Source organism: Psychrobacillus sp. NPDC096623 (genome assembly GCF_044762655.1).
In the GTDB taxonomy this organism is placed as follows: domain Bacteria; phylum Bacillota; class Bacilli; order Bacillales_A; family Planococcaceae; genus Psychrobacillus.
In genome coordinates this window covers 57,672-115,342 of the sequence record NZ_JBIWER010000008.1, presented here as the reverse complement: position 1 = coordinate 115,342, position 57,671 = coordinate 57,672, and the positions used below count along the sequence as shown (strand labels likewise).

Annotated in this window: 57 protein-coding genes, 1 pseudogene, 3 riboswitches and 1 other annotated feature (2 of these 62 cut by a window edge); of the genes and pseudogenes, 42 read left to right on the top strand and 16 right to left on the bottom strand. The window is 37.3% G+C overall.

Translation table 11 applies throughout. The features are described 5' to 3' along the window. The 3 genes from pstB to ACIQX2_RS17990 form a co-directional block, all read left to right on the top strand. Positions 1-474 carry the 3' portion of a phosphate ABC transporter ATP-binding protein PstB gene (pstB, locus tag ACIQX2_RS18000; RefSeq protein WP_402853622.1) on the top strand. Its footprint begins 297 nt before the window's first position, so the window shows 474 of its 771 coding nt (coding positions 298-771); its start codon lies beyond the left edge, outside the window; the stop codon is at positions 472-474. 286 nt (positions 475-760) lie between these two features. Continuing rightward, positions 761-1,420 (top strand): phosphate signaling complex protein PhoU, encoded by a 660-nt coding sequence (gene phoU / locus ACIQX2_RS17995; RefSeq protein ID WP_402853619.1) that lies wholly within the window; start codon positions 761-763, stop codon positions 1,418-1,420. 114 nt (positions 1,421-1,534) lie between these two features. Beyond that, the gene (locus ACIQX2_RS17990) at positions 1,535-2,047 is read left to right on the top strand and encodes a YehS family protein (RefSeq protein WP_402853617.1); all 513 of its coding nucleotides are present in this window, start codon (positions 1,535-1,537) and stop codon (positions 2,045-2,047) included. A 95-nt stretch (positions 2,048-2,142) separates the two neighbouring features. Here the strand turns inward: ACIQX2_RS17990 and ACIQX2_RS17985 are convergent, their stop codons facing one another. Continuing rightward, positions 2,143-2,493 carry a VOC family protein gene (locus tag ACIQX2_RS17985; protein ID WP_402853614.1) on the bottom strand — a complete coding sequence of 117 codons (351 nt, stop codon included), beginning with the start codon at positions 2,491-2,493 and terminating at the stop codon, positions 2,143-2,145. A 489-nt stretch (positions 2,494-2,982) separates the two neighbouring features. Next, positions 2,983-3,870, bottom strand: a complete 888-nt coding sequence (gene dapA / locus ACIQX2_RS17980; protein ID WP_402853611.1) for a 4-hydroxy-tetrahydrodipicolinate synthase — start codon at positions 3,868-3,870, stop codon at positions 2,983-2,985. A 120-nt stretch (positions 3,871-3,990) separates the two neighbouring features. After that, a riboswitch (Lysine riboswitch) is annotated at positions 3,991-4,170 on the bottom strand. A gap of 162 nt (positions 4,171-4,332) precedes the next feature. Between dapA and ACIQX2_RS17975 the strand changes: the two genes are divergently transcribed. The 3 genes from ACIQX2_RS17975 to ACIQX2_RS17965 all read left to right on the top strand — a co-directional run bounded on the left by ACIQX2_RS17975 (position 4,333) and on the right by ACIQX2_RS17965 (position 9,340). After that, positions 4,333-5,520 (top strand): DHH family phosphoesterase, encoded by a 1,188-nt coding sequence (locus tag ACIQX2_RS17975; protein ID WP_402853608.1) that lies wholly within the window; start codon positions 4,333-4,335, stop codon positions 5,518-5,520. Between the two features lie 292 nt (positions 5,521-5,812). Further along, complete coding sequence (locus tag ACIQX2_RS17970; RefSeq protein WP_402853605.1) at positions 5,813-6,871, top strand: LLM class flavin-dependent oxidoreductase; 1,059 nt, start codon at positions 5,813-5,815, stop codon at positions 6,869-6,871. A gap of 105 nt (positions 6,872-6,976) precedes the next feature. After that, entirely contained in the window at positions 6,977-9,340 is a 2,364-nt protein-coding gene (locus ACIQX2_RS17965; protein ID WP_402853602.1) for a polyprenyl synthetase family protein, read from the top strand. Positions 9,341-9,427: 87 nt separating this feature from the next. Here the strand turns inward: ACIQX2_RS17965 and ACIQX2_RS17960 are convergent, their stop codons facing one another. After that, entirely contained in the window at positions 9,428-9,922 is a 495-nt protein-coding gene (locus tag ACIQX2_RS17960) for a L,D-transpeptidase family protein (protein ID WP_402853784.1), read from the bottom strand. A gap of 121 nt (positions 9,923-10,043) precedes the next feature. Between ACIQX2_RS17960 and ACIQX2_RS17955 the strand changes: the two genes are divergently transcribed. Continuing rightward, on the top strand, positions 10,044-10,733 hold the full coding sequence (locus tag ACIQX2_RS17955) for a hypothetical protein (RefSeq protein ID WP_402853599.1): 690 nt from the start codon (positions 10,044-10,046) through the stop codon (positions 10,731-10,733). Positions 10,734-10,790: 57 nt separating this feature from the next. On the opposite strand, the gene ACIQX2_RS17950 is transcribed toward ACIQX2_RS17955, so the two are convergent. Next, positions 10,791-12,551, bottom strand: a complete 1,761-nt coding sequence (locus tag ACIQX2_RS17950; RefSeq protein ID WP_402853596.1) for a sulfatase-like hydrolase/transferase — start codon at positions 12,549-12,551, stop codon at positions 10,791-10,793. Between the two features lie 454 nt (positions 12,552-13,005). Here ACIQX2_RS17950 and ACIQX2_RS17945 point away from each other — a divergent pair, with 454 nt between their 5' ends. From ACIQX2_RS17945 to ACIQX2_RS17935, 3 genes are all read left to right on the top strand, one after another. After that, a complete protein-coding gene (locus tag ACIQX2_RS17945; RefSeq protein ID WP_402853593.1) occupies positions 13,006-14,250 on the top strand; it encodes an ATP-binding protein in 1,245 nt (414 codons plus the stop codon). A gap of 113 nt (positions 14,251-14,363) precedes the next feature. Then, the gene (locus tag ACIQX2_RS17940; protein WP_402853590.1) at positions 14,364-15,359 is read left to right on the top strand and encodes a glutathione S-transferase family protein; all 996 of its coding nucleotides are present in this window, start codon (positions 14,364-14,366) and stop codon (positions 15,357-15,359) included. 13 nt (positions 15,360-15,372) lie between these two features. Then, the gene (locus tag ACIQX2_RS17935) at positions 15,373-15,876 is read left to right on the top strand and encodes a GNAT family N-acetyltransferase (protein ID WP_402853587.1); all 504 of its coding nucleotides are present in this window, start codon (positions 15,373-15,375) and stop codon (positions 15,874-15,876) included. A 126-nt stretch (positions 15,877-16,002) separates the two neighbouring features. Here the strand turns inward: ACIQX2_RS17935 and ACIQX2_RS17930 are convergent, their stop codons facing one another. Continuing rightward, the gene (locus tag ACIQX2_RS17930; protein WP_402853584.1) at positions 16,003-16,500 is read right to left on the bottom strand and encodes a DinB family protein; all 498 of its coding nucleotides are present in this window, start codon (positions 16,498-16,500) and stop codon (positions 16,003-16,005) included. Between the two features lie 144 nt (positions 16,501-16,644). Here ACIQX2_RS17930 and ACIQX2_RS17925 point away from each other — a divergent pair, with 144 nt between their 5' ends. From ACIQX2_RS17925 to ACIQX2_RS17910, 4 genes are all read left to right on the top strand, one after another. Beyond that, positions 16,645-17,127: a nucleoside deaminase gene (locus tag ACIQX2_RS17925; protein ID WP_402853582.1), complete on the top strand. Its 483-nt coding sequence runs from the start codon at positions 16,645-16,647 to the stop codon at positions 17,125-17,127. 14 nt (positions 17,128-17,141) lie between these two features. Next, positions 17,142-17,612, top strand: coding sequence for a GGDEF domain-containing protein (locus ACIQX2_RS17920; protein WP_402853579.1), 471 nt, complete (start codon positions 17,142-17,144; stop codon positions 17,610-17,612). Positions 17,613-17,723: 111 nt separating this feature from the next. Continuing rightward, the gene (locus ACIQX2_RS17915) at positions 17,724-18,437 is read left to right on the top strand and encodes a YwaF family protein (protein ID WP_402853576.1); all 714 of its coding nucleotides are present in this window, start codon (positions 17,724-17,726) and stop codon (positions 18,435-18,437) included. Beyond that, a complete protein-coding gene (locus ACIQX2_RS17910) occupies positions 18,424-19,203 on the top strand; it encodes a class I SAM-dependent methyltransferase (RefSeq protein WP_402853574.1) in 780 nt (259 codons plus the stop codon). Before ACIQX2_RS17915 ends, ACIQX2_RS17910 begins: the two co-directional genes overlap by 14 nt. 164 nt (positions 19,204-19,367) lie before the next feature. Here the strand turns inward: ACIQX2_RS17910 and ACIQX2_RS17905 are convergent, their stop codons facing one another. After that, entirely contained in the window at positions 19,368-19,766 is a 399-nt protein-coding gene (locus ACIQX2_RS17905; protein ID WP_402853571.1) for a hypothetical protein, read from the bottom strand. Positions 19,767-20,427: 661 nt separating this feature from the next. Between ACIQX2_RS17905 and ACIQX2_RS17900 the strand changes: the two genes are divergently transcribed. Together ACIQX2_RS17900 and ACIQX2_RS17895 are read left to right on the top strand one after the other, a co-directional pair. Continuing rightward, a complete protein-coding gene (locus ACIQX2_RS17900; protein ID WP_402853569.1) occupies positions 20,428-20,946 on the top strand; it encodes a sigma-70 family RNA polymerase sigma factor in 519 nt (172 codons plus the stop codon). Then, complete coding sequence (locus ACIQX2_RS17895) at positions 20,939-21,598, top strand: hypothetical protein (RefSeq protein WP_402853566.1); 660 nt, start codon at positions 20,939-20,941, stop codon at positions 21,596-21,598. The genes ACIQX2_RS17900 and ACIQX2_RS17895 overlap by 8 nt, the downstream gene beginning before the upstream one ends. A 303-nt stretch (positions 21,599-21,901) precedes the next feature. Here ACIQX2_RS17895 and ACIQX2_RS17890 read toward each other — a convergent pair whose 3' ends face one another. Further along, entirely contained in the window at positions 21,902-22,756 is an 855-nt protein-coding gene (locus tag ACIQX2_RS17890) for a dimethylarginine dimethylaminohydrolase family protein (protein ID WP_402853563.1), read from the bottom strand. Positions 22,757-22,921: 165 nt separating this feature from the next. Between ACIQX2_RS17890 and ACIQX2_RS17885 the strand changes: the two genes are divergently transcribed. The 5 genes and pseudogenes from ACIQX2_RS17885 (at position 22,922) to ACIQX2_RS17865 (ending at position 26,755) form a co-directional block, all read left to right on the top strand. After that, positions 22,922-23,656 carry a YqcI/YcgG family protein gene (locus ACIQX2_RS17885; protein ID WP_402853560.1) on the top strand — a complete coding sequence of 245 codons (735 nt, stop codon included), beginning with the start codon at positions 22,922-22,924 and terminating at the stop codon, positions 23,654-23,656. Positions 23,657-23,952: 296 nt separating this feature from the next. Then, positions 23,953-24,798 (top strand): annotated as a pseudogene (locus ACIQX2_RS17880) (S16 family serine protease); the annotation flags it as partial. Positions 24,799-25,121: 323 nt separating this feature from the next. Further along, positions 25,122-25,595: a YbaK/EbsC family protein gene (locus tag ACIQX2_RS17875; RefSeq protein WP_402853557.1), complete on the top strand. Its 474-nt coding sequence runs from the start codon at positions 25,122-25,124 to the stop codon at positions 25,593-25,595. A gap of 24 nt (positions 25,596-25,619) precedes the next feature. Further along, positions 25,620-26,093 carry an NUDIX hydrolase gene (locus tag ACIQX2_RS17870; RefSeq protein WP_402853554.1) on the top strand — a complete coding sequence of 158 codons (474 nt, stop codon included), beginning with the start codon at positions 25,620-25,622 and terminating at the stop codon, positions 26,091-26,093. A 230-nt stretch (positions 26,094-26,323) separates the two neighbouring features. Continuing rightward, the gene (locus ACIQX2_RS17865) at positions 26,324-26,755 is read left to right on the top strand and encodes a hypothetical protein (protein WP_402853551.1); all 432 of its coding nucleotides are present in this window, start codon (positions 26,324-26,326) and stop codon (positions 26,753-26,755) included. A 235-nt stretch (positions 26,756-26,990) separates the two neighbouring features. Here ACIQX2_RS17865 and ACIQX2_RS17860 read toward each other — a convergent pair whose 3' ends face one another. Both ACIQX2_RS17860 and ACIQX2_RS17855 read right to left on the bottom strand, forming a co-directional pair. Then, entirely contained in the window at positions 26,991-28,445 is a 1,455-nt protein-coding gene (locus ACIQX2_RS17860; RefSeq protein ID WP_402853548.1) for a phospholipase D family protein, read from the bottom strand. Positions 28,446-28,761: 316 nt separating this feature from the next. Then, on the bottom strand, positions 28,762-29,274 hold the full coding sequence (locus ACIQX2_RS17855) for a helix-turn-helix domain-containing protein (RefSeq protein WP_402853545.1): 513 nt from the start codon (positions 29,272-29,274) through the stop codon (positions 28,762-28,764). A 167-nt stretch (positions 29,275-29,441) separates the two neighbouring features. Between ACIQX2_RS17855 and ACIQX2_RS17850 the strand changes: the two genes are divergently transcribed. The 5 genes from ACIQX2_RS17850 (at position 29,442) to ACIQX2_RS17830 (ending at position 34,555) form a co-directional block, all read left to right on the top strand. After that, the gene (locus ACIQX2_RS17850) at positions 29,442-30,782 is read left to right on the top strand and encodes an MFS transporter (protein ID WP_402853541.1); all 1,341 of its coding nucleotides are present in this window, start codon (positions 29,442-29,444) and stop codon (positions 30,780-30,782) included. Positions 30,783-30,846: 64 nt separating this feature from the next. Beyond that, positions 30,847-31,830: an ornithine cyclodeaminase family protein gene (locus ACIQX2_RS17845; RefSeq protein WP_402853538.1), complete on the top strand. Its 984-nt coding sequence runs from the start codon at positions 30,847-30,849 to the stop codon at positions 31,828-31,830. Between the two features lie 218 nt (positions 31,831-32,048). Further along, positions 32,049-33,011: an ABC transporter ATP-binding protein gene (locus ACIQX2_RS17840; protein ID WP_402853535.1), complete on the top strand. Its 963-nt coding sequence runs from the start codon at positions 32,049-32,051 to the stop codon at positions 33,009-33,011. Next, positions 33,012-33,656 (top strand): ABC transporter permease, encoded by a 645-nt coding sequence (locus ACIQX2_RS17835; protein WP_402853532.1) that lies wholly within the window; start codon positions 33,012-33,014, stop codon positions 33,654-33,656. Positions 33,657-33,661: 5 nt separating this feature from the next. Then, positions 33,662-34,555 carry a glycine betaine ABC transporter substrate-binding protein gene (locus ACIQX2_RS17830; RefSeq protein ID WP_402853530.1) on the top strand — a complete coding sequence of 298 codons (894 nt, stop codon included), beginning with the start codon at positions 33,662-33,664 and terminating at the stop codon, positions 34,553-34,555. Positions 34,556-34,597: 42 nt separating this feature from the next. Here ACIQX2_RS17830 and ACIQX2_RS17825 read toward each other — a convergent pair whose 3' ends face one another. After that, complete coding sequence (locus ACIQX2_RS17825) at positions 34,598-35,080, bottom strand: QueT transporter family protein (protein WP_402853528.1); 483 nt, start codon at positions 35,078-35,080, stop codon at positions 34,598-34,600. A gap of 7 nt (positions 35,081-35,087) precedes the next feature. After that, positions 35,088-35,132: riboswitch (PreQ1 riboswitch) on the bottom strand. A 115-nt stretch (positions 35,133-35,247) separates the two neighbouring features. On the opposite strand from ACIQX2_RS17825, the gene ACIQX2_RS17820 reads away from it, so the two are divergent. Genes ACIQX2_RS17820 through ACIQX2_RS17810 form a run of 3 tightly spaced genes read left to right on the top strand, consistent with a single transcriptional unit; the run spans position 35,248 to position 37,348 of the window. Beyond that, on the top strand, positions 35,248-36,447 hold the full coding sequence (locus tag ACIQX2_RS17820; protein WP_402853525.1) for an MBL fold metallo-hydrolase: 1,200 nt from the start codon (positions 35,248-35,250) through the stop codon (positions 36,445-36,447). After that, entirely contained in the window at positions 36,434-36,676 is a 243-nt protein-coding gene (locus tag ACIQX2_RS17815) for a DUF3006 domain-containing protein (RefSeq protein WP_402853523.1), read from the top strand. The genes ACIQX2_RS17820 and ACIQX2_RS17815 overlap by 14 nt, the downstream gene beginning before the upstream one ends. Positions 36,677-36,706: 30 nt before the next feature. Then, positions 36,707-37,348 carry an NUDIX hydrolase gene (locus ACIQX2_RS17810; protein WP_402853520.1) on the top strand — a complete coding sequence of 214 codons (642 nt, stop codon included), beginning with the start codon at positions 36,707-36,709 and terminating at the stop codon, positions 37,346-37,348. Between the two features lie 18 nt (positions 37,349-37,366). Here the strand turns inward: ACIQX2_RS17810 and ACIQX2_RS17805 are convergent, their stop codons facing one another. From ACIQX2_RS17805 to ypfJ, 3 genes are all read right to left on the bottom strand, one after another. Continuing rightward, a complete protein-coding gene (locus tag ACIQX2_RS17805) occupies positions 37,367-37,930 on the bottom strand; it encodes a 3D domain-containing protein (RefSeq protein ID WP_402853517.1) in 564 nt (187 codons plus the stop codon). 352 nt (positions 37,931-38,282) lie between these two features. Further along, positions 38,283-39,125 carry a diaminopimelate epimerase gene (gene dapF, locus ACIQX2_RS17800; RefSeq protein WP_402853514.1) on the bottom strand — a complete coding sequence of 281 codons (843 nt, stop codon included), beginning with the start codon at positions 39,123-39,125 and terminating at the stop codon, positions 38,283-38,285. 73 nt (positions 39,126-39,198) lie between these two features. Further along, positions 39,199-40,047, bottom strand: a complete 849-nt coding sequence (ypfJ, locus tag ACIQX2_RS17795; RefSeq protein WP_402853511.1) for a KPN_02809 family neutral zinc metallopeptidase — start codon at positions 40,045-40,047, stop codon at positions 39,199-39,201. Between the two features lie 118 nt (positions 40,048-40,165). Here ypfJ and ACIQX2_RS17790 point away from each other — a divergent pair, with 118 nt between their 5' ends. From ACIQX2_RS17790 to ACIQX2_RS17745, 10 genes are all read left to right on the top strand, one after another. Next, positions 40,166-41,197 carry a S66 family peptidase gene (locus ACIQX2_RS17790; RefSeq protein WP_402853508.1) on the top strand — a complete coding sequence of 344 codons (1,032 nt, stop codon included), beginning with the start codon at positions 40,166-40,168 and terminating at the stop codon, positions 41,195-41,197. A gap of 3 nt (positions 41,198-41,200) precedes the next feature. Continuing rightward, positions 41,201-42,289: an NAD(P)/FAD-dependent oxidoreductase gene (locus ACIQX2_RS17785; protein ID WP_402853505.1), complete on the top strand. Its 1,089-nt coding sequence runs from the start codon at positions 41,201-41,203 to the stop codon at positions 42,287-42,289. 22 nt (positions 42,290-42,311) lie between these two features. Beyond that, on the top strand, positions 42,312-43,220 hold the full coding sequence (locus tag ACIQX2_RS17780) for a methyl-accepting chemotaxis protein (protein WP_402853502.1): 909 nt from the start codon (positions 42,312-42,314) through the stop codon (positions 43,218-43,220). Positions 43,221-43,293: 73 nt separating this feature from the next. Beyond that, positions 43,294-43,584: a hypothetical protein gene (locus ACIQX2_RS17775; protein WP_402853499.1), complete on the top strand. Its 291-nt coding sequence runs from the start codon at positions 43,294-43,296 to the stop codon at positions 43,582-43,584. Positions 43,585-44,403: 819 nt separating this feature from the next. Continuing rightward, a riboswitch (purine riboswitch) is annotated at positions 44,404-44,505 on the top strand. 145 nt (positions 44,506-44,650) lie between these two features. Continuing rightward, positions 44,651-45,238 carry a xanthine phosphoribosyltransferase gene (locus ACIQX2_RS17770; RefSeq protein ID WP_402853497.1) on the top strand — a complete coding sequence of 196 codons (588 nt, stop codon included), beginning with the start codon at positions 44,651-44,653 and terminating at the stop codon, positions 45,236-45,238. Then, positions 45,235-46,509 carry a nucleobase:cation symporter-2 family protein gene (locus ACIQX2_RS17765; RefSeq protein ID WP_402853494.1) on the top strand — a complete coding sequence of 425 codons (1,275 nt, stop codon included), beginning with the start codon at positions 45,235-45,237 and terminating at the stop codon, positions 46,507-46,509. Before ACIQX2_RS17770 ends, ACIQX2_RS17765 begins: the two co-directional genes overlap by 4 nt. 101 nt (positions 46,510-46,610) lie before the next feature. Beyond that, positions 46,611-47,051, top strand: coding sequence for a cell wall hydrolase (locus ACIQX2_RS17760; protein ID WP_402853491.1), 441 nt, complete (start codon positions 46,611-46,613; stop codon positions 47,049-47,051). A gap of 179 nt (positions 47,052-47,230) precedes the next feature. Continuing rightward, the gene (locus tag ACIQX2_RS17755) at positions 47,231-48,517 is read left to right on the top strand and encodes a protoglobin domain-containing protein (RefSeq protein ID WP_402853488.1); all 1,287 of its coding nucleotides are present in this window, start codon (positions 47,231-47,233) and stop codon (positions 48,515-48,517) included. Between the two features lie 135 nt (positions 48,518-48,652). Further along, on the top strand, positions 48,653-49,927 hold the full coding sequence (locus ACIQX2_RS17750) for an MDR family MFS transporter (RefSeq protein ID WP_402853485.1): 1,275 nt from the start codon (positions 48,653-48,655) through the stop codon (positions 49,925-49,927). Between the two features lie 400 nt (positions 49,928-50,327). After that, entirely contained in the window at positions 50,328-51,308 is a 981-nt protein-coding gene (locus ACIQX2_RS17745; protein WP_402853483.1) for a GNAT family N-acetyltransferase, read from the top strand. 314 nt (positions 51,309-51,622) lie between these two features. Here ACIQX2_RS17745 and ACIQX2_RS17740 read toward each other — a convergent pair whose 3' ends face one another. Further along, a complete protein-coding gene (locus ACIQX2_RS17740) occupies positions 51,623-52,987 on the bottom strand; it encodes an aspartate kinase (protein ID WP_402853480.1) in 1,365 nt (454 codons plus the stop codon). A 367-nt stretch (positions 52,988-53,354) separates the two neighbouring features. Continuing rightward, positions 53,355-53,586: a binding site (T-box leader), on the top strand. A gap of 59 nt (positions 53,587-53,645) precedes the next feature. Here ACIQX2_RS17740 and serA point away from each other — a divergent pair. Then, positions 53,646-55,232, top strand: a complete 1,587-nt coding sequence (gene serA, locus ACIQX2_RS17735; protein WP_402853477.1) for a phosphoglycerate dehydrogenase — start codon at positions 53,646-53,648, stop codon at positions 55,230-55,232. 190 nt (positions 55,233-55,422) lie between these two features. Here serA and ACIQX2_RS17730 read toward each other — a convergent pair whose 3' ends face one another. Both ACIQX2_RS17730 and ACIQX2_RS17725 read right to left on the bottom strand, forming a co-directional pair. Further along, complete coding sequence (locus ACIQX2_RS17730; RefSeq protein WP_402853475.1) at positions 55,423-56,202, bottom strand: HAD family hydrolase; 780 nt, start codon at positions 56,200-56,202, stop codon at positions 55,423-55,425. 60 nt (positions 56,203-56,262) lie between these two features. Continuing rightward, on the bottom strand, positions 56,263-56,871 hold the full coding sequence (locus ACIQX2_RS17725; protein WP_402853472.1) for a DUF3298 and DUF4163 domain-containing protein: 609 nt from the start codon (positions 56,869-56,871) through the stop codon (positions 56,263-56,265). 54 nt (positions 56,872-56,925) lie between these two features. Here ACIQX2_RS17725 and ACIQX2_RS17720 point away from each other — a divergent pair, with 54 nt between their 5' ends. Both ACIQX2_RS17720 and ACIQX2_RS17715 read left to right on the top strand, forming a co-directional pair. Next, positions 56,926-57,660 carry an AAA family ATPase gene (locus ACIQX2_RS17720; RefSeq protein ID WP_402853470.1) on the top strand — a complete coding sequence of 245 codons (735 nt, stop codon included), beginning with the start codon at positions 56,926-56,928 and terminating at the stop codon, positions 57,658-57,660. Beyond that, positions 57,661-57,671: the 5' end (the start) of a VanZ family protein gene (locus ACIQX2_RS17715; protein ID WP_402853467.1), read on the top strand. It continues 577 nt past the right edge of the window; 11 of the gene's 588 nt are visible here — the first part of the coding sequence; it begins with the start codon at positions 57,661-57,663; its stop codon lies off the right edge, out of view. It abuts the gene before it with no gap.

The window sequence follows — 57,671 nt, the reverse complement described above, 5'->3', positions numbered from 1 at the left end:
AACTTATTCCCAATGAGTATTTATGACAATGTTGCCTATGGTCCAAGAATGCAGGGTATTAAAAATAAAAAAGAATTAAATATAATTGTTGAAGAAAGTTTGCGTAGTGCAGCGATTTGGGATGAGGTAAAAGATCGTCTTAAAACATCCGCACTTGGTTTATCAGGCGGTCAGCAACAGCGCGTTTGTATAGCGCGTGCGATAGCGATGAAACCTGATATTATTTTAATGGACGAGCCTACTTCTGCGTTAGACCCAATTTCAACGTTAAAAATAGAAGAGCTAATCAACAATATGAAGCGAGATTATACGATTGTCATTGTTACTCATAACATGCAGCAAGCCGCTCGTATCTCTGATAAAACCGCGTTTTTCTTAAATGGAGAAGTAGTTGAATATGATGATACAGATAACATTTTCTCTACACCACAGGATCAAAGAACAGAAGATTACGTAACAGGTCGATTCGGTTAAAGTAAAACATCAATCAATGGGGTATGCTTGTCCCACTGATTCAAAGCGGAACTCAGGCAAATAACGTGCATCGTGCGGCATTGTCTGAGTGACCAACATCCTGTTGGGCCGAACAATTCGGACTTTTAGGGGCAGTTAATCTCCCACTTACGCTTTTTTGTGCTTCAACCAAGCCATGAAGAGGGAGTCTTACGACGTACTGGAAGTACTAGTGCCGATCTCGTCGCCACAGGACGTGGTGAATTTAATCGGTCAGCGCGTAAATGTGGATAATAGGAGGGTACAAATGAGCATCCGTGTAAACTTTGAAAATAATTTAGACGAACTAAAAAGTAAAATTACTGAAATGGGTGAACTTTCCATTGTAGCTCTCGAAAAATCTTTTAAAGCTTTAAAAACACAAGATGTAGAAATTGCTTTAAAGGTTATTGAGGGTGATACAGCAATTGATAAACTGGAAACAGAGATTAATCAGTTCACCATTTGGATTATGGCAAAAGAAGCACCTGTTTCTAGAGACTTACGGGAGATTATTGGTATCCTTAAAATCTCCTCTGAAATCGAGCGAGTGGCGGATTTTGCGGTTAATATTGCAAAAGCAACGATTAAAATCGGAAAGCCTACCCCTTTACTAAATATTACGCATCTAGAGCAGATGAAGGATTTATCGATTGAAATGCTCAAAAAAGCACTGCAATCTTTTTTAGAGGAAAAAATTCTACTTGCGAAAGAAGTTGCCGACCTAGAGGATGAGGTCGATCAACATAGCAGGGAAACTTATAAAAAACTTACTGCTTATCTTAGTGAGCATCCAGAAGAAACTAACCAGCTCGTACAATTATTATTCATCAATCGTTTTCTGGAGAGAACAGCAGACCATATAACAAATATTGCTGAAAGTACTGCATATTTGATAAAAGGTCAAATTTATGATTTCAATTCATAATTAATAAATATAGATACTGGAGGGGAAATGTGAAATTTTCTTCTCCAGTTTTTTAATACTAGCTCAAATTATAGAAGAAGTGCTATTCTAATAATAATTATAGGAGGCTTTTAAATGGAGAATAATGATATATTAATCAGATTGAGATATGCCTTAGATATTAAAAATAAGGACATGGTAGAGATTTTTAAACTTGGTGGCGTGGAAGTCACAAAGGAAGAGGTACTCAAAATTCTTACGAAATCAAAAGAAGATGATGGCGATGAAGAAGTAGTGGATGATGACAACCATATGAAGTGTAATAATAAAATGCTGGAGTCATTTTTGAATGGTCACATCACTTATAAAAGAGGAAAACAGGATCCTAAACCAGAGCAGCCAGCTAGTCCTGAGCTAACTGAGCAGCAGAAGGACCATGTGAATAATATGCTATTGAAGAAGCTCAAGGTAGCACTGCAATTAACAACAGAGGATATGCTAGATATTTTAGATGATGGTGGTATCGCTGTTTCAAAAGGGGAACTAGGCGCCATTTTACGAAAGCCTGGTCACCGTAATTATAAAGAATGCGGGGATAATTTCGCCCGCAAATTCTTAAAAGGTCTAGCGGTGAAATATAGAGGTTAAAGTTTAATGAACTACTATTATGAAAAATGAGCTTGGAGAAGAATATCCGAGCTCATTTTTTTGTCTTTTTTAGTTTTTCCAATCCTTAAAATCCTCTATTTCTCCCAAAGCTCCATCAGTCGACCTTCAGGATCTTTAATCCAAATAAACTTTCCATATTCGCTAATCTCTTTTTCCTTTTCAAGTGGTACACCAATGTCTTCAAGATGTTTGATAGTCTCGTTCAAATCATGTACTTGAAAATTTAACATCACTTGTTGTTCAGTTGGAAAGTAACTGTCATTCTCTGTAAAAAAAGAAAAGATAGTCTCATTTCCTAATTGAGGTTTAATAACTGTCCCATTCCAGCTTTCTATTTCTTCAATCTTTAGTACTTCACTGTACCATTTTTTTATAACTTCCATATTCTTAGTTCTCCAAAATATTCCTCCAAAACCTTTTATCATTTTTACTAACCCCTGTCTGTTTTTGATTTTTAGTTTTTCAATTCAATTATAGATTTAATCTAACTGCTTATGTCCGACTAGTGAATAAAGGAAAAGATCGCCTTTATTGTAATTCTTTCATGGCTTTTCAGAGCTAACATAGTCGCTTGCGCATTTGTTCTTTCAACTGATAAACAAACCATTTACATCACTGTATGAGTAAAATGTGAAATAAAAAATCCCAATCTTATCTTAGACTAACTTGTCCCCATATAATAAATTCAACAATTAGGACGTCAATCCCTTCCTGGAACAACGCTGCCGTTGGTTCATAAAATTAAGTTATAGGTCGCAGTTTTATGAAGTTTCTCATATCATTAGGAAGTCTGTAGTTAAAAGTAGGATTTTCGTGTATTAAATGAATATCACTTGCGACATAAACCTTTTCTTTAAAGAGAGCCAAGTAAAAAAAGAGCGAATTCTGGTGTAGATCGAATTCGCTCTTTTTTCTTATAATGAGACTGTTTCTAAATGTGAAGATAATACATTTTGCAATGTGCTAAGCTCCTCGGCGTTTAATGGAATCATTGGTAGGCGTACACCACCTACAGGAATTCCTTTTAAATTTAAAGCAGTTTTTACAGGTGTCGGGTTTGGTGCAGCAAATAATGCCTTCATAATCGGTAATAACGTGCGGTGATCACTAGCAGCCTCTTTTATATTGCCACTGTTGAATTTTGCAATCATCGCTTGCATTTCGTTTCCGATAACATGAGATGCTACGGAAATGACACCTGCACCTCCAATCGATAGTACTGGAATTGTTAACCCATCGTCGCCGCTATAGAGGGAAAAGTCTTCGCGTGTATTGCTGATGATTTCAGCCATTGTATCTAAGTTGCCGCTAGCTTCCTTTATCGATACGATATTAGGTATTTGAGACAGGCGGATTACTGTATCAACCGTCATATTGACTACACTACGACCTGGAATATTGTATAGCATAATCGGCAGGGATGTAGCTGCTGCAATTGCTTTGAAATGCTGGTACATGCCTTCTTGTGATGGCTTGTTGTAATAAGGAACAACTAGCATAATACCATCGACACCTGCATCAGTTGCACGTTTTGTTAGCTCGATGGACGCTTTTGTATTATACGAGCCAGTTCCAGCAATTACAGGAACTCTTCCATTCACAACCTCCACAGTAAATTTAAACAATTGAACTTTTTCTTCCTCCGTTAATGTCGGAGACTCTCCAGTTGTACCAGATACAACTAATCCTTCTGTTCCATTATCGATTAAGTAATTTATTAAGTTTCGTGTAGCTGGAAAGTCAATCTCTTCGTTATGATCAAAAGGAGTCACCATTGCCGTTAATATTTGTCCAAAATTCATAACTTCTCCACATCCTATAATTTATTATTAAAAATTCAGGGAGAAGGGCATTTTTCAGTAGACGCAAAAAAGCAACAACGAGGGCTCGTTGCTGCAATAGAAATAAAGTAATATTTCTGTGCGTAAGATAGCCCTCCATATAGTCTCCTATATGACAATCCAGTGTTTGTTCAACAACAGAACCAGCTTCAAGAAAAATGAGATTCTTTCAACTTCGGCAAATTCCCCTTTCCACAAATGTCACAGGATCTCATTCTCCTCCAAAAGTGTACTGATGGTTTTTGCGCCTCTATCCTTACTTCAAATGTATTTGAAATAAGAGAATATTTAATTACTAAAATAATACATGGTTTTTCCTACTATTGCAACAGATTACATGTAAAATAAATATAAAGCTATTAGAGGTAAGTTCTAATAATAAGTTTCTCACGAAATAACCATACTATACTAGAGGTGAAAAGGATGTATAAATTATTGTCTCATAATGATTTAGATGGCGTCGGATGTGGCATCTTAGCAAAGCTTGCTTTTGGTGAGCAAGTGAAGGTGCGCTATAATTCGATTTCTTCACTTAATCGAGAGATTGAATATTTTTTAGAAAATGATGAGCCGGATACGTTTTTATTTATAACGGATTTGACTCCAAACGAAGAGAATGAAAAAAAGTTAAATGATTTTTACAATGCAAAAGGAAAGCTCCAATTAATTGACCATCACAAATCTGCTCTCCATTTTAATGATTATGACTGGGGTTATATTTCAGTAGAAAACTCTGAAGGAAAATTAACCTCCGCTACTTCATTATTATATGAATATCTTGTTAATAATGAACTGTTGAAACCAACTGCTGCGCTTTCGGAGTTTGTAGAGTTAGTTAGACAGTATGATACATGGGAATGGGAGAAGAACGGAAACAAGCGTGCCCATTCACTAAATTCCCTTTTCTATTTAATAGCTATAGAAGAATTTGAAGAAAAGATGTTAGAGCGTCTCCGTACTAGTGAGACCTTCAATTTTGATGAATTTGAAAAGAAAATATTACTTATGGAAGAAGACAAGATTGACCGCTATATTCGCAGAAAGAAAAAAGAGATTGTCCAGGCGAAAGTAGGAGAACATTTAGCTGGTGTTGTATATGCAGAAACGTATCATTCAGAGCTTGGCAATGAACTAGGTAAAGAAAATCCGCATCTCGACTATATAGCAATTGTAATTATGGGAGGGAAAAGAATCTCTCTTCGTACAATTTATGACCATATCGATGTATCTAAAATTGCTGGACAGTTTGGCGGTGGGGGGCATCAAAAAGCATCTGGCTGTAATTTAACAGAGGAAGCCTATAAGTTATTTGTTTTGGACACATTCCACCTGTCACCGATTTTGGAAGATGCAAAAAGAAATCAATATAATTTGAAACAATCATCCTTTGGTTCGTTTTATAAAAATAGAAATAATGAAACGTTCATCTTATATTCTAAAAATGGGGTCGATTGGATTCTGGAAAAAGATAAAGTAGCAATCGAAAAAACCTTTACTAGCTTTGAAGAAGGGGAGCGTTTCTTAAAGCGGAACTACGAGGCAGCTTTAGTTAGAGACGAACTTTTCGTCGATTACTTAATGAGTGAAGTGAAAAAAAGAGAGAACTCCTGATACGGAGAATTTTAGGCGGACATAAAATGTATATTGCTTAAGTTACTTTCGCTCAGTCATTGAATACTCGCTTTCAGAAAGTTGATACTCTCGGAAGGACCTTGCTACTCGTCTTCAAGGTAACTTTACTCGCTCTTCACCTTGATTTATTTACGTAACTGAATATTTATCCAAATGACACTCCTTCTAATGAAACTGGAAAATTGAATATAAATTGAATGATAAGGTATCATTAAGCCGAGAGACTTATTTAGAAAATAATAAGACTGCAGAATTGAAGGAGGCAAATCATATGGAAATTGGAATAACAACGTTTGTTGAAACAACTCCGGATGTAAAAACGGGTAAAATAATTAGCCATGCAGAGCGTATTCGAGAGGTTATAGAAGAGATTGTATTAGCGGACCAGGTAGGCTTGGATGTATTTGGGGTGGGAGAGCATCATCGAAAGGATTATGCCGCTTCTGCACCAGCAGTTCTTTTAGCTGCAGCTGCTTCACGGACGAAGCAAATTAGACTCACAAGCGCCGTTACAGTACTTTCTTCGGATGACCCAGTGCGAGTATTTGAGGAATTTTCTACATTAGATGCTATTTCCAATGGTCGTGCAGAAATAATGGCTGGACGTGGTTCCTTTATCGAATCCTTCCCTCTTTTTGGATATGATTTAAAAGACTATGATGAATTATATGATGAGAAGCTCGATTTGCTATTGAAAATACGTGAGTCTGAAATGGTCACATGGAGTGGTAAGCATCGTGCTGCTATTCAGAATCGTGGAGTTTATCCACGTCCTGAACAAAATCCGCTACCAGTTTGGATCGCTAGTGGTGGTACTCCGCAATCAGTTGCTCGCGCCGGTTTCCTAGGATTACCACTAGTTTTGGCGATTATTGGTGGAAGTCCACTACAGTTTGAGCCACTCGTGAAGCTTTATAAAAAAGCGGCTACTCAAGCCGGACATGATGTATCGAAGTTAACAGTTGCATCACACTCTCATGGCTTTGTTGCAGAAACTACAGACATTGCTGTAGATAAATTTTTCGCACCTACACAGCAAGCGATGAATGTTTTAGGAAGAGAACGTGGTTGGGGTCCGTATACACGTTCTACCTTCGATGCTGCACGTAGCTTAGAAGGCGCTTTATATGTAGGAGATGTAGAAACAGTTGCAGAAAAAATTATTTTCCTTCGTAAAAATGTTGGAATCACACGCTTCATGCTTCATGTGCCAGTTGGGTCAATGCCCCATGAAGATGTGATGAAGGCAATCGAATTGCTAGGTAAAGAAGTTGCGCCGATTGTTCGTACAGAAGTAGATAGATGGGAAGCAGCTGGTGAAAGTAATTAATTTATTTCGTCTGTAATAAACATATAAGGAGAAATAAGAAGGGAACGGGTATCGTTCTCTTTTTTCATCTCGAGCAATAAAAAAGAAGTGAAGGTGAGTAATGGTATGAACGGGAAATTAATCATCCATGCCGATGAATGCTACCAAAAAGCAGAGGAGAAGGCTAATCATTATTTCCAATCACTTTATGCACAAGTTCAGCAAAAAGCATATGTGCCAACTTTAATGGAGGATATACACTTATGGAAACATAACCATATCCGTCATTATTCTTTGTTTCCAAAAAGAAAAGAAAAAGCTAATGCTGGTAGTTACCACAATTATATAAAGTGGCTCAATTATACAGGGAAATTAGATAATTATTTGAATCGAAGCATTTCTTATATTTTTATGCGAGATTTAGGGAAAGCATTGAACTCTCCAGAAACGGAGAGGCGGATTCGAAATGTAGTAGAAAATTTGAAAACGCATCTTCTATCTTCAACAGATAATCGAAAGAATGATGCTGAGATGTTCAGTATGCCAGCCTTGTACCGGCTTGCTCAAAGGGAAGGACTAGAGTCGACTTTCATATGGCTGATAAATAAGCTAAAGAACGTATCGGCAAATATTCCGAGCGAGATGGATGCAGAACACGCCAAGCGAAAGCTTATTAAAATTATTGCAGGTGTAATTATGCAAGAGGTAGAAGAGATGACTGAGGGAATTTCTCCAGAAGAGCGTCAGGAGCGGCTCAAAAAGGCGATTAGACTCGGGTATTCCTATGGATTGACCTATCCTTTTATCGATGATTTGCTAGATGCAAAAATTTTATCCGATGAAGAAGAAAAACAATACGCGCAATTGATACGCAGCACCCTTACTACAGGAGTTGTGCCTACATTAGATGATTGGACAGGGAAAAATGCAGAGCTAATCGGTTATATTCACTCAGAACTCAGAGAAGCCTTTGAATATATTAAAGCCCATCAACTACCAGAGACAAGAAATGGTTTTTTCGAACAATCCTATGTATTTTTTAATTCTCAAGAAATAGATCGTAAAAAAGATTTAGCTAATGCAAACTATACAAATGAAGAGCTTTATATACCAGTAATTTTAAAATCCGCATCTTCACGATTGATTGTCCGTTCTGTAATTGGTGCTCCAGAGGATGAGGGATTCGACAGCCGAACATTTTTTTATGGCATTTACAATCAACTTGCAGATGATTTTGCGGATATGTTTGATGATTTGAAGGACGGTGCAGTAACACCCTATACATACTACTTGAAGCATCACGATAAACGGCCAGATCTTATCAATCCATTTGAATTGTACTGGACGGTAATCTCCAATTTAATTCATCAGGTTTATCATTCCGATAAAATGACACGTGAAGTAATTTTAGACCGGGCTATAAACGGATTAAAACGCTATAGGGAGCGAGCAGGTAAGGAAAAGTACAAAGAAGTAATGGAACTTTTTGCTTTTGGAAATTCAAAATTCAATAAACTAATTCAACAAATGGTACGAAAAGCGGATGATGTAGATTTTTTCGACAAGCTACTGCGAGATCATATGATTGCAAGTTTGAAAAACGACAGACGAGGTCAGGAAGAATTTATCGATAAGGCCAAGACAATACGTAGTGAGATTAATAAGATACTGAATATCCCTAAAACGAATGCGATGAACGATTCCATAATAGATGCTGCAAACTACAGTCTTGCAGGAGAAGGAAAGCGATTACGACCGATCGTCACTTGGTTTATGGGAGTAAACGCATATGGTTTAACCCCTTCGACACTTGAGGCCCTTTTAAAATCATTAGAATATATGCATACTGCCTCTCTCATTTTTGATGATCTTCCATCCCAAGACAATGCAACATTACGTAGAGGTCGTGCAACACTCCATGAGGTTTATAATGTCTCCATCGCTGAGTTAACTGGTCTTTTCCTCACACAGAAGGCTATTTGGGAGCAAACTACTTTGGAGCAGTTCGATTCGAAAAAGGTGCTTAAGCTTATCCAATATTCCGCTCAAGTGATTGCTGATATGTGCAGAGGTCAAGCAATGGATTTAGATTCAAAAGGGCAGCAATTGACTTTAGAACAATTAAATAATATGTCCTTTTACAAAACTGGACTTGGTTTTGAAGCATCTATTTTAATGCCAGCAATTCTCGCAAATACTAGTAAATTAGAAATAGAAGCATTGAAAAAATTTGCCCGTCATGCTGGTATTGCATTTCAGATTAAGGATGACCTTTTAGATGTGGAAGGCGATGTAGCCTTACTAGGAAAAACGATTGGTAAGGATATAGAAAATAACAGCTCTACTTTTGTTTCTATTTTAGGGGTTGAGGAAGCCAAAAAAGAAATGTGGGAGAATTACTGTGTTGCGATGGAATCTTTACAGAATGTACCACGGGATACCAATTTCTTGAAACACTTTTTGGATTATACAATCAATCGCGATAAATGAAATGTTATGGAAGAGACTACCCCTAAAAGTTATGATTGAATGACTTTTAGGGGTAGTCTCTTTTGGGAATTCTGCTGCATTTCGGCGTTAAGGCCGTATGGAAACCGAGGTTCCTATTGGAACTAAGCCAGATAACTCCTCCACATCTTTATTGTGCATGCGAATACAGCCATGTGATACGGCTTTACCTATGGAACTAGGATCGTTCGTGCCGTGAATCCCGTAATGTTCTTTTGATAGACTCATCCACATTGTGCCGAAAGGTCCACCGGGATTAGGGACTTTATTGATAATGATAAAATCCCCTACAGGCGTATTGAACAAAATTCTTCCAATAGCTATTGGGTACTGCTTTTGTAAAAGACCGTTTTTTCGTAATCGCAACCGACGATTGTTTATGGATATTTCTATTTGATAAGGAAGCGTATTCGGATCTGGATAGCCTGGGATCACAATGGATTGACCAATAAAAAGTACATGCGGATTTATAGATGGGTTAGCGGATATAATTTGGGAAAGGGGTGTACGGTAGTCTCTAGCTATTTGACTCAGTGTTTCTCCTTGTTGAACTGTATGAATCAGTGTAAACACCTCCGTTCTAGTACATTATATGCTACTTTTTAAAAATGCTTCATCAGGTAGAATAAGGGCATAGTTTCATGAATAGAATCTCTTATAACAGAATTCTAAAGGTGGAATGAGATTGAAGATATTATTTATATTTCTATTATTCATAGTCTATTTCGCATTATCACTTTCACTGGAAAGCACCAAAGCAATAGGTTTCTATTTACTTATTTCATTAGGATTATTTTTTTGGGGAGTTTTGGAGTGGCAACGTTTGATTAATGGAAGAAACTCGGAAAACAGAAGGAGATTTGAGGAACTGCTCGCCGAAATTCCCCATACGGAAAGTCTTAGTTCGGACAACTTGTTAAATGTAATGCTTATAGATGATGTGAATAGTATTTTTTATCTTCTCCAAAGAGATTCCCTTGCACAAGATTTTAATATAGCAGCTATTCCTTTTTCTCAAGTGCTCGAAGTTGCGATCATGGAAGACGAGCGAGTTCTAAACTTATATCCCAAAGACGGTATATTGGAAAGTAAGCTAGAAAGTGAGGAAGAAATAGAGGATGATGAAGATTCTGATGACGAAGAAGAGGCAGAGGCAGAGGACGAATTTATAGAAGCATTGAGTTTGAAAATAGTAGTAGACGATTTAGCTAATCCTATTTTAGAATATCCTTTTATACAGAATGAACAGGTCCTGGTCCTAGATTCGGAAGAATATTCAGAAGCAATTTTAAGCTGCAACGAATGGTATCAAAAAATCTGTATTATTATTAAACGCTATGAACATGGCAAAGTGCTCGTTAGACAGTGGCACTAGGTAATAGGCAATATGCCAAGCTAAGCATTGAAAGTACTTAGTTTGGCACTATTTTTGTCATGGCGTACTTGTTCCAGTACCACTAGTAGGAAATAATTTCTTTTCCTTGGATTGCTCCTGGAGAATCGTAAGTAATATTTTCTGGATTACTTTTGACTCGGGTGTTTCATTCAAATGAAATGCTAGATTACATTCTTCCAATGGGTCCCTTGTAACATTATATAATTCATACTGATCATCGACTGGAGCTTGCTTAGTAGTCGTTATACAAATGGCAACTTCCTTAGTATCTGTCACTGGATGTGACTCTTTTTGTTCGGTTACTTCATCATCAATACCTGGATTACTCCAAAACTGAGCATTATCAAAGTAACGAGTAAGCTTCCAAATCTCATCCGCTTTTTCTTTCCCGGTTGGAAGCTTCAAAATTACGGTTTCTAAGTGATTTGGCTGGATAACTGATTCATAAGGTTTTCCCGTTACAGAAAACTGCTTCATGCCTTTCGTCACTTCATCATCCGTCATAAAATAAATAGGTTCGTTTGCTCGTGGGAATTTGCTATTGCCTTTTAGCAAGGCGGAGAGATCTCGTCCTACCAATGGATGCACTTCGCTGTGTCTTTTTTTGAGTTCATTTTGAGCATCGACTGTATTGATATTTGCAAGAGCTAAAAGAGTAGGAATTATATCTAAATGACTTGTAATCATGTCCGTTTCCATTGCAGTAGAAAACTTTGGGCTATGAATAATTAACGGGACATGCAAGGATTCTTCGTAAGCATTATGCCATTTTTGAAATAATCCACCATGCGCGCCGACTAGGCTTCCATGATCTGCGGTAAAAACGATAATCGTATCCTTATAAAAGACAGATGATTTAAGAGCCTGAAAAACTTTATACATTTCATCGTCTACTTTCTTTTGAAGCGAATAATAGAGCTGTCGATAAAGGAGGGAATCGAATGTCGGCTGAAGTGCCTGCTGGTAGATATCCCGATAACTGAGCTGAGCAGAAGGTTTAGTAAGTAAATTTTCATTTGCGGTAGGAGCAGGTGGAACGAAAGGAAGGATAGGATCAATCTCAAAATTAAACATAGGATTGAAACGAGTAAATAGACCAAGAAGCGTAATATCATGTGGATTTACAAAAGAGGAAACAATGAGCCATGGCGATTCATCAGCTAATTGTGCCTTTTTTTCAAGCGAATGAATTAAATCCACGACATCCTTCGCATAAAATTCATCTCTCCCACTTACCCCTACACCTGCAGAAGACCCCGAATTTCGTGGATTAGACCCATGCGGTTCCGGACCAATCCAACCATCGAAACCAAAATTATTCAATCGATTGGCATGTTCATAAAGTTGCTCTTGCGCACGATTTGGGACACCAGTTTTCGGATGATAGCTTGGGAGAGCATTATGAGTACCAGGTATTAGAATATCCTCATCGGATAGATGCCATTTTCCTTTCCAGTAAGTTTGATACCCGGCAGTGCGAAAGTATTCGCCTAAAGTAGGTACCGTGCTAGGATCTAACCAAAATACATCCGGATCAGATGCGCCTTTGGCAACTCCAGTTGTTTGCGTCACCCCATGAAGTGATGGATACTGACCGGTAAATAGGGTTGCTCTACTCGGTGCACAAGCTGTGCTTCCAATATAATGATTTAAAAATGTCATTCCTTTATTTCTTAGCAGCGCTTGTGTTTTTAAACTTTTCATTCGCCACTCTTTTAAAGCGTCGGTTTCATAAACAGTTGGAAATCTTTCTTCATCTACAATGATAAAAAGAATATTTGGTCTGTCCAATTTCATAACCCCTTCATTTTTTTACCTTCATTTATTGTATGAAAAAGTGATAGGGCGAAATGGATATTTAGTCTAGAGCTGTCCAAATATAAACCAAAAGAAACAACATATTATTTATGGAACTCTTATTAGTAATGACCTATAAATTACATTTAGAGCTGGACATCTACTAATTGCTAAAGGATGTCCTTTTATTTCGATATAAAAAGCTAGGACTATGTAACGTACTTGGTTTTCATTATATTTATGTAAAATATTATATCCATTCCTATATGTCTTTTGTATAATAGTGAATAGTCAGAAATTTAATAGAGGTGTAGAGCAATTATGATCTTATATGATTCAAGAATAACAATAAAGGACCGCATCCAAAAGGCTGTATATAATTCTATACATAAACAAGTAATGTTAGTAATTTCAGCTAAATACGAAAATTATCCGTTTATGCCGGTGCCGTGTCATGATTAATTTTCCAGATCTATTTAATCAAGTAATCATGGTGCTTTGCCTCATCCTAATTTACCAACTTTTTTTTAATGAGAGAGAGTTGCAACGCAGAAAAATGTCCTCCAAGTTGTTACTTTTACTACTAATCATGCTTTTCCTAACGGTGACTTTCCCTATCGAAATAGAAGGGGATATTCACTATGATTTTAGGCTTATACCTATCATTATTTCTTTTATTTATATAGGAGTGCTGCCAGGTTTGCTTCTTACGGCTGTTTTAGTTTTTTACAGGGTATACCTCGGTGGGGTAGGAATCTATAGTAATTTATTTGATATCATTGTAATTTCACTTATCGCGATACTATTGGTTTTTCTCACGAAAAGATATAAATTATATACCTTAAGGAGTAAAGCCTTTGTTGTTAGCTTTGTTTTTTTGGTATCATCCATAAATAAAATAGTATATTTGTATATAAACCAACATTTGGAACAAATACCTTTAATGATTTTCTATTTTATAGGTGCTTGGATCAGTTTGTTGTTGGTGGTTTATATAATAGATTATGTGGACCAACATTTACAGATTCAGTTGGAACTCCAGCAGGCTGATAAATTGAATGTAATAAGTCAATTATCAGCTTCCGTAGCACATGAGATAAGAAACCCTATGACTACTGTCCAAGGATTTTTGCAGCTGATGAGTAGTGATCCTCAATTACAACAAAATTATAAGAACTATATCGACATATCACTCAAAGAATTAAACGATGCCCAATCTATCATTAATGATTACTTATCGTTAGCCAAGCCGCATACAGAAGGATTCTGCAACATTAACCTTTCAACTGAAGTAAAGAATGTCGTTAGTCTCATTAATTCATACACGAATATAAAGAATATACGCATTGAATCTTCCATTCAGGATTCGTTATATATGAACGGAAATAAGGTCGAACTAAAACAAATTTTGGTAAACATTATGAAAAACGGAATTGAGGCAATGGAAGAAAACGGACTACTTACTATCCGCTTATATTCGAAGCTTGAAGAAATTTTTATAGAAATAACTGATACAGGAAGTGGGATGACAAAAGAACAGGTCCAAAAGATGGGTACACCATTTTACTCCACCAAGGAAAAAGGAACTGGAGTTGGATTAACCATTTCATATCAGCTAATTCATGCGATGAAAGGAAAAGTGGAAATTGATAGTGAATGTGGGGTAGGAACTAAGTTTACCATTCGCTTCCCTTGTTAGTTTATTGATAGCAATTCAAACACTTAATGCTCTTCCGTTTTTATATCTTGACCTCGAGATAATAAATCCATACACTTAACTAAACTAAGTCGAGTAGAAAAGGATGATGAGAATTGGAAGAGACAAAGAAACAGGTCCCAACCGAAGTGGATGAAAAAGGTAAATTTATTCGTCAAAAAAATCGTTTTGCAACACCTTTTGGAAGTGACAGTGGAGAACTTTCAGTAGAAGCTGGAAAATATCGTTTGCTATGGGCTGCTGTTTGTCCTTGGGCACATCGCTCTGTCATTGTGCGAAGCGTGCTTGGGCTAGAGGAAGTTATTAGCTTAGGAACTGCTAGTCCGATGCGTCCAAATATTGATCGAGTAGATTGGGAATTTTCTTTGGATGAAAATGGAGTAGACCCTGTGTTAGGTATTAAATATATAAGTGAAGTATATCTCCAAGCGGATGCTACATATGAGGGAAGACCAACAGTCCCTGTCATCGTTGATGTGAAAGAGAAAAAAGCAGTTAACAATGATTATTTTCGATTAACGAATCATCTAGAAACTGCATGGAAGCCATTTCATAAAGAAAATGCGCCAGATTTATATCCTGAGCATTTACGAGAAGAGATTGATGCTTTAAGTGAAGTTATTTTCCATGAAGTGAATAATGGTGTATACAAATGTGGGTTCGCCCGTTCTCAGGAGGCATACGAAGAGGCATATGATGTTTTATTTGCACGTTTGGATGAATTAGAAAAACGTCTATCTACACAACGTTTCTTGTTTGGAGACTATATTACAGATTCAGATGTTCGTCTGTACGCAACACTTGTACGCTTCGATGTTGCATACTACGCAGCTTTCAAAACAAATCGCAATCGCATTGTAGATTTCCCTAATTTATGGGGCTACTTACGCGACTTATATCAAACACCCGGCTTCGGTGATACAACAGACTTTAATGCGATTAAAATACACTATCATTTATCAAACCATATTGCCAGTGACGATCAAAAAGGCCCAAATAATATTCTACCAAAAGGTCCAGATACGTCCATCTTCCATTCAAAACATAATCGTGAAGCTTTGAGTGGTAAGAAAGAGAAATTTCTTATTTAAGGGGATGTAAATTTTGATCATACGCGATTCGAAAGAAGAAGAATTAGCATTTATACGTGAAATGAGATTACAGGCATACGAGGAGCATGCTTCCAAAATACCGGAGGCACATTGGAATACACTCAAACAATCGATATTATCAGATGCTGATTCAAAACCTGGTATTGAACGAATGGTAGCAGAAATTGATGGAGAAATTGTCGGAAGTGTTGCCTTGTTTGCACCAGATAAGCAAGTATATGCAGGTATGTTAGACGAAGAACTGGATTACCCGGAACTACGTATGCTCGCAATATCCTCGAAGGCAAGAGGAAAAGGTGTAGCTACAGCACTTATCAATGAATGCATAAAGCGCTCAAAAGAAAAAGGGTTCACTGAGATGGGTCTCCATACTGCTGATTTTATGGAAAATGCCATGAAGTTATATTCGCATCTTGGCTTTGAACGCCTTCCGCAATTTGATTTTGAACCAGCAAATGATGGCATTATCGTAAAAGCATTCCGTATCACGTTCTAATTAAAAAGTAACCTAGTTTTAAACAGTCTATCCTGTTTTAGAGCTAGGTTATTTTTATGAAGGACTATGTCAAAGCGCAAGGTGATTTTTTTCTGTCTTTTTAACTATGATTTTTCATAAAGAAATTTAGCCTAAGTAACTATCTAACTCCTTTTTCTGAAGCAAGTGATGACGAAAATGCATTTCAACCAACTCGTACCATTCCTTTCCATTCAGCCAACCGAACCCACCATGTTCCACTTTATTATTAGGATTAATATAATCCACTTTTGATTTCATATGACTCATTCTATGAATTAACAGTTCCATCCTACTAATTAGAAATCCCTTGCTATCCGAATTATTTGGTGGAGAATTTAGTTCATCTGGCAATCTTATTTTTATAGGTGGAAACCCACCGTTTTTATATAATTGCTCTCCAAACTGGGTTTTCCCAAAGGGGTGTTCTTCGTTTAATGCAGCACATATTTCCAAATTATCAAGATACTCATGAGCAACAACAATTAAATGATCATACATTTGTCCAATAGACCAAACCCCCTCATCCGAATTATATCTGAGCTGTTCCAATGAATAATTGTAAAGATCGCTTTTGAAGGTAACGAGTAGTTCGTTGTCACGCATTTTAAATTCCTCCTTTAAAAATAAATCTGAATTTTTAGTTTTCTAGTTTAGGAATGATTATAGCAGAGCCTATATTAATATTGCTATTTAAATAGTTCAAACATAAAATGAGTGAAAGGATTGAATGTGAGGGAGGATAAAATTATGATAAGTGATTTAGATTTGAAGCACCTACAACATTGTATTGAATTAGCAAAAACGGCACTGGAGAAAGGTGATGAGCCATTTGGTTCAGTACTTGTCTCACCTAACGGAGAGGTGCTTGCAGAAGACCATAACAGAGTTGCAGGTGGTGACCATACTCAACACCCAGAATTTGCTTTGGCGCGTTGGGCAGCCAATAACATGACACCAGAAGACAGAAGTAAGGCGACAGTATATACCTCTGGCGAACATTGCCCCATGTGCGCTGCTGCCCATGGTTGGGTTGGTTTAGGTAGAATCGTTTATGCCAGTTCGTCTGAACAATTAGCACAATGGTTGAGTGAATTGAAGGTATCTCCATCACGCGTACGTAATCTTCCCATTCATGAAGTAATTCGGGATACCACAATCGATGGTCCTGTTCCTGAACTAGCGGAGCAAGTTCGTCAACTTCACCATCAGTTTTACGCAAAGGGACGTTGAGGAGCTACGTGCCAGTGAAAACATTTAAGATGGAAGAACTTTTAAAGTACGTGAGTATGGCAGATTCTCAAGTTTTGGCACTTTGTATGATCGATATCGACTATTTCAAACGCTATATTGATTTTCATGGACAGTTGGAAGGCGATCGTTGTTTCGTACTAGTGGCCGATTGCTTGGGAACAGTTATGGGTAATCACAAAGGATTTTTAAGTTATTTTTCTGGAGATAAATTTATATGCTTATTAACAGATATTGAGGCAGAGGACCTTGCTCAATTTGCAGAGAATTTGAGAGAGGCTGTGGAAAATCTGAATTTTAAGTTTTGTTGGCAGCAGCATTCCTTTCAGGTGACTATCAGCGTGGGTGGCGTTCATGGTCTAGTAAGTCAATTTAAGGATAAGGAAGAAATACTTTCTGTAGCAGATGAGGAGTTATATAAAGCAAAGTCGACTGGACGTAATAACGTGAAAATAAAATTCAAATGATAAAAGCTACTAGATAAATCAGGTAGCTTTTTTATCTCTACTTTTTGTAGAGGAAATTCATAATCTTTAGCCGAATATTAATAGAATAGAGTCAAGGAGGGAGGGGGAAAATTGGAATCTGCATTCGAAATGTTTTCGGCAGTACATATAAGTTCAATGATTACTTTATGCTTACTAATCCTTCTGTTATTTATCTGTAGAAATAGGTGGTCAATTCAACAAAAGAAAGTCCAATTCATTGAACGTTTCTTCGCTCTTACTTTATTCATAATGGACGGTTATTATTATATATGGCTTGTTCAAACAGGAAGATGGGACTTTGGCAACTCTTTACCACTTGAACTATGTAGTATTAGTTTGATAGTATGCATTGTTTTACTGTGGACTGGGAGCAAGAGGCTATATCCATTTGTTTTTTACGCTGGTATTGGGGGAGCTATTCAGGCAGTTGCCACTCCAGTCTTGGATCTTAACTTTCCGCATTTTAGGTTCTTCCATTTCTTCTACACGCATTTTGGCATCATCTTAACTGCTCTTTATTTTACTTGGGTGAAAGGTTACAGACCTACCTTCAAAGGGGTTGTTCAGACGATGATTACATTAAATGTATTGTTGCCATTCCTATTTGCTATAAACATTTTAGTTAAAGGCAATTATATGTTTTTACAGGAAAAGCCTAGAGGTGGAAGCTTGCTGGATTTTTTAGGTCCTTATCCATGGTATATTCTATCCCTAGAGTTAGTTGCGTTCGTTGTATTTTGCTGTTTATGGCTTTTATTTAAGACGAAGAAGCATAAGGAGACTGCTACCTATGACATTACATGATCCTACAAGTCTTTCAGATTGGCTATCTCCCCATTCAATCGAATGGTATCAACAGCTTTCTGAGTTACAGCGAATTTATACATATACTTGGAATACTACACCTAGTAAGCCTAATGGAGAATCTATATTTGATGAAGAAGTGAGGGATATGGCTAAAGATAGAAAAGTTTTAGACGTTGGTTGTGGACATGGAGAATTTACTTTTCATTGTAGTTCAATTGCAAAAGAGATAATAGGGTTCGATGTAACAGAGAATTTTTTAGAAATTGCAAAAGCCCATAAAAAAGCAAATCTCTCATTTGTAGTTGGAAATACAAAGCAAGGATTACCTTTTGAAAAAGGTGAATTCGATAGTGCATATATTCGAAAAGGACCAACCTCTGCCTATCCTTCTCTTACAGAAATAGTTCAAAAGGGTGGAACAATTCTTGGTCTTCATCCAGGGGATGAATCTGGGAAGGAACTGCCTCAACTTTTCCCAAATTTGTTTGAGGAATCTTCAGGTACACCAATATTAGATAAAATAAATGGTCAATTGGAAATAAGTAATTTCACTTCTGCTGAGCTCGAGCATATAGCAAGTACAGAATATCTGCATTCTCCTTTAGATGTATTAAAATTACGCTGTTTTGGTCAAACTGCTCAAGTTTTTGAGAGGCTTAAGGAAGAAAATTTAGTGGAAATTACAAGAATATTTGATGAAAATAGAACCGAGCAAGGCTTAGCTATAACTTTTTCTCGCTATATCGTTCGTTTAACCAACTAAACGAAAGGATTGTTTTGTTGGATCAGATCTATTTTGTCCATCAGTATATTGCCATAAAAAAGAGCTTGGAAATATATCTCCAAACTCATGTATCTTACTATCCATTTTTACTAAAGCACCCATTGAAGAAGAACGGAAATATGTCAATTAATATTTCGTAAAAACTAATTTACTTTTAAATTAATTAGTTCTTCATATTCACCTGTAATAGTACGCCATTTGATTTCAACAGTAGCGTCGTTTAACGATAAAATTGCTTGATCTTTAGTAGCTGGAGGATTATTTCCTCCGCCCGTCTCAAAGGATATTGCAGTTTGTTCTTCTTGAGGTTCAACTTCTCCAGTACGCCCGCCTTCGTCAGTAACAACCGAATAAGTGACATATAGGAGTTCCTCATCCCCTGTATATTCAATTCCTCCTCTATCGGAGAGATGGGTATCGGTCATTTCGTATATTAGTTGTGCATTCCATAAGTCTCCTTCACCAGTGGCTTTAATAGTTTCTTGATTTGAACAAGCTGTAAGTAAAATCATTGTAAATAGTAAAATAAGTATATTTCTCAACATTACCCCCCCTCAAATCCGGATTAAATTGCCCCAATGTAATGACTATTTCGACAATTGTATAAAAATACCTCTTATTAAAACTAAACTGCTCCTTTAGTTGAATAAGATACTACAATGTTTTTTAAGCAAAATTATTGAATAAACGTAATAATGTTATACATTGAATATATTTCTTATCCAACAAAACAGTTGTTTAAGTTGAAAATGAAAAGAGAGCTGATACTAATTCAAATTGAATAACTCCGAAATCATTTCAGCACTTCCGGGTGAAAACATAAATATTGATAACAAAATACATAATAGACCTACGAATATTAAGCTAAATTTTTTATTGCCAAGTAGCCCCTTAACTACTAAAAATAATCCAAGGAATAATATTAAGAAATACCAAAAGCCCAAGATCTCACCCCTTCGCTTAACTAAATATTATGACGTTACCGTTCACTAAAAGTTCTGACTCTTTACTTTAAATTAAATGAAAGGATTCTCGATACTAGTAAACTGCACCTTTAGCGCAATCCTCATTAGCATTATTAGCTTCGGAATAAATTCTTTTAAGCTTTTTCTTTCAGAACTAATATGCATTGAAAAAATTTAGAAAAATCCAAACTTTTGTAATTTGGTTATCGTTTAATATATAACGAAAGGAGTTGTGGTTTTGCTAAATATTCATGACTTAAAAGAGCTAATGCTTCAATATACAGAACCATTATTACGTTTGGCTTATTACTACGTGAAGGATCTCCAAGCGGCAGAGGACATTGTACAAGAAGTATTCATTAAGTTTTATCATAATAAGAATTATTATGAAGACCGCGGAGAGTTAAAAGCTTATTTAACAAAAATGACTGTTAATAAAAGCAAGGATTATTTAAAAAGCTGGGCATATAGAAAAGTACAACTACAAAATAAATTGTTTCCACCAGCAGGTAAAAGAAATGCAGATGAATTAGTTAGAAAAGACGAGCAAGCAATAATTGGTGAAGCAATTATTGAGTTGCCCTTAAAACAACGAGAAGTTCTTATTTACTTTTATTTTAATGAGATGACTATTACGGAGGTTGCTCATATTTTATCTATTCCAGAAAGTACAGTAAAAACTCGATTGAGACGAGGTAAAGAACTATTAAGAAATCAACTGAAAGGAATAGAATGGGAGGTACTTTTAAATGAATAACTATATTCCTAATGAGGTGAAAGATTTAAGAACTAGTAAACAACGTGTAATGCAAAATGTAGTGGATGAGATAGAAAATACTTCAAGGAGATCCAAATATAAATGGAGATATGTAGTTATTACTGCAGTTTTAACAATAAGCACAATACTATTTGTCTTTAACGAAATATTTATAGAAAATGAACAACAGTCTGCAACCGAAATGCAACTGGATTTTACCAAACCTTCAATCTCCGAAGATCAAGGTTTATTATATCTTCATGGTGTAACGTTAGGTGACTCACAATCAAAAGTAATAGAACGCTTGGGTGTAAATTATACAGTTGATGATTTTGAGGATGGCAGTGGGGCAGATTTCATATTGGATTATGGAGACATCGCGAGATTCTATTTTTATCAAGACAAATTAGATTCAATAATATTTATGAAAGTAGATAAAACTTACTTTGACAAATTATTTAATGATTACAAAGGATTTAAATTTCTTACTCCGACAACTGGAAATGACCGTTATTTCTACTCGAAAGAAACTGGTCAGCTATTAAAGGCTACAATCGTTCCTGACGGAAATCTCTACTTATATCTAATGCGTGGTGAAAAGGATCTTTTGAAAAATCCAGACTTTCCAAAAATAGAACAGATTTTAAATTAGTTGTGATCATAAGATGGCTAACTCATGTTCAGTTAAAATGGGATGAAAGCGGATGAGGAGCTGTCTAAATCAAAATCGACTGGATGTAACAATGTGAAAATTAAATTCAAATAATGAAAAACATTGGGGTGAAAAGTACCCCAATGTTTTCTGAGAGTCGGATTAAGGGCTATTGTAGCAGATTTAAGGGCTATAGAGATAGATTTACGGGCTATATCGAAGACTTTATGGGCGATATCGCCATTTATGAATGCAAAACCTTGGGTTATGGGCTATCTTTTCAATTGTATGGGCTAACATCTTTTAATTGCGTAGCAACGGCATAGAGCAGCATCGGAACGATCCACCTGATTTAATGATTTCTGAGAAATCGACCTCCAGCACTTGATATCCATGTTGTCGCAACTGCTCATTAACGTCATGATTAGTTGGTAAACTAAACACTCGATTTTCACCAATCGACAACACATTCGTCCCCATGGAGAACTGCTCACTTTCGCTCACTTCTATTAAATGATACATACTCGCCAAATGGTCCACGATTTTCCGGTCAAGCGCAGTCGGATAAATTAGTGCGTCTTTTGAGGAAAGAATATTGAAAACACAGTCCAAATGCAAAAATTTTGGGTCAAAAGGAATTGGGACTATTTCAAAATTTGGTAATTCAGCTTGCAAAGTTCGTACGGCTTTCATACATGTTCGATCGCTTATTCCAACAAACACCCGATTGCCATCCACGATTACATCCCCGCCTTCAATTGGGTGCGTGGAAAGTTTTTTATAAGAAACGTCCTGCTCATTCATCCAATGAGCTAATACTTTTTCTTCCCCTTTACGAATCGGATTTGCCATTTCGGAAATGAATAAGTGGTTGCCCAATGTAAAACCAATATCTCTAGTGAAGACTTGTTCAGGATGGTTTTTACTTGGTTGTAGTTTTATCACTTCTACACCTGCATTCCGTAAAGCTTGCTCAAATTTCTGGTGCTGCGAAACGGCAAGCGAACGGTCAATATTATCTTGTATATATCTTTTTTGAACATCATTAATTACTTCTTTTATTTCCATATATTTTGGCTCACATAAAATTACTTTTTGAAGTATTCCATATTCACTTTGACAATGTATTTGAGATTGGTCTTGCATAATTTTCCCCATTAGTCATCCTCCAGTTTCTTTATTCATTCCTTCTTATTCCCTATATTTTTCATTTCATAACCTGTTTATGCAATTTAGTTTGATAGAATATGTTGTTTCAGGAATTTTACGTTGGGGTAAAGACTAAATATAAGAGACGGGAAAAAAGATAGTGGAGGAGATTGTATGATTACGAAGGAACAGGCATTATTGACTAAAGAGGATTTTCATACTAGGAAAGACTTGCCGAGTTGGCTCTATACGGAATATGAAACCTTTCATAATACGGTGACGGATAAAACATTTCCGTGTTTTTTCGGAATGAGTGGCGAACTGAAGGGCGAGCTTCGCTATGCTTACATCAATCAATCCGACTGGAGCAATCTACCCGCGGCAGTAGCAGGCTTTCTAGATTTATTTAAATTACCAAATTATAAGAGACATGGTCTTTTTGTATTTGTAGAGCCTTTTGAAAAGGAAGGTTCTATTGATGATTACCGCAAGCAATTTTGGGATATCCTTCAATACTTACATGAGGTCGATGAAGTGGAATGGCCAGAAGACAGTCCTCGTGACCCAGACCACTATTTATGGGATTTCCGATTTAATGGAGAGCCTATCTTTGTGTTCGGCAATGCTCCGGCATACAAAAAGCGAAAGACACGTCACCTAGGAAATGCAATGGTGCTTGGATTCCAACCTCGTAAAATATTTGAAGGATTAGAGGGGACAGAAAAAGGTGGTATTATGTCACGTGAGAAAGTCCGTAAACGTGTAGAAGCGTGGGATCAGCTGCCAAAGCATCCAGACATAGGTCACTTCGGCGACCCGACGCATAATGAATGGAAGCAATCGTTTATAGGTGATGATATCGAACCGATTCAAGGAAAATGTCCATTCCATCATAAATCATTGGCATAAATTCAAGGAAATATAATATAGTGAAAAGAAGTACGTGGGAACTGTCCCACGTGCTTTTTTGGTGCGGGCATTTGTCGAAAGGTTCTTTTTTTAAAATCTTTTGCGTATCCATAGTATCCCACCTTTACGTTATTACCTATATGATAATCATTTTCAATTACATTTGTAGTGACCTTCATCACTTTTCACCTAAAGTCTTATAAAATAAGGAATAATTCATAGTACAATGTAATAGATGGAAGAACTAACCTAATCAAAGGGATGGTTGTTCTTGAGATTCAGAAAGGGAGCTGAATATGATTAAAAGAAATGTACCTTTTATATGGATGGTTGTCGCTGTCATTGTTATTTATTGTAGTTTGTTGGCAGCCTATTATACGAATCATATAAATGCTTTTGTTTTTATAGGAGTAATGCTCGTTGCATTAGCGTTAATAATAATTTTTATATTTATATATCGTAATAATAAGATAAGGGTGCGGAAATTTAGTTGGATTGCAACTAGTCTTACTATTTTAATGTGCCTGGAAGCTCCATTATTATGGTACGAAACAAATACATATATAGTTAGTCGCCATGCTGAACCGATAGAAGCCTCCGACAATTCAGGTATACACCTAATGCTCGTAACTACTTTTGAGATTGGTTACCTTAAAGATAAGGAACTTATACTGGAAGGTCTACAGCAAGATAATTTAGACATAATAGACTTATATGAAGTTAATAACCAAACTCGTTATCAGAGTAAGAATAGTGATATCCTTCAATGGTTAAGAATTCAAAAAGATGATTTCAATATTATGAAAGAGAATGTAGCCAGCTACCTTAAGGATGATACTAGTAGTATTCAAAAGGTTCTAAAGAGAAAGGATATTACTGGTGATAGCCTAGGACTTGGATTAGCGCTGTCTGCTTTAATCGGAGAAGGAGAACTAGAAAATGCCTTAACTTTTGGTGTTACTGGTGCATTAAGCCCGACAGGTGATGTGAAGGAAATTGGCATGATCAAAGAAAAATTATTGATAGCAGAGGGACTCTCTTACCCGTACATGATTATCCCTAGTGAGAATGTGAAGGAGGCAAAGGAAGTGAAGAAAACACACAATCTAACATTAGAAATACTGGATGTTAGTCATATTGATCAAGCTATAAATCGTATTCAAGAATTAAATGAGGAGCATGGCACCCCTGATAGGGAGGATACCGATCCAGAGCATACAATGTTACCAGAGATTACATGGAAAGCGAACCATACTGCGTATATATTCCACAGTCCATGAGAAAGAAAGCTAAACAGCCAACTGTATGACTATAAAGCAAGTAATAGAGGAAGATGCTATTACTTGTTTTTTAATGGCTGAAAAGTAGTATTAAGAAATTTTAGGCTAGGCAAGTTTCCATATAAACAAGTAGAATAGATGTATTAATCTGAAAAATACATGGAAAGAGTGAAGAGGGATTGGTAATGGCAATTGAACTAGTAAGAGAATATTTTAAAGGATTTGGAATGGAGAATAAAATACAAGAATATGAGGCGTCGAGTGCCACTGTAGAATTAGCGGCTATAGCACTGAATGTCGAACCTGCTAGGATAGCTAAAACACTTTCTTTCAAGTTTGATGAAGGTTGTATATTAATAGTTGCTGCTGGTGATACAAAAATTGATAATGCAAAATTTAAGAGCATATTCAAAGTGAAAGCAAAAATGTTGTCTCCAGACGAAGTATTAGAACAGGTGGGACATGCTGTTGGAGGAGTTTGTCCATTTGGAATTCCAGCACATATCAATGTTTATCTAGACGAGTCGTTAAAACGTTTTGAAACAATTTTTCCGGCTTGTGGGAGTAGTAATAGTGCAATTGAACTTACATGTGAAGAACTTTTTTCTGTTGCAAAAGCGGTTGAGTGGGTGGATGTCTGCAAAGGTTGGACGAATTAATATTGCACAATAGGGGTGTACAAAATGGATATATCTTTTAAAACGACTGAAGGTAGATTTAATTATCGAGTAGCTGGATTGTTGGTTCACGACGAGAAGTTGCTGATCATGCAAGATAAAGGTCAACCATATTATTATGTGCCTGGCGGTCGGATCAGGATGAACGAAAAAAGCGAAGATGCCGTAAAGCGTGAAATAAAAGAGGAGCTGGGAATAGAAGTGAACGTAAACCGGATGCTCTGGGTAAATGAAAACTTTTTTAAAGAGGAATCTTTTCATGAACAATTTCATGAAGTTTGCTTCTTTTATTTGTTAGAGCTAAAAGATGAGGAAGTCCTTAAAAAAGGCAGTAAATTTGTAGTTGACGAAAATGGGAAGACACATACCTATTATTGGAAATCGTTGGACGAAATTAATAATATAAATCTATATCCACAGTTTTTGAAGGAGAAAATGTCCGAGATACCTCCGCATATAAAGCATATTGTAGAGACTTGAAATGCTCAGAGCTTTTCTTGTTTTTTTCTTCCATCTCTGCTGAGAAATTTGGAAAGTCAAACAACTCGTTGGTACAATTTCTAATACATATATTAGTACTTCAAAAATTCCTGGTATCAGATCATTTGCTTTTAATTAAAAAAAATGGAAGTAAGTGTTCAGAATTTTGTGACTTTTTTAATATTAAACCGTATTACTAATACAAGTACCTTTCGTTAAGGAGGAATAATATGAGTATTATATTTATGGTAATTTTTACAGGTATTGCTGTAACAGTCGTATTTAAAGTTGCCCATCTCATATACTTATTATTCAAGCTGGGCTTCAACTCCGAAGTTATTAAATTCCTATTCGTCCTTACGGTCATGGCAGCCTTTGGCACGTTCGTATTAATCGGTTCAGATTTTAGTATAGCTGGTTTCGTTATAGCGTCACTCATTGGTGGTGTGTTGCTACCTTACTTGTTTGAAATCACAAAGTTGAAACCAAAATCTCATTACGGGACAGAGAAACCAAAGAGTGTATCTGAAAGCGATTTCGCATGGAGCTACTTTGGTGGTGGCGATGGGGATTGTGGAAACGTAGGTTATAATAGTGGTAGCGCAAGTTTTAGCAGTGATAATGGTGGTGATTGTAGTGGTGGCGGGGGAGGTGGCGACTAACCGTAGTACAACGAAAAAAAGAATCCATACGAGTGGTCGTATTTATGGATTCTTTTTTATATTTTATTTGGGTTCAAGGAAAAATGTATAGGATGTTTACCTAAATATAAATTAATTATAAACAAATATGTTCTGAATAAGCGGAAAGAAACTACCTATTATTAAACAATAAAAACGCTGAATATACTCAGCGTTTTTATTATGTTTTGATATTAGACTAAATATGTGAACACAATTAATAAGTAGTTATTTTCGTAAACTTTTGCAAAGTATAAATCCAGCGCTGCCACCAAGTAAAACTATCTTGGAACTCTTCCAATTCTACTGTGTACAAAGCATCTTCATTGTTCCAAAGTCGTTCAAAATAACTCTCCATTTCCGTTACTAACTGGCTATCATTCGGTGCGATCACCTTTAAATTGCTTTCTAGGTTATAATTGTCTAGTGTTCTTTCCGTGTAATTAGCAGAACCATTTGAAATAATCGTATGCTCATCCGATTGAATCCAAATTGATTTCGTATGGTATTGACCGATAACGGTATTGTACCAACGTATGTTTAATTTACCTTTTGTATCCTCAACCATTTCCTGCACTACTGGACGATTTGGGAGACCTGATTTTTCTTGTCCGAAAGAATTTTCGTTAGGATCGAGAATCATATTAACTTCTACACCTCTATTTGCTGCATCTATGAGAGCATTGACGATATCTCGTTTAGATACAAAAAACATACCAAGCCAAATTTTGTCTCCTTCTTTTGTTGCTGCTAAGTCTGCAAGGAGCGCATCTAAGATTTTCTTCTCTGTCATATACTGAACTTGATATTGTCCATCTGATTCTTTCTTATCAACACGGGGCAGCTTAGGACCTCCAGAAAATAATGATACAGCTTCCTCGGATTCTAAAATATCATTTAATACTGGACCACTTACCTTCAAGGCAATATTGCCATGAAATCCACTAGCATCATGAGGATTAGAGGAAGTCACTATTGCTTCTTTTTCGGTTACTACTGCCTTCCGATGATTTGCTTTGATATTGAGTAATTTCAAATAGGAAGCGACCGTCATTTTAGGAGCCTCACTAGCCATCGCATTTGGAATCCAACCATTTCCACCAAAGTCAAACCACTGGAAAAAAATACGATAAATACCTGAGTAGATTGGTGTAGAATCGCGTAAAGAATCTAAATCTGTATAGACAATTTCGACGCCAGCATCTCTCATTTTCTTAAACCATTCATTCTCATAAGATCCATAGCCTTTGTTCAATGGATCGGTGATAAATACAACGGGCATATCCGGATGCTCTATCTTTTTTTGAGCTAATTTAGCTGAAAGCGTATCAGCAATTTTAGGGAAATCTTCTTTTTCATCGTAAAATCCATCAACTAAGAAGAAGTCGACTACAACAAAATCTTCTGCCTCTTCAATCATTTGATAAACTTCATCAAAGATGTGGTTTTCATGCACCATTCCAGTTCCTTCACGATCCTGGGCATAAGTTAAATCCGTAATCATCTCGACCGAATCTGTTTTATGTATGTCTCCTTTAAAGGAGACGCCTTCAGGTAAAGGCTTGTATGTATGCCAAAGTATAACAGCTATATAAATAAGTCCAAAAATCCCTAGAGAACCCATCACGATTCTTTTACGTTTACTCCATGGCTTACTATGCTTCTTAGCCATATTTCTTCCCCCTAAAATTCTCTTTTTTAAGTACTTTTCCCTTAAATTATTAAATACAAACCATTTGTAATAATCATCTGGATGATTAGTCACTCATCAATATGGAGAAAAGGGTTCTCTAAAGCCCTGGTTATATAAATAAATTCAAGATTATGAAAGTATTCGCTTAAACTATAGAGGCTAATTATTAAGTTTTTGGTGCAATAATCTGAAGCTAATGGAAAATTTAAAGGATATATAATTTATCGGTTTAAAGAATATATCTCATACGAAATTTTAAAAAGAGCCCATTCCTTTGGGCTCTTTTTTATGTTCATCATTTAGAAGAAACGACGATGAAACGAATCGGTTTATCTGAGTAGTTATACCAATAATGCGATTTGCTCGCATCGAACATAATAGATTGCTGCTCATGTAATTCCTGTTTTACCTCATCCACAACAACTGTCAAGGTCCCCTCAAGGACGAATAAAAATTCGTGACCACCGTGTGCGAAGGCATTACCTTCGTTTTCACCAGGCTGTAAGGTTACAAGGATAGGTGCATATGAAGCTTCTTTCATCCCGCACGATAAATCCTTGTAATAGTATTGCTGTCTAATTTCTTCTAGTTCATCAGCCTTTGTGTTTTCAGGGAAAAATACCGTTGGATTCACTTTTAATGCATCTGCAATCTTTTTTAAGGATTCTAGTGTAACGCTCGATTTTTCACGTTCAACCTGAGATAAGAAGCTGATAGAGACATCAGTCTGTTCTGCAAGCTCCTTTAACGTTAGCTTACGTTCCTTTCGTAATTCTTTTAAGATCTTGCCTATTGAATGAGAAGACATATATCATTCTCCTTAACTTTAATGTATATATCCATCATACCTTACTCTTTTCAAATCCTTCCAATTTTTATTTACAAAACAACGTTGACAGAAAATTTTAAACTCTTTAGAATAAAAGACGGGAGAATTAAAGTGTCACTTCAATTTTAAGATAGGGGAGATGTAAGATGGATTCAAAGGGAATGAGAAAAGTATGGATTGCTAGTTTGGTAGGAAGTTCGATAGAATGGTTTGATTATTTCTTATATGGGACAGTTGCTGCGCTTGTTTTTAATCAAGTATTTTTTGTTACAGAAGACCCATCGGTAGGGTTGATACTAGCGTATGCATCCTTTGCTTTATCATTCTTCATACGTCCATTTGGGGGAATTATCTTCAGTCATATTGGAGATAGAATTGGACGTAAAAAAACATTGGTTGTTACTTTATCGCTGATGGGGGTTGCTACATTTGGAATGGGATTACTTCCAACCTATCAGGCGATCGGTATTTGGGCACCTATTCTGTTAATCACTTTACGCTTAGTTCAAGGACTAGGTATTGGAGGGGAATGGGGAGGAGCATTATTATTGGCAGTGGAGTACGCACCGAAAGAAAAAAGAGGATTATATGGATCTATACCTCAAATGGGTGTCACGATCGGAATGGTATTGGGAACAGTTGCGTTGTCTATCATGACTTTACTTCCAGAAGGATCGTTCATGACCTGGGGCTGGCGCGTACCATTTATATTAAGTGCCCTACTTGTAATTTTCGGTTTGTGGATTCGTAAAGGAATTGATGAAACACCTTCATTTAAGAAAGTGCAAGAGACTGGAGATATTCCTAAATTACCAATAGTAGATACATTAAAGTATCACTGGCGTGAAGTATTAATAGCAATTGGAGCAAAGGTTGTAGAGACGGCACCGTTTTATATTTTTGGGACATTTGTCGTTTCCTACGCAACTACAGAATTAGGTTTTTCTCGTACAACCACATTGAATACTGTAATGGTAGCGACAATTATTACAACTATCCTGATTCCTATTATGGGAAGCTTATCGGATAGAATTGGACGGAAAAAAGTGTATGTTGCTGGAACAGTGGGGATGCTTTTATTTGCTTTCCCATACTTCTGGATGCTTCAACAGCAATCGGTCGTTCTGTTGGTTGTCGCAACAGTAATTGGGTTAGGAATTATTTGGGCTCCTATTACAGCGGTACTTGGTACTATGTTCTCTGAAATCTTTAATGCGAAGGTTCGCTATACAGGAGTTACACTAGGCTACCAAATTGGAGCAGCTTTAGCAGGAGGTACAGCACCATTAGTTGCTGCAAGCTTAATGTTAAAGTTTAACGGATCTTATGTACCAGTAGCTATTTATATTATTTTCACAGCAGTTATTTCTTTAGTGGCTATTTGGGCTGTGAAGGATCGTAGTCAGGAAAATCTAGATGAAGAAAACCAAACAGTAGAAATGGCTAACAAAAAGGTCCAAACTAATAAAGGATTAAGCGAAGTCTAAATAACCAAACTCGTCTTTGATCAAAAATTAAAGACGAGTTTTTTCATCATAGGAGGAATACATCATGTTAGTAGTGAATGAAAACCAAATTATGCATACATATAAGATGAAGGATGCAATACAAGATGTAGAAGAGTTATTAAAGGCGAAGGTAGCGGAGAAAATTGCAAACCCACATCGGACCGTGATCGAATTCCCACAACATGAAGCATCGGCTCTATATATGCCAAGCGCTGATCTAGTAGAGGAAGTCACGGCAGTTAAAGTAGTAACGATCTACCCGAACAATCCGTCTAAAGGCAAACCGACGACACAAGGGGTCGTATTATTGTCGGATGCACAAAACGGGGAGCATGTGGCAATGTTGAATGCGTCCTATTTAACTCGATTACGTACAGGTGCGTTAAGCGGAATAGCGACTGATTATTTAGCTCGAAAAAATGCAAAGGTACTGACGGTTATTGGAACAGGTGCAATGGCATTCGAACAAGTTTTAGGTGTCCTCGCTGTTCGAGATATAGAGCGAATAATATTGTTTAATCGTAATGCTGAAAAAGCACAGAAATTTGGAGAAAAGTTAACAGACTTTGGTGTTCAAATTCCATTTGAAGTAGTGGGTGATGTATCGATTGCAGTCCATCAGTCAGATATCATTTGTTGTGCGACTCGTTCCAACGAGCCCGTATTTAATGGAGTTGATCTTAAGCCTGGTACACATATCAACGGCGTAGGTTCCTATTTACCACATATGCAGGAGATGGACGTGACAACGATCAAACGTGCTTCTAAAATAGTTGTAGATGACTTAGCTGGAGTGAAGGATGAAGCGGGTGAACTAATGCACGCGGAAAAAATTGGCGTGTGGTCATTTGATGAAGTTCACGGGGAACTAGGACAGCTAGTTGTGGATCAAGTAAGTGGTAGAGAAAACGGGGATGAAATTACACTCTTTAAATCCGTCGGAGCAGCTTATTTTGATTTGGCTGTAGCTAAAGGGACCTACGTTAAAGCGAAAGAACATAACATTGGTACGCATATAGAAGTATAAAATAATTTTAGAGAGCCGCTTCCTTAATGGAGGCAGTTTTTGTATTCAGCTTATCCCTTTAGCGAGTAAAGTAGCGTCTAGAGCGAGTATCGAAAACAATCAGATGAAAAACTCTAAAATATTTTTCATAAAATAGAGGAATCAATGGCATTATCTTAAACTATTTAGGGTAAACATGGGAGGAGGTAAATATAGTAGAAGAAAGGGGGGCAAGTGAGTTGATTCGTTTCGAAAATATTAAGAAAGTTTTTCCAGATGGAACAGAAGCTTTGCGGGATGTCTCTCTAACGATTCAAAAGGAACAATTAGTGGTCATCATTGGACCTAGCGGATGCGGGAAAACTACTCTTTTAAAACTGATTAATCGATTAGAAATTCCTACGTCTGGTGAAGTTTTCGTAGGAGAGAAACCTATATCCACTATAGACCCTGTAGAGCTCAGAAAAACGATTGGATACGTTATTCAACGAATTGGTTTGTTTCCGCATATGACAATAGAAAAAAATGCTGCGCTTGTACCGAATTTGAAGGGTTGGACAAAGGATAAGACAACTGAGCGCATTCACGAATTAATGATAATGGTTGGCCTTCAACCCGATCAGTTTCTGCCTAAATATCCACTTGAACTAAGTGGTGGTCAGCAGCAACGAGTAGGGGTGGTGCGGGCGCTTGCTGCGAACCCGGATATTATTTTAATGGATGAACCATTTAGTGCTTTAGATCCGATAAGTCGTGAACAATTGCAAGATGAGATAAAGTATTTACAGGAAAAGATTAAGAAAACAATCGTTTTTGTTACGCATGATATTGATGAAGCATTAAAAATTGCCGATATGATTGTCCTCATGAAAGATGGCATGATTGAGCAAGTTGGAACACCTACTGAGTTGATAGAAAATCCTATTAATAACTTCGTGAAAAACTTTATCGGAATTGAAAGAATTAATCGGAAAAAATCAATTGGAAAAAGAGAGTTACAGGATTTTGCTAGCTTTTTCGACAGCGAATGGGATTCACATTATCTTGAGGTAGACGCCTCTATGTTTGTAGAAGAGGCTATTTCGTTACTGGAAAACGAAAGTACAAAGGGACTACTAGTAAAGCGCAGCAACGAGGTGCTAGGTTTTGTCAATCAATCCATCCTTCTTCGAGCAATGCTAGCCAAGGAAGAGGTGGTATAGGTGAGTAGCTTTATAGAGACTATTCAAAGTCGTTCCGATTTAATACAGGAGGCATTTATTCAGCATATTTACTTATCTTTTATTGCGTTGGCAATCGGGATTGCAATTGCATTACCTCTAGGGATTTTAGTTGCAAGGTATCGTAAAGTAGCTGAGCCCGTTATAGGAATCACTGCAATATTTCAAACTATACCTAGCCTGGCGTTATTTGGATTTCTAGTACCGTTAATTGGAATTGGAACAAAAACTGCTTTAATTGCTTTAATCATATACGCACTTTTACCCATTTTACGTAATACATATACCGGTATTTCAAACATTGATGAATCTATGATTGAGGCTGGAAGAGGGATGGGGATGACTAAAAGTCAGCTGCTTTGGCAGATTGAATTTCCGCTTGCGTTACCATTTATAATGGCAGGAATTCGAACAGCTACAGTTCTGACTGTAGGTATTGCTACACTGGCAACATTTGTAGGAGCAGGTGGGTTAGGGGACGTAATTTACCGTGGATTGCAATCCTATAATAATTCACTCGTTTTAGCAGGTGCTTTACCTGTTGCGTTATTAGCAATTATGTTTGATTTTCTATTGAAATGGATTGAAAAAAGAGCTACACCAAAAGGAATGAGTATGAGAGGATGAAGCGTATGAAAAAGTTAATGGGAATGGCGGGGCTTTCAGCAGTAATGCTTTTAAGTGCCTGCTCGAACTCTGAGGAAACGTTAGTAATTAGCGGAAAACCGTGGACAGAGCAATTTATACTCCCGCAGATTATAGGACAATATATAGAAGAGAAAACAGATATTGATGTGGAATATAAAGAAGGTCTAGGAGAAGTAGCGATTATGACTCCTGCTCTAGAAAAAGGCGATATTGATCTGTACGTAGAGTATACGGGCACAGGCTTAAAGGATGTTTTGAAAGTTGAATCTGAGGTTGGAGAAAGCTCAGATAGTGTGCTCGAAAAAGTAAGAAAAGGCTATGAGGAGAAGTTTAAGGCTACGTGGTTAAGTCCTCTTGGATTTGAAAATACGTATACATTAGCTTATACAAAAGATAATAAGTACAATGCAGAAACTTACTCTGATTTGGTGGAGGCTTCTAAAACTGGTGATATGGTTTTTGGAGCACCTCATGCATTTTATGAAAGAAAAGGTGATGGCTTTGACGATTTAATAAATACATATCCATTTGTATTTTCAGAAACGCAAAGTTTAGATCCAAATGTGATGTATGAAGCATTGAAAAATGGAGATGTCGATGTCATACCTGCATTTACGACAGATGGACGCATTGAACGTTTTGATTTACAAACTACAACCGATGATTTAGGATTTTTCCCTAAATATGATGCCGCACCTGTCGTTCGTATGGATGCCCTTGAAAAGTTTCCTGAGCTGGAAGATGCGTTAAATGAGTTGGCGGGGAAAATATCGGAAGAGGATATGCTGAAAATGAATGCGAGAGTTGATATTGATGGCGATAAGCCGGAGGATGTAGCTCATGACTTTTTAGTAGAGAAAGGTTTAATTGAGAAATAAAAAAACACCCGGTTCTAGCAATCTAGAATCGGGTGAAATTATTTAGATTAACGTTTTGAAGTTTAGTCGTTTATTTAAAGCATAAATAATCGGGATTCCGACAGCTAATACACCGAATTCTCCAGCTGCAACTGTTAACCATGTATAGAAGAAAGGTACTCCAAAAGCAAGCATTAACTCGAATGCGATGATAAACATAGTTAATGTAAAAAGAAGTGTATTGATAGCCATGCGGGCAATGTCACCTTTTACATACTTAGTTGCCAAAATCGTTAGCGATAATGTAATGATAGAATGCGCTACTCCAAATGTTAGGTCGAATGCTGCCATTGGAGAGAACATATTTGTGATGAATACCCCTAATACAATTCCAAAAAAGTATTTTTTATTAAATACGATTAAATGATTAAACATCTCTGCAATACGAAATTGCACTGCACCAAATGCAAAAGGAGCCACTAGTAGAGATACCGCAACATAAAGAGCGGCAATAACACCAGTTACTGCAATAGTCTTTGTTTTCATTATTCATTTCTCCTTAGTTTTTTTCCGTGGGAGGTTCTCGAACCACGTTAGTTTTCACAAAGAGTTATTTTATGCGAATTGTTATCAACTGTCAAGGGGAATTGTCATATATAAGCCCTGTTTTCCTATGCTAGAATGATACAGAGTAACGAAAAGGAAGGTTTTAAATGAGAAAGATAGTAATGCTAGTTTGTATATGTATAGCTGTAATGATGAGTGGCTGTACTTTAGTTCAACAACCAGATAAAAAAATAGAAACGTCTCAAATACCCGTCGAGTCGGGCAAAGAAATGAATGTCCATTTTATAAATGTAGGACAAGGAGATTCTATCTTAGTACAATCACCAAGTGGAAGAAATCTACTAGTTGATGGAGGTACGAAAGACGCGGGAAAAGATGTAGTAGCTTATTTAAGAACAAAAGGTATTGAGAAACTCGATTATGTAGTGGCTACTCATCCGGATGCAGACCATATCGGAGGGCTTATTTCCGTATTGAACTCTATATCTATTAAAAACTTTGTAGATTCCGGAAAAGTACATACCTCTCAAACCTATGAGAAGATGCTGCAGCTTATTTTAGACAAAAATATCCCGTTCATTGTACCAAGTATTGGAGATACAATTCCTCTGGATGATGATGTAGATATCACTGTTTTACATGTCGGAGACGAATCTAACGATAATAATGAAGCATCCATCGTATTAAAAATTTCGTACGGAGAGGTTTCTTTTCTATTGATGGGCGATGCAGATACTAAAGTGGAAAAGCGTCTACTAAAGGAGGCTAATGTGGAAGCAACCGTTTTAAAAGCAGGGCATCACGGTTCAGATACGAGTAGCTCGGAGGATTTTATTCAGAAAGTAAAACCAAAAATCACCATTTTAAGCTATGGAAAGGATAACTCGTACGGTCACCCACATTCAGAGGTTAAGTCAAGGATAGAACATATAAGTTCCCAAATGTATGGGACTGCTGAAGTTGGCAACATAGTAGTGGAAACAGATGGAGTAGATTACAGCGTAATAACAAGCGGAAGCGTGGAACCAACTGAAATCGCTGATAGAGTCTTAGGGATTTCTATTTCTAGGAAGGATCTTCGAGGTGAGCTAGTCGGAATTACCAACTCTGGTGACACTGCTGTTAGTTTAAAGGATTGGAAGTTAGTTTCCGTGGTTGGCAATCAAACATTCAAATTTCCAAACATTAGCCTGCAGCCTGGTAAGACAATATACGTATCAAGTGGTCCCGAAGCAAAAGAAGGCTCTGGCTATTTGAAATGGACTACAGGGCAAATGTGGAGAAATGATGGGGATGCAGCCATCTTATTGAATAACGAAGGAGAGATTGTGAGTGAATTCGAATAAATACACACTTGACCGCTTTGAAGGCGATTTTGCAGTCTTTTTGAAATATCCAAATGAAATTGAGAGCATCCAAATCCATTGTTCTAATTTAAATGCTAAGCTAAAACAAGGAGATATAGTGAATATTTCAGCAATAGAAGATAAATATGAAATCGAACTTCTTAAAGAAGAAACTATAGGGCAGCAGGAAAAGGTTCGCCAATTACTTGACCGATTGAAAAAACAATAAAACATAATAAATTCAAGAAGAGGTGTCAATATGGAACAGGAGTTACTAAAAGTATTTGACGAGCAGCATAAGCAAATAGGTGTGGAAACTCGTGAGGAAATTCATAAACTCGGTTTATGGCATGAGACATTTCAATGCTGGTTTATAGGTGAAAATAAGGGAAAAGAATATGTTTATTTGCAATTACGAAGTGATTTGAAAAAGGATTATCCTGGGCTATTGGACATTACTGCAGCAGGGCATTTACTGGAGACTGAAACAGTTTTCGATGGGATAAGAGAGGTGAAAGAGGAGCTTGGGATTGACGTGCTCTATGAGGAACTCTATTCACTTGGAGTTATGAAGTATTCCGTAACGACGGGTGATTTAGTAGATAATGAATTAGCGCATGTATTTTTATATGACTGTGCATTGGAATGGGAGCAATTTACGCTGCAGAAAGAGGAAGTTTCGGGAATAGTTCGAGTCGAGATTTCTCAATTTGTGAGTTTATGGCAAGGTGAACTAGAAGAAATAGAGGTTATCGGTTTCAAGGTAGAGGCAAATGGAGCTAGAAGTCCGATTCATCAAAAAGTGAAGAAAGCGATATTTGTGCCACATGAACAATCTTACTACGAGGAAATATGCAAAAAACTTATTTGTTTTACATCAAAAAACCAACTTTCTTGTTAAGAAAGTTGGTTATATAATTTAATCTAAGATTTTGATTTTCACACTTTTACGACCCCATTTATAGGCTTCGCTTTTCGTTGGGAAAAATACATCAATTTTATTTCCCTTGATCGCACTACCAGTATCCCCTGCTACTGCATATCCATAACCTTCGACATAAACTTTTGTGCCAAGTGGAATTACTTTTGGATCTACGGCGATGACTTTTACATCGGGATTACGTTTGAGATTAATGCCTGTACTAGTGACACCAGAGCATCCATTACAGCTTGCTGTGAATGCACTTGCATTCACTATAATTTCCTTCACTACATTATCTTCAGTCGATCTAGAGGGTGTTTTCTTTTTTGCAGCTGTTGACGCCTTTGATGATACTTTTAACTTTTGCTTTGGTTTAATGTTATTTGTTTTTAAATTATTCCATGATTTTAAAGTTGATACCGACACTTTGTGTGTTTTAGCAATTTTATACAAAGTATCTCCTTTTTGAACCGTATAAGTTGAAGATGCGGCTAGGCTTGTGCTTGCCCCGCTAACCAATAGTGCAATTGTGATTATGAGTGTCCCAAGAACTTTTCTCAAATACTCTACCCCTTGCTATTTAGTCTATGCATATCTTACCAATAGTTTATTACGAGAATATTACGACACCTTACCAATAACGTTACAAATCTTAATAATATTGTCGATGATAATTAACATTAGTAGATTATAGTCTATTAAATTGAATGATAGTTTATACCATAGATTTGTAAAATATGTGATAGAAAGCCCATAAAATCCTAAGAATGGCCCATAAACCCGCCAAATTCCCCGATAATTCGAGCGATATCATATAAATAACTCATTTTAGCCCATAAACCCCTAAAGATAGCCCATACACACAACAAAAAAGAGCCATTCTAGTTTTCACCAGAATGGCTCTCCATACGTATTACACTAAAATTTCCCCATTAAACACACTCACTGCTGGACCAGTCATGTACACACCCTCATCGGTGTAGCGGATAACAAGGTCACCGCCTAATAGTTTTACCGTTATATCGGAATCCTTGTCGCAAAGCCCATTTAGAACTGCGGCTACTACTGCAGCACATGCTCCAGTTCCGCAGGCAAGAGTTTCGCCACTCCCGCGTTCCCAAACACGCATATGAATAGTGTCGCGACTTTCTACGGAGATAAACTCTGTATTGACACTTTCTGGGAAAAACGAATGATGCTCAAATTTTGGACCAATAAGGGCTAAATCTACTTGCATTGGATCATCTACAAACACTACACAATGGGGATTACCCATCGATACAGTTGTAATGTGATAAGTTTTGTTTTCCACTTGAAATGGAAATTTTATTAATGGGTTTGTTTCCTTAGATTGGACTGGTATTAGGGCTGGCTCAATAACAGCTTTTCCCATATCTACTTTTGCGGAAGTCATTTTGCCGTTTTCGATCAAGAGTTCAATTGTTTTTGTACCACTTAGTGTATCGATCGTTAACACATCTTTTGCAGCAATATTATTATCGTAAACGTATTTGGCGACGCAACGGATAGCATTTCCACACATTTTACCTTCACTGCCATCTATATTGAACATCCGCATCTTTGCATCTGCGTTATCGGTTGGACATATGAGTACAATCCCATCACCCCCAATACCAAAATGTCGGTCAGATATTTGCTTGCTTAACGTACTAGGATCGTCTATGTCATGCTCAAAACAATTAATATAAATATAATCGTTTCCACAGCCATGCATTTTCGTAAAAGGTATTTTCATTGATAACGTAACTCCTTTTATCGCAATTTTCTTATTTATCCCATTATAGCACAGGGTTCAATGAGAAAATATGTTAGGGAGTTTTGCTATTGAACGTGTCTCCACCTTGAATCGTACCGTTTTCATAGCCTTTATAAAACCAACCTTTACGTTGTTCAGATGTACCATGGGTGAAACTTTCTGGAACGACATAACCTCTTGCTTGTTTTTGTAGTGTGTCGTCTCCAACTGCGCTTGCAGCAGTTAAGGCTTCATCCAAATCTCCTTCTTCCAAATAGCCCATTCCTTGCGCATGCTTAGCCCATACTCCAGAGAAATAATCTGCCTGTAGCTCAAAGCGGACTAAGTATTTATTGAATTCTTCCTCACTTAGCTTCTGTCGAAGGGGCATTACTTGCTCAGTTGTCCCAAGTAATGTTTGGACATGGTGACCGACTTCATGTGCAATAACATAAGCCATAGCAAAATCTCCAGGAGCATTAAACTTTGTTTGTAGTTCCTGATAAAAGCTTAAGTCGATATATAACTTTTGGTCGCCTGGACAATAGAATGGCCCAACAGCTGCACCAGCTGCACCACAGGCAGAATTGACACTATCTGTATATAAAACTAAAGTTGGCTCGACGTATTCCATTCCGTTATCTTGGAATATTTTAGTCCATACCTTTTCTGTATCGGCTAATACAACGGAAACGAATTGAGAAAGTTCTTTTTCTTGTTCACTTTCTTCATAAGGGACCCCGTTTGATTGGTCTGTTGTACCCAGGTTACCCATAAGATCTTCTGGATTTCCTCCAAGTAACGAAACAATGATTACAATAATTAATCCTAAGCCACCGCCTACGCCAGCAATTGCTTTACCACCACCCATTCCACGACGATCTTCTACGTTGGAACTGCCTGTTCGACCTCTCCATTTCATCCCTCACACGTCCTTTTCTACATTGAGTTGTATGTATATTGTTTATACCCAATTATTTTAAAATTAGACATGCAAGAGGTGCGTATTGCTTTATAATGAATAAAAAGGGGGATTTGTCATGCTGAAAAAACCAAAAATGTTAAGAGCCGGAGACAAGGTGGCGACTATTAGTTTGTCATGGGGAGGGGCTGGCGAACCTGATTTACGGTGGAGATATGAGCAAGGTATAGATAGATTAAGAAAGGTGTTTGGACTCGAGGTTATCGCAATGCCAAACAGTTTAAAGGGTGGAAAATATTTATATGAAAACCCTGCAGCTCGAGCAGAAGACTTAATGAATGCATTTAAGGATCCTTCTATTAAAGCAATATTTTCTAATATTGGAGGAAGCGAAAGCATTCGATTATTACCTTATATTGATTTTGATGTGATTCGAGATAATCCAAAAATATTTATCGGTTATTCAGATTCTACTGTAACGCATCTATTCTGTCACAAAGCAGGAATATCTTCCTTTTACGGCCCAGCTATATTAATGGATTTCGCAGAAAATGTAGAGATGCATGAGTATACGGTAGAGGCGTTGAAAAAAGCATTGTTTACAAACGATGCAATAAGTGAAGTAAAGCCTGCACCAGAATGGACAAGTGAACGTCTAGAATGGATCATTGAAAATAAGGATAAAAAACGTAAGATGAATCCGAATAAAGGCTATGAACTCTTGCAAGGTTCTGGGGTAGTGCGAGGTAGATTGATCGGAGGCTGTATAGAAGTATTAGAATTTGCTAAGGGTACTTCACTTTGGCCAGCAGAAGAATATTGGAAAGACAGTATTTTATTTTTCGAAACGTCTGAGGAGCTACCTGCCCCTGGTCAATTAGAATATTGGCTACGTAATTATGGCACTCAAGGAATTCTCCAGCAGACGCAAGGTATAATTTTTGGTAAGCCTCAAAACGAGAAGTACTATGAGGAATACAAGGAGTCCATTCGTATAATCATGAAGGAGCTTTTCTTAGAGAACCTACCAGTTTTATATAACTTGAACTTTGGACATACAGAGCCTAAATTTGTGCTGCCATATGGGGCGATGGCAGAAATTAACTGTGAAAAAGTATCGTTTTCTATTTTAGAAAGTGGAGTGGAATAATCGATGTCTTCTTATATCGTTATAGGTGGGGGAATCCTAGGGGCATCTACTGCATACCATCTCGCTAAACGAAATGTGAAAGTCACGCTAATCGATCGGCAGGATAAAGGGCAGGCATCTGAAGCAGCAGCAGGGATAATTTGCCCCTGGATCTCTCAACGAAGAAACAAAAATTGGTACGCATTAGTTAAAAATGGTGCAAGTTATTATAAACAGCTAGTAAAAGAGCTAGAGAATCTAGGAGAAACTTCCACAGGTTATAAACAAGTGGGGGCTATTGCCCTTCAAAATGATCCAAAAAAACTACAGAAAATGCTGGAGCGAGCAATGGAAAAACGAGTGGATGCTCCTGAAATAGGTGAACTAAAACTACTATCACCATATGAAACGAAAGAGCGATTTCCCCTAATATCAGAGGACTTCACTTCGTTGTATGTGGAGGGCGCTGCTCGAGTGGATGGTGGGGCAATGCGTGACGCATTAATAAATGCTGCTAAAAAGCTAGGAGCAGAAGTTATTTATGGCAACGCCACATTTTCTAGGGGTGCTTTAGAAGTCGATGGTCAGCTAATGGAAGCAGATGCAATCGTGTTAACAACAGGTGCATGGGGCAATGAATTACCGCAGGAGCTTGATATAGACATGAAAGTTAGTTTTCAAAAAGCGCAAATTATGCATTTTCAATTGAAAGATCGGGACACAGGACAATGGCCGGTCGTGTTGCCACCTACAAATCAGTATTTATTAGCGTTTGAGGATGGTAAGGTTGTTGCGGGCTCCACGTACGAGGAGAACACAGGTTTTAATACAGAGGTGACAGAGGCTGGTAAACAAGAGCTACTACAGAGCGCTGTAAGTATCGCTAGTTCACTAAGTAGCGCTTCAATCTCCGAGGTTCGAGTAGGATTTAGACCCTATACTCCAGACTTTCTCCCTGTAATTGGAAAGTTACCTGGTTATGAGTCCGTTTATTTCTCCAATGGTTTAGGGGCATCAGGTTTAACAGCAGGACCATTTGTTGGTTCGGAGTTAGCAAGATTAATCTTAGGAGAAGAAACGGTTTTGGATTTAACGGAATATACATCAATATGAATAGCATAAAGGGGACGGGAGCATGAATTATTCACAGATAGAAGAAGTCAACGATATGAGTGTTGTGGAGGCTCTAGAGAAAAATCTAGCTATTATTCGATTTGATTTAGATCGTCGTGTTGCATATGTCAATGAAAACTTTGCAAGAGAGATGGGCTATTCGGTCAATGAATTAATGGGGAAGCAGCATAAAGAATTATGTTTTCCTAGGTTAATAAATCATCCTGATTATGAAAAGTTTTGGAACGATTTAATGGCTGGAAATGGCTTCAGTAATAAGGTGGAACGTAAAAGTAAACAGGGTAAAAGTGTCATGCTAGAAGCAACGTATATGCCCATTTTCGGTTCTGTTGGTCAGGTGTTAGGAGTCACTAAAGTTGCAACGAATGTAACAAAACGTCATGAAATTTTGATGAGTGTGACAGAGGAATTGAAAGAAATGTCGATGGATTTGAGTACGCGTGCAGAGGTTGGTACGAAAAGAAGTGAGGAATTACTTCAGCGAATTGATGAAATTGCCACTGGCTCCAAAGAAAATACGGAAACTTTGCAAAGCCTACAAGTACAAGCAGATTCAATCCGTGGAATCGTGCAAACTATTCGAGAAATTGCTGCTCAAACGAATTTACTTGCATTGAATGCCGCGATCGAAGCGGCTCGTGCTGGAGAGCATGGACGCGGGTTTAATGTTGTTGCACAGGAAGTACGTAAACTAGCGGGAAGAGTAGAGAACTCAATCGTAGAAGTACGTGAAAACATCGAAGGTATCGCGAAACAAGTGGAAAAAGTTACGAGTAGTAATAGCAGCTCTCAGGCAAGTATCGAAAAAAGTCAGGAAGAAATACGCTCCGCTTTAGAGGAATTCAAGGATATCTCCTCTGCAGCGACCAAATTAGAAGGTCAAGCTGTTGAATTTGTGAAGCTTATTTAAACAGCAGGAGTTTACAACATGTATAACGACCCTCTAATCATGCTAAACTAGATGAGATATAGGAGGTGCAAGGGTGAGTGCATATTTCATAGGCTACATTGAAATTGAACGACAAATAGATTTCTATTTTCAAATGAAGCAGGTTGAAAAGCAATTCGAACTTCGATTAACAATGGAAGGAATCATATCTGAGCGGCATACATTTAAGCTGCAGCATGTATATGATGTTTCACATAAACCTTTCTCGTTTGGAGGAGGTCTGTTATATCTTCATACAAACCAAGGTGTTTTTCCTTTTCAAATTCAGGAAAACCCTTCGAACTTTATACAAGGCTTTAAGTTATTAAAAACTGAACACTCTTGAGCATCTACGTTATGAATAGCGTAGATGTTTTTTTGAAAGAAGAGAAAGTATATAAAAATGTTCCGTGAACACTGGGTTCAAGGATTAGTAAGAATGAATAATCCTATGATTTCCGTTTCAGGTGGGTCACAAAGGCGTTGCCACCTCGTGTGGCAACACCTTTGTGACCACCATCCTGCTCCGCAGGGTGAGCGATGCTATCATCGTCGCTAACGCGTCGTTGTGATAGCTCATCTGTCTCACTCATCCCGCCGAAGTCGCCACCTTGCACTACAATCAATGAATGTGCGGTACTACACGAAAAGATTTGGCATAGCTTATCGCTATTATAAAAAAATTGGTCAAATTTTTAGTGATTAATTCAAATTACTTTTAATATTTTTGAATTAGAAATGCGATCCAATGATAGAAAAGAAAGCAAAATTTAATTTATACGATGAAGATAAAGAAAGACTGTTTATTATGTGATATTGTATCCAAATATCTGTTTAATCAATTGGACATGGGTGATTGTAGTGCAGGTCGGCGACTCCTGTGGGACAGCACGAGGGAGAGACTACAGGTCGAGCCGTGCCCACGGAAAGCGTCCGACCTTCGCTACAATCAATGGCAGATTTAGTTTTTTATTCTTAAAGAACCGGGCGTCTTTTGCTCGGTTTTTCTTATGGAGTGAGGCTCGGGGCCATAGGGTAAGTGCTCGAGCGGATAGAGCAAACTACCGAGCGTATACACCTTCACCGTATGGTTTCGACTGAATTTTAAGAATCATAGAACATATTGAAAGAGATTGTAAATGTTTTGTTGCGTGCTATAATAAAAAATATTCAAATAACAAAAACTCGTATAATCGCAGGGATATGGCCTGCAAGTTTCTACCAGCTTACCGTAAATAAGCTGACTATGGGTGGCGATGAGATATTTTGGTTATGACATTTTTGTCATAATCGATTTTATTTCGATTCGAATTTTTTAGCTCGAATGACATTGCTCCACTCCATATGTGAGTGGCTGCGATAGCATTCGAGCTTTTTGTTGTCCAAATAAAAACCGGAGAGGAACAAGCACTATGAAATTACTGAAAGATAGAATTATGGAAGATGGCAAAGTGTTATCGGAAAATGTATTAAAAGTAGATACTTTTTTAAATCACCAAATTGATCCAGCGTTGATGCAGTCTATTGGCAATGAGTTTGCAGCTCGTTACAAAGATGCAGGTATTACAAAAATACTAACGATTGAATCTTCTGGTATTGCTCCTTCCTTGTTTGCTGGTCTTACACTGGGAGTGCCAGTCGTATTTGCAAGAAAGCGAAAATCTCTTACGCTATCAGATAATTTGTTTACTTCTAAGGTGCACTCGTTTACAAAGGGAGAAACGAATGATATTTCCGTTTCAAAGGATTTTATTAACGAGAATGACACGGTGTTGATCATCGATGATTTCTTGGCAAATGGACAAGCAGTTTTAGGACTATTAGATATTCTGGGTCAAGCAGAAGCGATAACTGCAGGAGTTGGAATTGTTATTGAAAAAGGCTTCCAACCAGGTGGGAAGCTTATTCGTGAAAAAGGTATTCGTGTAGATTCGCTTGCAAATATTAAATCATTAATAAACGGCAAAGTAGAGTTTTTTGAGGAGGAAATAGTCAGATGAACAGTGCTCTAAAAAATACAGCCCTCGGTATTCAACATGTACTTGCAATGTACGCAGGAGCGATACTTGTACCATTAATAGTTGGGGGAGCACTCGGACTTACTTCAGAACAGCTTACGTATTTAGTAGCAATTGATATATTAATGTGTGGTGTAGCTACGATTTTACAAGTCGTGAGCAATCGATTTTTCGGTATCGGACTTCCGGTAGTACTAGGATGTACGTTCACAGCTGTCGGACCAATGATTGCTATAGGTGGAGAGTATGGAATTTCCTCTATCTATGGAGCAATTATTGTTTCAGGTTTAGTCGTTATAATAATAAGTGGATTTTTCGGGAAGCTAGTAAAGTTTTTCCCTCCAGTCGTAACTGGCTCTGTTGTTACTATTATTGGTATTACGTTAATTCCCGTTGCTATCAATAATATGGGTGGCGGACAAGGTTCACCAGACTTTGGTTCCCTATCCAATGTGCTATTATCATTTGGTACACTAATATTTATCGTTTTGTTATATCGTTTTTCTACAGGATTCATAAAAGCCATTTCAATTTTAATCGGGATTGTTGGAGGAACCATTGTAGCAGCGTTTATGGGGAAGGTTGATTTAACTCCTGTACGAGAGTCAGACTTTTTCCATATGATTCAGCCTTTTTACTTTGGTACTCCGACCTTTGAAATTTCTCCTATTATTACGATGACTCTAGTAGCTATCGTTTCTTTAGTAGAATCAACTGGTGTTTACTTTGCACTTGGAGACATGCTTGGAAAGAAAATAGAAAAAGAGGATTTAACGAAAGGCTACCGTGCAGAAGGTATAGCAGTCTTATTAGGAGGGATTTTCAATTCATTCCCTTATACGACGTTTTCTCAAAATGTAGGCCTTATGCAAATTTCTGGTATTAAAACGAAAACAGTTATATACATAACAGGTGCAATGCTGATTGTACTTGGCTTTATACCTAAAATTGCAGCTCTAACAACCATTATTCCTGCCTCTGTGCTAGGAGGAGCAATGATCGCTATGTTTGGGATGATTGTAGCACAAGGTATTAAAATGTTGAGTAAAGTGATATCGGACTCTGAGGATAATTCGATGATTATTGCATGTTCTATCGGTATAGGTCTTGGGGTAACAGTAGTTCCTGAGTTATTTGATGCACTACCTTCAAGCATGAAAATATTGACTAGTAACGGAATTGTTGCAGGAAGTATGACTGCAATTATTTTAAATATCATCTTTAATATGATTCCACGAAGAAAAAAATCATAATGTTTTAATTACTGCGAAGGAGATATTCCTTCGTAGTTTTTTATTATGGAATCCATAAACACAAAAGAAGTGTTTCTCATACTATAATATGAGGTGAGAAAATGCCAAGAGTAAAATATCGAAATGCGGACGTTGACTTAGTGGCAAGGATGATGAGAGCGGAAGGCGAAGGCGAAGGAAACCAAGGGATGTTATATATTGGGAATGTAATTGTTAATCGTGCTGTAGCAGATTGTTTAGATTTTCAAGATGTAAGAACAATTGAAGACGTCATTTATCAGGTGCAGGGAGGAAATTATTCTTTTGAAGCTGTTCAAAAAGGTAATTTATTTTATTCGCCTGCGAGAGAAAATGAAAGAAAGTTAGCAAGGCGAGTTTTGGAAAATTGGAGAGAACACCCAGCGAAATTTGCGCTTTGGTATTTCAATCCATATGCTCCATGCCCACCAACATGGTACGATCAACCTTTTACGGGTCAATTTAAACTTCATTGTTTTTATGAGCCGATTGCTGGAACATGCGATAGTGTTTATAGGGGCTAGCGATGTTTAATGAGAGCTTTACTACAAGAGTTAGTGTAGTAAAGCTCTATTTTTATTGGAATAAGAGAAATTAGTGTAAAGCTATTGTTAAATTTCAATAATTGTGAGGAAAGTCACTGTGGACTATATGCCTATTTGTTAGCATATATGTTAGTACTTACAATTTTGGAGGTGTAATAATGTTTAGGAAAAAACGAAATTCACCAACCAACAATCTGTTAGAAAATCCAGATGTGAAGTTGGAGGTTCGAGATAAAAAGATTCTCGTTCAGCTGCAGTTGATAAATTTCTCCGAAAAAGATCTTGCTAACCTTAAACAAATGGAGTCATTCATGCTCGCTTATATCCCACGAGCAGTAAAGAACTTCTACGATTCCCTCATGGCAAATGAAAATATAGTTGCTATTATCAATAAACATAGTTCGCGCAGTAGTTTAGAACAAACATTAATCACGCATACTGCGGAATGGTTTGCCGGCTTGTTAACCGATAATTACATAGAAAAACGAAAGAAAATTGCTAAAATGCATGTACATATTCAGCTAAAAACAAAATACTATTTAGGTGCATGCTATCAGCTTCAAAACAGTTTTGTCGAAAAAATACAATCAGCACATCTCCCTATCGAGACACAAATCCAGTTTGTATCGTCTTTGAGTAAAATCATAAACCTCGAGCAACAATTAGTTGTAGAGGCTTACGATAATTATGCTGAAGAACAAGCAAAGGAAAAAGAAGATGCAATAAAAGGTGCAATTAAAGAAACTTTAGGAAATATCGCTACCAGCTTAGAAGATCAATCAGGTGAAACAACGACCTCTGTAGGAGAGCTGATTGGAACGACCAAAGATTTGGAAATAGAAGTAGCAAAAGGTATTGAAACCTCTAATAGAACGATTGATATGGCTGAAGCGGGTAAGCATGTTATTCAGACATTAACTGGGCATTCGCAGGAAATATACGACAAATCGAAGTCGATGTCAGGTTTGATCGTAAAATTAAACCAGTCGTCTAATGAAATATTGAATGTTGTAAAAATAGTTAAAGATATAGCGATAAAAACAAATTTACTAGCATTAAATTCAGCAATAGAAGCAGCAAGGGCTGGAGAATATGGTAAAGGTTTTGCGGTAGTAGCTGAGGAAGTACGCAAACTTGCGGAACAAACAAAAAATTCGGTAGAGCAAATTGACTCACTAGTTGGTGACTCGAATAATGCACAACAGGAAGTAGTAAAATCTATTGAGGTTGTACAACGCTTAGCTAATATTGGCTTGAAAGAAAGCGATCGTACTGCCTCCACTTTAGAGAGTATTTCTACCATGATTCAAGAGCTAGCTTCCGAATCGGAGATAGTCGGCACCGAAATTAAAGACTTAACAATCGCAGTAGAGTCAATAGGTGCAGCATCCATTCAAATATTAGAGTCTACTAAACTTTTAGATGAGACGATTCAAATAATCTAGATTTGGGGATAATCGGTTGAATTAGGTATCAATATCACCTCACAAGCTGCGGTTCATTCATTAGTAAATTGTCTATTCCGAAAATCGAAATAATGTGATAGGATAGTCTAATCTATGAGTTGTGAGGAAAAGATAATGAGAATTAGAGATTGGGATCGTAGTTTGAAGGTCCGTTTGTTTGGAGAATTTTTTAGTAATTTGAGTTTTTGGATGGTATTTCCCTTTTTAGCAATCTATTTTGCTGATGAATTTGGGACGAGCATGGCTGGAATTTTACTGGTAGCATCGCAAGTATTTTCTGTTGGTGCCAATTTAATCGGAGGGTATTGTGCAGATAGATTTGGTCGAAGGACGATGTTATTTTTCTCTGCAACAGCAGAAGGGTTAGCATTTATTTTATTTGCTTTTGCGAATTCGCCTTGGTTAGACTCACCGATGCTTAGTTTTGTAGCATTTACGATTGCAGGTATGGCTGGTTCGTTATATCATCCTGCAAGTCAAGCGATTGTTGCGGATGTAGTACCAGAAAAAGATCGAAGCACCGTATTTTCAGTGTTCTATACATCCATTAATATTTCGGTAGTTATTGGACCTATAGTTGGGGCGGTATTATTCTTTAATCATCGTTTTGTGCTTTTATTGGTTTCTGGAATTATTTTCTGCTTGGTTGGATTGGCCATAAGATTTTTAACAGAGGAGACCTTACCTATTGAAGTACGGGCACAGATGGCACGCGGTTCGAATAATTGGGTTCAAGTAATCGTCAAGCAGGTTAAAGCTTACGGATTGATCGTGAAGGATAAAGTTTTCTTCTTATTTGTTATTGCTGGTATTTTGTTAGCACAAACATATATGCAATTGGATATGCTCATACCAGTTTATATGAAAGACGCTATTGATGAGCAGGTTCTGGGTAATTTGTTTAACAGAGAGTGGACAGTGACTGGTGAAGGTTCGTTCGGTATTTTACTTTCAGAAAATGGATTGTTAGTAGTGTTGTTTACTGTATTTGTCACGAGATGGATGACGAAGTATCCAGAGAAATGGGTGTTCTTTCTTTCCTCATTCTTATACGCAGTGGCCATGCTGATCTTCCCGATGACAGCGAACTTCTGGGTCTTTCTTATTGCAATGGGAGTTTTTACTTTAGGAGAACTAGCAACAGTTGGGCTTCAGGAAAGCTTTGTTTCAAAACTAGCTCCTGACGATATGAGAGGACAGTATTTTGCGGCGGCAAGTTTGCGCTATACAATTGGTCGTACAATTGCACCTTTAGTATTTCCGCTTGTCACATGGATAGGTTTTACATGGACATTTGTTATTCTAGCAGTTTTAGCATTACTGAGTGGATTTATCTATCTTCTGACTTTTAAAGAGTATAATAAACGAAAAAAAGAAATTGCTGTATAAATTGGACAAGGGGCGCTCTCATAATGAGAACACCCCTTGATTTTTTATAGGTATAACATAACTTTTGAATTTTAAATTTCATCCCGAAAAGCTCGGGGAATAATTTCCATGAAAGAGACACTTTCAATGCCGCGGTAAATTGTTCCACTGGTTGCCTTCTAACCTAAGCAACGTAAACCCTACCTTCTTTTACGTCCTTGCGACCCTGTAGCCGCTCCAGTGTGAATAAGTATTATCAAAAACACATATAGCAGAATGCCAATATCGAAAAACTATGTCGTACCAAATGTTAACTAAGCTATTATCTCATATCAATAAATAAAAGTCAAACATGGTCAATAATACCTGAGATAAAATGATATACTAGCTTAATCGAATACTAAGCGAAGCGGGTGTAAAAATGGAGCAGTGGGATATCTTCAATGAGTTCAGAGAGTGTACAGGAAAGACGTGGATAAGAGGAGAGAAAATGATAGCAGGGGACTATCATCAAGTAGTTCATATTTGGATTATGAATAAAAAAGGGGAATTTCTAATTCAGCAGCGTCAACCCTGGAAAGTAGGATGGCCGAATATGTGGGACTGTGCTGCGGCAGGTTCTGTGTTAATAGGAGAAACGAGTGAAATGGGTGCTATTCGAGAAGTGAAAGAAGAAATAGGGATTGAGTTACAAATGGAACATGCAGAGGTGTTATTCACTTTAAAGTTTTCTCGTGGTTTTGATGACCATTGGCTAGTAAAACAAGAAATAGATGTGGAGCATTTAAAATTGCAATACGAAGAGGTAGCAGATGCTAGATGGGCAACAGCATATGAAATAAATGAGCTTGTAGAAAGTGGGGATTTCATTCCCTATCATATTTTAGAACCCCTTTTTGAAATGAGTAAGTCATCCATTTCAATCAGAAAGGCTAGTTTATCCGATGCAGCAGAATTATTTGAGATACAAAAGAAGGTTTTCCAACCTCTATATGAAAAATATCAGGACCATGACACGAGTCCGGTTTTCCAATCGTTTGACAGGTTTACAGAACGCCTCCAAACAGGGGACTTCTTTAAAATCTATGAAAAAGGGTTGCTAGTAGGAAGTGTTCATGTCTATCCCAAGTCTCCAGGTTTTATGCGATTGCATATTATTAATATTCTCGAAGAGTTTCAAGGAAAAGGTATTGCACAAGAAGTGATGACCCGTATAGAAGGTATGTATCCACAGGCGATTAAGTGGGAGCTCGATACAATTAAGCAAGAACAGAGAAATTGCTATTTATACGAGAAAATGGGCTATGAGAATTCAGGCGATGAATGGAAGGTAAATGAACAGATGACGCTCATTCACTATACGAAAACGAATAATTTAAATCATTTGAAACCAATCTTATAAGTGCAGTAATTAAAATGGCTGGGACAGAAGTAGCCTCAATCAAAGGAAAAAGAGAAATCGGGTCTGTGATTTCTCTTTTTTCATTTTATTTTTAGATTGTCACAATCTTAGAACAAAAGGACACTTCTTTCTGTATAAATTTTTGTAGTGGTATACTTTAATTCGTACAGAATATGTCCTTTTTTAATACCTAAAACCGTGATATCTTTGATTATGGTATTTTTAGAAACCTCATAGAAAGCACCGAAAACTTTACTGTTCGTAAAATTTTCGGCGCTTTTTGTTTTTGAGGAAAGTTTTGTCCCAGCCTCTTGTTATCCAACTGTTACTGCAGAGAAAAATTCGTTGTAAAGTGCACGCAGTATTTTGTTTTCATTGCTTTCTTGTACTCCAAATGAAAGACTGACCTCTGAAGAACCTTGGTTGATCATTTCAATATTGGCACCAGTATTTGCAATGGCAGATGCAGCACGAGCTGCAAGTCCGGTACTATTATTCATCCCTTCACCTACAATAACAATCATTGAAAAATGATGACGGAAATGTACATCATCTGCATTTAATTCATTTAATACACGATCTAAAATGCGAGCTTCTTTTTCTGGATCGAGTTGATGACTTCGTACAATAACGGAAATATCGTCTAAACCTGAAGGTGTATGTTCATACGAAATATGCTCTTCTTCTAAAATTTGGAGCAGCTTACGACCAAATCCGATTTCTCTATTCATCAAATACTTACTTACATATAAAATAGAAAATCCGTTATCGGCAGAAATTCCAGTTACAGGACGTTTATTTGCTTTGCGTTTGGCTACTATTTTCGTACCGGGTGCAGATGGATTATTTGTATTTTTAATACATACGGGAATCCCGCTTTTATATACAGGCATTAATGCTTCATCGTGAAAAACGGAGAAACCAGCATAGGAAAGTTCCCGCATTTCGCGGTATGTTATTTCTTCGATTTCCGCAGGATGATTTACTACCTTAGGGTTTGCGCAAAATACAGAATCGACATCCGTAAAGTTTTCATATAAATCCGCTTGGACCGCAGCTGCTAATATAGAACCAGTGATGTCTGATCCCCCACGATCGAATGTGCGAAGAACCCCGTTTAGTGTAAAACCAAAAAATCCTGGGAACACAACAATGCCAGGAAGATCGTTTAGTGCGTGTAGATTGTCATAAGCCTCTGGCAAGGCTTGTGCTCGTCTAGGAAAATCATTAACAACTAATCCGGCAGACTTCGGATTTATATACTGAGCGGTGAGTCCAATACTTGTGAAATAAGTAGAGATTAGTTTTGCGTTATTATCTTCTCCACTTGCTTTTATATTGTCGACAAATAATTCAACTACGCTTTTGTCTTCATTAATACGTACACGCAGGTCTTCCTCTATCACTTCACAAATGGTTTCGTCTAGAGCTAGACCTTGTGCAATTTCCTTATAACGATTCACTACCTGGCGGAGTTTTTCTTCCACATCTTCATTATGTATCGCTGCAGCTGCCAATTCAATGAGCAAGTCGGTTACTTTTTTATCCTCATCGAAGCGTTTGCCAGGTGCAGACACAACAACGAATTTTCGAGACGGATCTGCTTGAATAATTGCAGCTACCTTTTTGATCTGCTCTGCGCTTGCAACAGATGTTCCGCCGAATTTACTTACTTTCATCTTATCAAATCCTTACCTTTTTAATGGGGGTGTATTTACTAGAAAAACAAATGGTTTTATACAGTGTACAAATTATATTGTGTAAGGTCAATAACTTTGTATTTATTTCTTTAGATTTATATAAATTAAACGAACGTTTAATAATTTATTTTAATTTAAGTTCGTGATTTGTAAATAAAAAACACTAGATGATAATAACCTTCTACATTTTATCATCTAAACACGAATAAGGAAAATTAAAAATATTTTTTAAGTTATAAAACTGCATAAAATCAACGTTTATTTTAAATGATAGCGTTTTCAAGTTTTTTGACTATATTGACAATTAATTTGATGGTGAGTATGATTGGTTTAATTCAATAAAGGGAGAACAATTTTGACGGAGATAGACTTTACTTGTGGAGATCTTAAGAGAGCTGATGGTCGGTGCAAATCAGTGATTTCGTTTGTAGAGTAGCACTCTAGAATTGGTGGACTGAAACAGAGGATTTAGGTTCATCCGTGAATGCGCGTTAAGCATACTAATTGAGAAGCTGCGAGAGATTGCAGTAAAATTTGGGTGGTACCGCGTGAGTTAATATAAGCTCTTCGCCCCTTACATGATTGTAGGGAGGGAAGGGCTTTTTTGTGTTTTTAAAATAAGGAGGAGAAAAATAATATGACATTCAATATTCTAATCAGTGATCCACTAAGTGAAGAAGGTATTTTCCCATTAAGAGAGGCAGAAGGATTTAATATCGTTGTCGATACTGCATTAACTCCTGAACAACTTGGCGAAAAAATTGATGAGTTCGATGCATTATTAGTGCGGAGCCAAACGCAGGTTACAAGGGAAATTATTGAAAAAGGGTCTAATTTAAAAATTATTGGTCGTGCGGGAGTTGGGGTGGATAACATCGATTTAACTGCTGCAACAGAACGTGGGATCATTGTTGTTAATGCGCCAGACGGAAATACAAACTCAGCAGCAGAGCATTCTATCGCAATGCTTATGTCACTTGCTCGCAACATCCCACAAGCCTTTCATTCATTAAAAAATAAACATTGGGATCGCAAAACATTTATCGGTGTTGAAGTGAAGAACAAAACGTTAGGGGTCCTAGGGTTCGGGAGAATTGGTCAAGAGGTCGCATTTCGTGCAAAGGGACAACGGATGAATGTTATTGCGTATGACCCGTTCCTAACAGCTGAAAAAGCGGAAAAACTTGGAGTTCAATTTGGGTCAGTAGAGGAAGTTATCAAAGCCGCCGATTTTATAACTGTGCATACACCACTATTGAAAGAAACTCGCCATTTAATTAATAAAGAAGCATTTGAAAAAATGAAAGACGGCGTTCAAATTATTAACTGTGCACGTGGTGGTATCATCGATGAGGATGCACTATACGATGCAATAGTGTCAGGGAAGGTTGCAGGAGCAGCATTAGATGTATTTGAGGAAGAGCCATTTGTGGAGCATAAATTATTAACGCTGCCACAGGTTATTGCGACACCTCATTTAGGTGCGAGTACTATAGAAGCACAAGAAATTGTGGCAATAGACGTATCTTATGACGTAGTGAGCTTCCTGCAAAATGGCACAGTAAAAAACCCAGTTAATCTTTCTTCTGTACCAAAAGATGTGTTAGCTAAAATTGAGCCATTCTTTAATCTAGCGGAGCAATTAGGATCATTCATAAGCGACCTTTCAGAAGGAGTGCCAGAAGAAGTGAATATTACTTATTCAGGTGAACTTGCCAATTTAGATACTCGTCCACTTTCTCGCAATGCTGTTAAGGGCCTTCTGAAAAGCAAACTAGGTGAATCCGTAAATGATGTAAATGCTAAATTCCTTGCAGACCGTTTAGGCATAACCGTAAACGAATTAAAAACATCAAAATCAAAAGGATTTACAAGCTTAATCACAGTGGAGATAAAAACATCAGCTGGAACAAGAAAAGTAGCAGGGACGCTATTAAATGGACTAGGTAGCCGCATCGTACGTGTAGATGACTTCATTGTAGACGTTGTGCCTGCAGGTTACTTATTATTTATCCGACATAAAGACCAACCTGGAGCAATTGGACGTGTTGGAACATTGCTTGCTTCGGAAGGCGTCAATATCGCAACGATGCAAGTTGGCCGTTCGGAACTAGGCGGAGATGCGATTATGATGCTCTCTATTGATAAGCATGTGGAAGAGTCTGGTATTGAACAGTTGAAAGCATTAGAAGACATCTTTGATGCAACACCGATTGATCTATAAAAGTATTGGAATGAGGTGGTGTAATCTGTCCGCTCGAGGTCGTTCATTATGCGCTCGTGACAAGAGGCTATCCGATCGAGAAAGCACGAACGCTAGGGGGTAATCGATATCCGCTCGGGGGGGAACAGTATCCGCCCGCAACCGATAAAAAATGGATCCACGACGGATAAATGTCGTGGATCCATTTTTGTTATTCAAGCAGTGTAAATAGCTCTCTTAAGTTATTGATTGTATATGTAGGCTTTACTTCTTCACTAACTGGTTTTTCCTCTCGATTGATCCAAACGGATTGTATACCGACTCTCGCAGAGCCTAAAATATCGGTCATTAGATTATCACCAACCATCAAAACTTCATCTGCTTTTAATCCAACCATTTCTAGTGCGTGTTCAAAAATGGAGGGATCAGGTTTTCCTTTTCCGAAAGCTCCTGAGATAAGTATATGGTCGAAGTATGGCGCAATCTGGGGTGTGATTTCCAATTTGATATTCTGCAGACTTGGTGAACCATTTGTCATTAGCAGTAATGTATACTTTTCTTTCAATTGCTCTAACACTTCATACGTTTCTTCATAAACAAAGGGACTTTCTTTACGCATTTTTGGAAAATATTCTGCTAGCTCTCTGCCTAATTCTTCATTATCGATTCCTAGATTTCTTAAACCATTTATCCAGGCTGATTGTTGATACACCGGGACAATAGATTTCATCTTTTGAAAATCAGGATAAGGGTCGTCAAATGTTCCCCAGAGTCCTTCAAAGGGATTAATACCGATCATTTGAGTGAAGGGTCTTGTTTCATATGTATCGTACAATGCGCTTGCTTCGTCACGTACTGATTGTTCTAATATGAGTGGATCGACATTCACCTGAGTAGCTGCATATGTACATGTTTTGTGAAACGCAATGGACACACTTTTATTGTCCCATAACAAAGTATCATCTAAATCGAAAAATATTGCTTTTTTCATTTGTTGAAACCCCCAGTACGTATTTAAATAATACTTTACCGTACTAAAGAGGCGATGTCACTAGAATGGAATCATTTTCTCTAGAATTCCACCCTCCCGAACAATTTCTTCTAAATCTTTGATTGAAATCGGGAAGTAAGGAAAACCGTATACATATGGTGTCAATTCATACACTTGAAAATAAACGACAAGTGAGTGGTCAGCGATGTAAAAGTCTTGGTCGCTCCTTATTTGTGTAAAATCCTCTAAAAGAGGTACATTCCACTCCACCATTTTCTTTTCAATCATGTCAGAAAGAACCTTCACATAATTACTAACCGGCTTAAATAGTACACTAAGTACATACTGTTTGCCAGTCTTGATGTCAAAGGTGAGTGATTTCGAAACGGTAAGACCGTGTGCGCCTCCCGTAAATGAATAGACAATCAAACTTAAGCTTAGTACTCCACGCTCATTCGTTTTAATCTCATAGTATCCAATCAATTCTAGTAAATGTTCATTGTAAAATCCTTGTTCGATCAAAAGCTTGTTTAGTTCATGAAGAATATCAGCATTTATCTTTTTTTCTAACGCGGGATGAGTTAAGTTAGTTACAAGAGGATAAGTTACATCGACTTTTGGTGAACTTTTTCTGATATATTTCGTTTCTATACGGACAGGCAGATCCATGGCAGACAACCTTTCATAAGTAATAATGAATAGTATGAGTGGGAGAGGAAGCATATGTTTTTAAATAGAGTGAATCTACTAAAAGAACCGCAAATGGATAGTCAATATCCGTTCACGATTCCGGCTATTAGCAACTTAAAAGAGCTTGAGTTCACCTCGTCCGTCACCTTTTTTGTAGGGGAAAACGGTACTGGTAAATCCACACTATTAGAAGGAATTGCAGATAAATGTGAGTTTAATACAGCAGGTGGAAGTCGAAATAATTTATATGATGTGTATGCTGCAGAAAGTGCACTAGGGAAGTATCTTAGACTTTCCTGGATGCCAAAAGTGACAAATGGTTTCTTTTTGCGTTCAGAATCCTTTTATCAGTTTGCCTCACATATTGACCAACTGGAAAGAGAAAATCCTGGGCGGGGTGTACTAGATAGTTATGGTGGAAAATCTCTTCATGAGCAATCCCATGGAGAATCTTTTCTGTCATTGTTTTTAAATCGATTTGATGGCAGGACAATTTATCTTCTAGACGAACCAGAATCAGCATTATCACCACAGAGACAATTGACATTTTTACGAGTCATACATGATTTGATAAAAGAACAGAATTGCCAATTTATCATTGCTACACATTCACCCATTATATTAGGGTATCCAGAAGCAACCATCTTAAGTTTTGATGATGGAGAGATTGAGGAAATCGATTATGAAATGACAGGACATTATCAAATAACAAAATACTTTTTAGATCATCGAGAAAAATTTTTAGAAGAGCTACTTGAAGGTGAGTAAATGTATGTAAT

Bases quoted from the DNA above. Each gene is read 5' to 3' on its own strand.
- ACIQX2_RS17825 (WP_402853528.1), bottom strand. From the start codon at position 35,080: ATGAAAACAAAGACTATTGCAGTAACTGGTGTTATTGCCGCTCTTTAT.
- ACIQX2_RS17780 (WP_402853502.1), top strand. From the start codon at position 42,312: ATGAATTATTCACAGATAGAAGAAGTCAACGATATGAGTGTTGTGGAG.
- ypfJ (WP_402853511.1), bottom strand. From the start codon at position 40,047: ATGAAATGGAGAGGTCGAACAGGCAGTTCCAACGTAGAAGATCGTCGT.
- ACIQX2_RS17755 (WP_402853488.1), top strand. From the start codon at position 47,231: ATGTTTAGGAAAAAACGAAATTCACCAACCAACAATCTGTTAGAAAAT.
- ACIQX2_RS17870 (WP_402853554.1), top strand. From the start codon at position 25,620: ATGGATATATCTTTTAAAACGACTGAAGGTAGATTTAATTATCGAGTA.
- ACIQX2_RS17925 (WP_402853582.1), top strand. From the start codon at position 16,645: ATGATAAGTGATTTAGATTTGAAGCACCTACAACATTGTATTGAATTA.
- ACIQX2_RS17930 (WP_402853584.1), bottom strand. From the start codon at position 16,500: ATGCGTGACAACGAACTACTCGTTACCTTCAAAAGCGATCTTTACAAT.
- ACIQX2_RS17770 (WP_402853497.1), top strand. From the start codon at position 44,651: ATGAAATTACTGAAAGATAGAATTATGGAAGATGGCAAAGTGTTATCG.
- ACIQX2_RS17975 (WP_402853608.1), top strand. From the start codon at position 4,333: ATGTATAAATTATTGTCTCATAATGATTTAGATGGCGTCGGATGTGGC.
- ACIQX2_RS17860 (WP_402853548.1), bottom strand. From the start codon at position 28,445: ATGGCTAAGAAGCATAGTAAGCCATGGAGTAAACGTAAAAGAATCGTG.
- serA (WP_402853477.1), top strand. From the start codon at position 53,646: ATGACATTCAATATTCTAATCAGTGATCCACTAAGTGAAGAAGGTATT.
- ACIQX2_RS17725 (WP_402853472.1), bottom strand. From the start codon at position 56,871: ATGGATCTGCCTGTCCGTATAGAAACGAAATATATCAGAAAAAGTTCA.
- ACIQX2_RS17850 (WP_402853541.1), top strand. From the start codon at position 29,442: ATGGATTCAAAGGGAATGAGAAAAGTATGGATTGCTAGTTTGGTAGGA.
- phoU (WP_402853619.1), top strand. From the start codon at position 761: ATGAGCATCCGTGTAAACTTTGAAAATAATTTAGACGAACTAAAAAGT.
- ACIQX2_RS17830 (WP_402853530.1), top strand. From the start codon at position 33,662: ATGAAAAAGTTAATGGGAATGGCGGGGCTTTCAGCAGTAATGCTTTTA.
- ACIQX2_RS17950 (WP_402853596.1), bottom strand. From the start codon at position 12,551: ATGAAATTGGACAGACCAAATATTCTTTTTATCATTGTAGATGAAGAA.
- ACIQX2_RS17740 (WP_402853480.1), bottom strand. From the start codon at position 52,987: ATGAAAGTAAGTAAATTCGGCGGAACATCTGTTGCAAGCGCAGAGCAG.
- ACIQX2_RS17910 (WP_402853574.1), top strand. From the start codon at position 18,424: ATGACATTACATGATCCTACAAGTCTTTCAGATTGGCTATCTCCCCAT.
- ACIQX2_RS17945 (WP_402853593.1), top strand. From the start codon at position 13,006: ATGATTAATTTTCCAGATCTATTTAATCAAGTAATCATGGTGCTTTGC.
- ACIQX2_RS17855 (WP_402853545.1), bottom strand. From the start codon at position 29,274: ATGTCTTCTCATTCAATAGGCAAGATCTTAAAAGAATTACGAAAGGAA.
- ACIQX2_RS17985 (WP_402853614.1), bottom strand. From the start codon at position 2,493: ATGATAAAAGGTTTTGGAGGAATATTTTGGAGAACTAAGAATATGGAA.
- ACIQX2_RS17820 (WP_402853525.1), top strand. From the start codon at position 35,248: ATGAGAAAGATAGTAATGCTAGTTTGTATATGTATAGCTGTAATGATG.
- dapF (WP_402853514.1), bottom strand. From the start codon at position 39,125: ATGAAAATACCTTTTACGAAAATGCATGGCTGTGGAAACGATTATATT.
- ACIQX2_RS17875 (WP_402853557.1), top strand. From the start codon at position 25,122: ATGGCAATTGAACTAGTAAGAGAATATTTTAAAGGATTTGGAATGGAG.
- ACIQX2_RS17720 (WP_402853470.1), top strand. From the start codon at position 56,926: ATGTTTTTAAATAGAGTGAATCTACTAAAAGAACCGCAAATGGATAGT.
- ACIQX2_RS17970 (WP_402853605.1), top strand. From the start codon at position 5,813: ATGGAAATTGGAATAACAACGTTTGTTGAAACAACTCCGGATGTAAAA.
- ACIQX2_RS17885 (WP_402853560.1), top strand. From the start codon at position 22,922: ATGATTACGAAGGAACAGGCATTATTGACTAAAGAGGATTTTCATACT.
- ACIQX2_RS17895 (WP_402853566.1), top strand. From the start codon at position 20,939: ATGAATAACTATATTCCTAATGAGGTGAAAGATTTAAGAACTAGTAAA.
- ACIQX2_RS17965 (WP_402853602.1), top strand. From the start codon at position 6,977: ATGAACGGGAAATTAATCATCCATGCCGATGAATGCTACCAAAAAGCA.
- ACIQX2_RS17785 (WP_402853505.1), top strand. From the start codon at position 41,201: ATGTCTTCTTATATCGTTATAGGTGGGGGAATCCTAGGGGCATCTACT.
- ACIQX2_RS17810 (WP_402853520.1), top strand. From the start codon at position 36,707: ATGGAACAGGAGTTACTAAAAGTATTTGACGAGCAGCATAAGCAAATA.
- ACIQX2_RS17845 (WP_402853538.1), top strand. From the start codon at position 30,847: ATGTTAGTAGTGAATGAAAACCAAATTATGCATACATATAAGATGAAG.
- ACIQX2_RS17745 (WP_402853483.1), top strand. From the start codon at position 50,328: ATGGAGCAGTGGGATATCTTCAATGAGTTCAGAGAGTGTACAGGAAAG.
- ACIQX2_RS17760 (WP_402853491.1), top strand. From the start codon at position 46,611: ATGCCAAGAGTAAAATATCGAAATGCGGACGTTGACTTAGTGGCAAGG.
- ACIQX2_RS17990 (WP_402853617.1), top strand. From the start codon at position 1,535: ATGGAGAATAATGATATATTAATCAGATTGAGATATGCCTTAGATATT.
- ACIQX2_RS17865 (WP_402853551.1), top strand. From the start codon at position 26,324: ATGAGTATTATATTTATGGTAATTTTTACAGGTATTGCTGTAACAGTC.
- dapA (WP_402853611.1), bottom strand. From the start codon at position 3,870: ATGAATTTTGGACAAATATTAACGGCAATGGTGACTCCTTTTGATCAT.
- ACIQX2_RS17730 (WP_402853475.1), bottom strand. From the start codon at position 56,202: ATGAAAAAAGCAATATTTTTCGATTTAGATGATACTTTGTTATGGGAC.
- ACIQX2_RS17765 (WP_402853494.1), top strand. From the start codon at position 45,235: ATGAACAGTGCTCTAAAAAATACAGCCCTCGGTATTCAACATGTACTT.
- ACIQX2_RS17890 (WP_402853563.1), bottom strand. From the start codon at position 22,756: ATGGGGAAAATTATGCAAGACCAATCTCAAATACATTGTCAAAGTGAA.
- ACIQX2_RS17790 (WP_402853508.1), top strand. From the start codon at position 40,166: ATGCTGAAAAAACCAAAAATGTTAAGAGCCGGAGACAAGGTGGCGACT.
- ACIQX2_RS17750 (WP_402853485.1), top strand. From the start codon at position 48,653: ATGAGAATTAGAGATTGGGATCGTAGTTTGAAGGTCCGTTTGTTTGGA.